42 protein-coding genes (1 of these 42 cut by a window edge) are annotated in these 49,730 nt (G+C 73.9%); 14 read left to right on the top strand and 28 right to left on the bottom strand.

Annotated elements, in window-relative coordinates:
* From FHS22_RS31765 to FHS22_RS31750, 4 genes are all read right to left on the bottom strand, one after another.
* On the bottom strand, positions 1-1,166 hold a 1,166-nt coding region (locus FHS22_RS31765; protein WP_184947862.1), incomplete at its 3' end, for a GGDEF domain-containing protein.
* A 140-nt stretch (positions 1,167-1,306) separates the two neighbouring features.
* On the bottom strand, positions 1,307-2,470 hold the full coding sequence (locus tag FHS22_RS31760) for an acetyl-CoA C-acetyltransferase (RefSeq protein ID WP_184947861.1): 1,164 nt from the start codon (positions 2,468-2,470) through the stop codon (positions 1,307-1,309).
* Positions 2,471-2,480: 10 nt separating this feature from the next.
* Complete coding sequence (locus FHS22_RS31755; protein WP_184947860.1) at positions 2,481-3,098, bottom strand: TetR/AcrR family transcriptional regulator; 618 nt, start codon at positions 3,096-3,098, stop codon at positions 2,481-2,483.
* A 15-nt stretch (positions 3,099-3,113) separates the two neighbouring features.
* Complete coding sequence (locus FHS22_RS31750) at positions 3,114-3,902, bottom strand: SDR family oxidoreductase (protein WP_184947859.1); 789 nt, start codon at positions 3,900-3,902, stop codon at positions 3,114-3,116.
* A gap of 76 nt (positions 3,903-3,978) precedes the next feature.
* On the opposite strand from FHS22_RS31750, the gene FHS22_RS31745 reads away from it, so the two are divergent.
* Positions 3,979-5,106 carry an acyl-CoA dehydrogenase family protein gene (locus tag FHS22_RS31745; protein ID WP_184947858.1) on the top strand — a complete coding sequence of 376 codons (1,128 nt, stop codon included), beginning with the start codon at positions 3,979-3,981 and terminating at the stop codon, positions 5,104-5,106.
* 106 nt (positions 5,107-5,212) lie between these two features.
* A complete protein-coding gene (locus FHS22_RS31740; RefSeq protein ID WP_221474367.1) occupies positions 5,213-6,325 on the top strand; it encodes an acyl-CoA dehydrogenase family protein in 1,113 nt (370 codons plus the stop codon).
* 132 nt (positions 6,326-6,457) lie between these two features.
* Here FHS22_RS31740 and FHS22_RS31735 read toward each other — a convergent pair whose 3' ends face one another.
* The 6 genes from FHS22_RS31735 to FHS22_RS31710 all read right to left on the bottom strand — a co-directional run bounded on the left by FHS22_RS31735 (position 6,458) and on the right by FHS22_RS31710 (position 12,442).
* Entirely contained in the window at positions 6,458-7,186 is a 729-nt protein-coding gene (locus FHS22_RS31735; protein WP_184947857.1) for an ABC transporter permease, read from the bottom strand.
* Between the two features lie 2 nt (positions 7,187-7,188).
* Entirely contained in the window at positions 7,189-8,109 is a 921-nt protein-coding gene (locus FHS22_RS31730) for an ABC transporter ATP-binding protein (RefSeq protein WP_184947856.1), read from the bottom strand.
* Between the two features lie 756 nt (positions 8,110-8,865).
* The gene (locus FHS22_RS31725) at positions 8,866-9,927 is read right to left on the bottom strand and encodes an NAD(P)H-dependent flavin oxidoreductase (RefSeq protein ID WP_377296995.1); all 1,062 of its coding nucleotides are present in this window, start codon (positions 9,925-9,927) and stop codon (positions 8,866-8,868) included.
* On the bottom strand, positions 9,927-10,769 hold the full coding sequence (locus tag FHS22_RS31720; protein WP_377296987.1) for a CoA-transferase subunit beta: 843 nt from the start codon (positions 10,767-10,769) through the stop codon (positions 9,927-9,929). Before FHS22_RS31720 ends, FHS22_RS31725 begins: the two co-directional genes overlap by 1 nt.
* Positions 10,766-11,680: a CoA transferase subunit A gene (locus FHS22_RS31715; protein WP_184947876.1), complete on the bottom strand. Its 915-nt coding sequence runs from the start codon at positions 11,678-11,680 to the stop codon at positions 10,766-10,768. Before FHS22_RS31715 ends, FHS22_RS31720 begins: the two co-directional genes overlap by 4 nt.
* Positions 11,681-11,695: 15 nt before the next feature.
* Complete coding sequence (locus tag FHS22_RS31710) at positions 11,696-12,442, bottom strand: enoyl-CoA hydratase family protein (protein WP_184947855.1); 747 nt, start codon at positions 12,440-12,442, stop codon at positions 11,696-11,698.
* A 193-nt stretch (positions 12,443-12,635) separates the two neighbouring features.
* Here FHS22_RS31710 and FHS22_RS31705 point away from each other — a divergent pair, with 193 nt between their 5' ends.
* Positions 12,636-13,883: a response regulator gene (locus tag FHS22_RS31705; protein ID WP_184947854.1), complete on the top strand. Its 1,248-nt coding sequence runs from the start codon at positions 12,636-12,638 to the stop codon at positions 13,881-13,883.
* 58 nt (positions 13,884-13,941) lie between these two features.
* Positions 13,942-14,331 (top strand): Hpt domain-containing protein, encoded by a 390-nt coding sequence (locus FHS22_RS31700; protein ID WP_184947853.1) that lies wholly within the window; start codon positions 13,942-13,944, stop codon positions 14,329-14,331.
* A 114-nt stretch (positions 14,332-14,445) separates the two neighbouring features.
* On the opposite strand, the gene FHS22_RS31695 is transcribed toward FHS22_RS31700, so the two are convergent.
* A complete protein-coding gene (locus tag FHS22_RS31695; protein WP_184947852.1) occupies positions 14,446-15,087 on the bottom strand; it encodes a winged helix-turn-helix transcriptional regulator in 642 nt (213 codons plus the stop codon).
* Positions 15,088-15,304: 217 nt separating this feature from the next.
* Here FHS22_RS31695 and FHS22_RS31690 point away from each other — a divergent pair, with 217 nt between their 5' ends.
* The 4 genes from FHS22_RS31690 to FHS22_RS31675 all read left to right on the top strand — a co-directional run bounded on the left by FHS22_RS31690 (position 15,305) and on the right by FHS22_RS31675 (position 22,466).
* Entirely contained in the window at positions 15,305-15,778 is a 474-nt protein-coding gene (locus FHS22_RS31690) for an SgcJ/EcaC family oxidoreductase (protein WP_184947851.1), read from the top strand.
* A 399-nt stretch (positions 15,779-16,177) separates the two neighbouring features.
* Positions 16,178-18,130, top strand: a complete 1,953-nt coding sequence (locus FHS22_RS31685; RefSeq protein ID WP_184947850.1) for an RNA ligase family protein — start codon at positions 16,178-16,180, stop codon at positions 18,128-18,130.
* A 2-nt stretch (positions 18,131-18,132) separates the two neighbouring features.
* On the top strand, positions 18,133-21,075 hold the full coding sequence (locus FHS22_RS39060; RefSeq protein WP_184947849.1) for a poly(A) polymerase: 2,943 nt from the start codon (positions 18,133-18,135) through the stop codon (positions 21,073-21,075).
* Positions 21,076-21,227: 152 nt separating this feature from the next.
* Complete coding sequence (locus FHS22_RS31675) at positions 21,228-22,466, top strand: cytochrome P450 (protein WP_184947848.1); 1,239 nt, start codon at positions 21,228-21,230, stop codon at positions 22,464-22,466.
* A gap of 153 nt (positions 22,467-22,619) precedes the next feature.
* Here the strand turns inward: FHS22_RS31675 and FHS22_RS39430 are convergent, their stop codons facing one another.
* The 3 genes from FHS22_RS39430 to FHS22_RS31660 form a co-directional block, all read right to left on the bottom strand.
* Positions 22,620-25,724, bottom strand: a complete 3,105-nt coding sequence (locus tag FHS22_RS39430; protein ID WP_184947847.1) for a tetratricopeptide repeat protein — start codon at positions 25,722-25,724, stop codon at positions 22,620-22,622.
* Positions 25,725-25,844: 120 nt separating this feature from the next.
* Positions 25,845-26,480: an MBL fold metallo-hydrolase gene (locus tag FHS22_RS31665; RefSeq protein WP_338048044.1), complete on the bottom strand. Its 636-nt coding sequence runs from the start codon at positions 26,478-26,480 to the stop codon at positions 25,845-25,847.
* Positions 26,481-26,506: 26 nt separating this feature from the next.
* Positions 26,507-27,592, bottom strand: coding sequence for an S-(hydroxymethyl)mycothiol dehydrogenase (locus tag FHS22_RS31660; RefSeq protein ID WP_184947845.1), 1,086 nt, complete (start codon positions 27,590-27,592; stop codon positions 26,507-26,509).
* Between the two features lie 369 nt (positions 27,593-27,961).
* On the opposite strand from FHS22_RS31660, the gene FHS22_RS31655 reads away from it, so the two are divergent.
* A complete protein-coding gene (locus FHS22_RS31655; protein WP_184947844.1) occupies positions 27,962-29,503 on the top strand; it encodes an alpha/beta hydrolase in 1,542 nt (513 codons plus the stop codon).
* A gap of 21 nt (positions 29,504-29,524) precedes the next feature.
* Here the strand turns inward: FHS22_RS31655 and FHS22_RS31650 are convergent, their stop codons facing one another.
* The 4 genes from FHS22_RS31650 to FHS22_RS31635 are packed head-to-tail and all read right to left on the bottom strand — an operon-like array spanning position 29,525 to position 34,212.
* A complete protein-coding gene (locus FHS22_RS31650; RefSeq protein ID WP_184947843.1) occupies positions 29,525-30,283 on the bottom strand; it encodes a crotonase/enoyl-CoA hydratase family protein in 759 nt (252 codons plus the stop codon).
* 45 nt (positions 30,284-30,328) lie between these two features.
* Positions 30,329-31,126 carry an SDR family NAD(P)-dependent oxidoreductase gene (locus tag FHS22_RS31645; protein WP_184947842.1) on the bottom strand — a complete coding sequence of 266 codons (798 nt, stop codon included), beginning with the start codon at positions 31,124-31,126 and terminating at the stop codon, positions 30,329-30,331.
* Between the two features lie 60 nt (positions 31,127-31,186).
* Positions 31,187-32,758: a class I adenylate-forming enzyme family protein gene (locus tag FHS22_RS31640; protein WP_184947841.1), complete on the bottom strand. Its 1,572-nt coding sequence runs from the start codon at positions 32,756-32,758 to the stop codon at positions 31,187-31,189.
* Complete coding sequence (locus tag FHS22_RS31635) at positions 32,755-34,212, bottom strand: aldehyde dehydrogenase (RefSeq protein WP_184947840.1); 1,458 nt, start codon at positions 34,210-34,212, stop codon at positions 32,755-32,757. The genes FHS22_RS31640 and FHS22_RS31635 overlap by 4 nt, the downstream gene beginning before the upstream one ends.
* Before the next feature lie 112 nt (positions 34,213-34,324).
* Between FHS22_RS31635 and FHS22_RS31630 the strand changes: the two genes are divergently transcribed.
* From FHS22_RS31630 to FHS22_RS31620, 3 genes are read left to right on the top strand one after another with little or no spacing between them, the layout of a single operon-like run.
* A complete protein-coding gene (locus tag FHS22_RS31630) occupies positions 34,325-34,735 on the top strand; it encodes a Zn-ribbon domain-containing OB-fold protein (RefSeq protein WP_184947839.1) in 411 nt (136 codons plus the stop codon).
* Positions 34,732-35,877 (top strand): thiolase family protein, encoded by a 1,146-nt coding sequence (locus FHS22_RS31625; RefSeq protein WP_221474365.1) that lies wholly within the window; start codon positions 34,732-34,734, stop codon positions 35,875-35,877. Before FHS22_RS31630 ends, FHS22_RS31625 begins: the two co-directional genes overlap by 4 nt.
* Before the next feature lie 21 nt (positions 35,878-35,898).
* On the top strand, positions 35,899-36,555 hold the full coding sequence (locus tag FHS22_RS31620) for a TetR/AcrR family transcriptional regulator (protein ID WP_184947838.1): 657 nt from the start codon (positions 35,899-35,901) through the stop codon (positions 36,553-36,555).
* On the opposite strand, the gene FHS22_RS31615 is transcribed toward FHS22_RS31620, so the two are convergent.
* The gene (locus FHS22_RS31615; protein ID WP_184947837.1) at positions 36,552-37,742 is read right to left on the bottom strand and encodes a carboxylate-amine ligase; all 1,191 of its coding nucleotides are present in this window, start codon (positions 37,740-37,742) and stop codon (positions 36,552-36,554) included. The two genes, FHS22_RS31620 and FHS22_RS31615, sit on opposite strands and share 4 nt — an antisense overlap.
* A 461-nt stretch (positions 37,743-38,203) precedes the next feature.
* On the opposite strand from FHS22_RS31615, the gene FHS22_RS31610 reads away from it, so the two are divergent.
* Complete coding sequence (locus FHS22_RS31610; protein ID WP_184947836.1) at positions 38,204-38,911, top strand: NADPH-dependent FMN reductase; 708 nt, start codon at positions 38,204-38,206, stop codon at positions 38,909-38,911.
* Positions 38,912-38,955: 44 nt separating this feature from the next.
* On the opposite strand, the gene FHS22_RS31605 is transcribed toward FHS22_RS31610, so the two are convergent.
* The 3 genes from FHS22_RS31605 to FHS22_RS31595 all read right to left on the bottom strand — a co-directional run bounded on the left by FHS22_RS31605 (position 38,956) and on the right by FHS22_RS31595 (position 41,758).
* Positions 38,956-39,567 (bottom strand): LutC/YkgG family protein, encoded by a 612-nt coding sequence (locus FHS22_RS31605; protein WP_184947835.1) that lies wholly within the window; start codon positions 39,565-39,567, stop codon positions 38,956-38,958.
* The gene (locus tag FHS22_RS31600; protein ID WP_184947874.1) at positions 39,564-40,937 is read right to left on the bottom strand and encodes a lactate utilization protein B; all 1,374 of its coding nucleotides are present in this window, start codon (positions 40,935-40,937) and stop codon (positions 39,564-39,566) included. The genes FHS22_RS31605 and FHS22_RS31600 overlap by 4 nt, the downstream gene beginning before the upstream one ends.
* A gap of 86 nt (positions 40,938-41,023) precedes the next feature.
* Complete coding sequence (locus FHS22_RS31595) at positions 41,024-41,758, bottom strand: (Fe-S)-binding protein (protein ID WP_184947834.1); 735 nt, start codon at positions 41,756-41,758, stop codon at positions 41,024-41,026.
* Positions 41,759-41,839: 81 nt separating this feature from the next.
* On the opposite strand from FHS22_RS31595, the gene FHS22_RS31590 reads away from it, so the two are divergent.
* Positions 41,840-42,550 carry a FadR/GntR family transcriptional regulator gene (locus tag FHS22_RS31590; RefSeq protein WP_184947833.1) on the top strand — a complete coding sequence of 237 codons (711 nt, stop codon included), beginning with the start codon at positions 41,840-41,842 and terminating at the stop codon, positions 42,548-42,550.
* Between the two features lie 4 nt (positions 42,551-42,554).
* On the opposite strand, the gene FHS22_RS31585 is transcribed toward FHS22_RS31590, so the two are convergent.
* The 6 genes from FHS22_RS31585 to FHS22_RS31560 all read right to left on the bottom strand — a co-directional run.
* Positions 42,555-44,960, bottom strand: a complete 2,406-nt coding sequence (locus FHS22_RS31585; protein ID WP_184947832.1) for a hybrid sensor histidine kinase/response regulator — start codon at positions 44,958-44,960, stop codon at positions 42,555-42,557.
* Between the two features lie 271 nt (positions 44,961-45,231).
* Entirely contained in the window at positions 45,232-47,004 is a 1,773-nt protein-coding gene (locus tag FHS22_RS31580; protein ID WP_184947831.1) for an ABC transporter substrate-binding protein, read from the bottom strand.
* Positions 47,005-47,042: 38 nt separating this feature from the next.
* A complete protein-coding gene (locus FHS22_RS31575; RefSeq protein WP_221474364.1) occupies positions 47,043-47,318 on the bottom strand; it encodes a DUF2160 domain-containing protein in 276 nt (91 codons plus the stop codon).
* Positions 47,319-47,320: 2 nt separating this feature from the next.
* Positions 47,321-48,142: a carbohydrate ABC transporter permease gene (locus FHS22_RS31570; RefSeq protein WP_221474363.1), complete on the bottom strand. Its 822-nt coding sequence runs from the start codon at positions 48,140-48,142 to the stop codon at positions 47,321-47,323.
* A gap of 59 nt (positions 48,143-48,201) precedes the next feature.
* Positions 48,202-49,206 carry a carbohydrate ABC transporter permease gene (locus FHS22_RS31565; protein WP_221474362.1) on the bottom strand — a complete coding sequence of 335 codons (1,005 nt, stop codon included), beginning with the start codon at positions 49,204-49,206 and terminating at the stop codon, positions 48,202-48,204.
* A protein-coding gene (locus tag FHS22_RS31560) for an ABC transporter ATP-binding protein (protein ID WP_184947829.1) crosses the window boundary here: on the bottom strand, positions 49,203-49,730 show its final stretch. The gene runs 600 nt beyond the window's last position; only the last 528 of its 1,128 coding nucleotides appear in the window; its start codon lies off the right edge, out of view; the stop codon is at positions 49,203-49,205. The genes FHS22_RS31565 and FHS22_RS31560 overlap by 4 nt, the downstream gene beginning before the upstream one ends.

Here is a 49,730-nt window from a genome sequence, read left to right as displayed (position 1 = left end):
AGCGCGGGCGCGGGCCGGTCGGGGTGTGCGGTGTGTTCGGCGATGGCGCCCTGCAGGGTCTCGCCGAGCAGGGTGCGGTTGCCCAGGCCGGTCAGGGGGTCGTGGCAGGCGCGGTGGGAGAGGCTGCGCTGGAGGACTTCTTGCTGGTGCAGGGCGGTGGACAGGTCGGCGGCCTGGGTTTCGGCGATGCGGGCGACGGTGCTCAGGCGCAGGACCAGCAGGACGGCCAGGAGCACGGTCAGGGCGGTGACCACGATGCCGTTGTGGGGGTGGGGGGTGAGGTCGGCGTGGATGAGCAGTTGGCCCAGGACGGAGACCAGCGGGCTCAGCAACGCCAGCGCCAGGAGCATCGTCCCCCGCACCCGCCCGCCGGCGGCGGACGGCCTCCGGCGCACGAAGGCGACGCTGGGGTGGAGCATGGCCGAGCCGACCAGGACCGACCACGCCAGCCAGCAGGCCGTGGAGATGGCCCCGTACAGCTGGTCGGAGGCCTGGTTCAGCAGGTAGACGACGTCGGAGAAGAACATCGCGACGTAGGAGGCGCTCAGCAGCCTGAGCCAGGGCGCGCGGCCGTGGTCGAGCGCCATCCGCACCACGAGGCCGACGATGAACAGGTCGATGACCGGCAGGGCCAGCGCGAAGGCGAGGTCGGGGCCGATGTCCGGGTCCCGGTGGATGATGGGGTCGATGAAGAAGGCCCACAGCGGCATGGCCACGCCGACGGTGATGATCCCGGCGTCCAGCAGCGCCGCCCCCCGCGAGCCGGTGGCCCGCAGGCTCAGCAGGACCAGCGCGATCAGCGACAGCCCGTAGGCGGCCAGGGTGCTGAGCTGGTAGGCGGCCAGCAGGAGGGGGCTCCCCAGCCAGGTCCACCCGATGCCCCAGCCGGCGATGGTCGCCACCAGGGTGATCAGGAGGCCGGCGCAGATCAGCCGCCAGGCCCGTGACGCGGTCCGGCGGCGGCGCATCCCGGTCACGACGGCCACGGCCGCGGCTCCCGGGAGGAGCACCCAGGCCAGCACGTCCACGACCGGCGACAGGCCCGCCGCGAAGGGGACCGCCACGGCCACCAGCCCGCCCAGTAGGAGGAAGACCAGCCAGGCACGGGAACGACCGGCACGGTGCGATCCGGGGACGCGTACCGCTGCGGGAGAGGTCTGGGTCATGATCTCTTTCCTGGGCTAGCCGGTTCCCTCCATGAAGTCCGGTAAATACCTGTATCGGCAGGCAGGATGGACAGTTGATGGAAAACGCCGGGAGTCCTGGACCGCCCCGCCGGCCCGCGCGGAGCCCTCCGGGACGGGGATCAGAGGCGTTCGATGACGGTCACGTTGGCCTGGCCGCCGCCCTCGCACATGGTCTGCAGGCCGTACCTGCCGCCGGTGCGCTCCAGTTCGTGCAGGAGGCTGGTCATCAGCCGGGCCCCGGTGGCGCCGAGCGGGTGGCCCAGCGCGATCGCGCCGCCGTTGGGGTTGACCCGGGCCGGATCGGCTCCCGTCTCCTTCAGCCAGGCCAGCACGACCGGGGCGAACGCCTCGTTGATCTCCACGGTGTCGATGTCCCCGATCACCATGCCGGCCTTCTTCAGCGCGTACGCGGTGGCGGGGATCGGCGCGGACAACATCCGGACGGGGTCCTCGCCGCGTGCCGACAGGTGGTGGATCCGGGCGCGGGGCCGCAGGCCGTGCACCCGCACCGCCTCCGCGGAGGCGATCAGCAGGGCCGCCGCGCCGTCGGAGATCTGCGAGGCCATCGCCGCGGTCAGCCGCCCCCCGTCCACCAGGGTCTTCAGGGCCGCCATCTTCTCGGGCGAGGTGTCCCTGCGGGGCCCCTCGTCGTGCTCGACGCCCTCCAGCGGCGCGGTCTCACCCGCGAAGCGCCCCTCGTCGACCGCCCGGGCCGCCCTCCGGTGCGACTCGTAGGCGAAGGCCTCCATCTCGGCGCGGGAGAGGCCCCAGTGCTCGGCGATCATCTCGGCCCCGCGGAACTGGGAGATCTCCTGCTCGCCGTAGCGGGCCCGCCAGCCCTTCGAGCCGGAGAACGGGTCACCGAAGCCGAGCGCCTGCCCGGCGGTCATGGCGTAGCCGATGGGGACCTGGGACATGCTCTGCACGCCGCCGGCGACCACCAGGTCCGCGGTGCCCGACAGCACGGCCTGCGCCGCGAAGTGCACCGCCTGCTGGGAGGAGCCGCACTGCCGGTCGACGGTGACACCCGGCACCTCCTCGGGCAGGCCGGCCGCCAGCCAGCAGGTGCGGGCGACGTCCCCGGCCTGCGGGCCGAGCGTGTCCACGCAGCCGAAGACGACGTCCTCCACCGCCGCCGGGTCGGCCCCGGTGCGCGACATCAGCTCCTTCAGCACGTGCGCGCCCAGGTCGGCGGGGTGCACGGCGGACAGGCCGCCGCCGCGCCGCCCCACGGGGGTGCGCACCGCACCGACGATGTACGCCTCCGCTGTCGTCAAGGCCATCGACGTCTCCTCAGGTCGACAGGATCCCTTCCAGGACCATCACGATGTACTGCCCGGCGATCTCGTCCGCGCTCAGCGGGCCGTCGCCCCGGTACCAGCTCGCGGCCACCCAGACGGTGTCGCGGATGAACCGGTAGATCAGGCCGGTGTCGAGGTCGGCGCGGAACACGCCGTCCAGGACTCCCCGGTCCAGCACCGCCAGCCACATCTCCCGGAACCGCCGCTGGGAGTCGGCCAGGTAGGTGAAGCGCGGGCTCTGCGCCAGGTGCTTGGACTCGTTCTGGTAGATCACGACCGCCGGCCGGTAGGTGTCGATCATCCGGAACGACTCGGCGACCAGGGCGCGGAAGGTCTCCCGCGAGCCGAGACCGGAGCCGAGCACCCGGTCGTAGGCGGCCCACATGTCGGTGAGGAACGTCGACAGGATCTCGTCGACCATCGACTCCTTGGAGTCGAAGTGGTAGTAGAGGCTCCCGCCGAGCATGCCCGCCGCGTCCGCGACCTCCCGGACCGTGGTGGCGGAGTAGCCCCGCGAGGCGAAGACCTCGGCCGCCGCGGCGAGCAGCTCGGCCCGGCGCTCGGCGCGGGCGGCGGCGGTGCTCTCGGAGTCTCGGCGTCGTGGGCTCATCGCGGGGCAGACCTCTCAGGGGTGCTGGCTGGAGACGGAGACGATCTCTCCGGTCATGTACGAGGAGTAGTCGCTCGCGAGGAAGACGATAACGTTGGCGACCTCCCACGGCTCCGCGTACCGTCCCAGCGCCTCCCTCTTCGTGAGCTCCGCCAGCAGCTCCTCGGTGGTCACCTTGGCCAGGTGCGGGTGCATGGCCAGCGAGGGCGCCACCGCGTTGACCCGCACGCCGTACGGCGCCGCCTCGACGGCCGCGCACCTGGTCAGCGCCATGACCCCGGCCTTGGCCGCCGCGTAGTGCGCCTGCCCCTCCTGCGCCCGCCAGCCGATCACCGAGGCGTTGTTCACGATCACTCCGCGCCCCCGGGGCTGCATGAGCGCCAGCGCGGCCCGGGTGCAGCGCATGGTGCCGTTCAGCGTGACGTCGAGCACCCGGTTCCACTGCTCGTCGGTCATCTCGACGAGCCTGGCCGTACCGCCGAGCCCGGCGTTGTTGACCACCACGTCCACCGGCCCGAGGCGCTCCTCGGCCTGCGCGAACAGGTTCCGGACCTGCTCCTCGGAGGTCACGTCGCAGCCGGCGGCGGCCACCGCGCCCGCGCCGAACTCCTTCTCCAGCAGGGCCAGGGCCTGCGCGAGCCGCCGCTCGTGGGCGTCGCTGACCATCACGCGGGCGCCCTCCTCCAGCAGGCGGCGGGCGCAGGCGCCGCCGATGCCGGTCCCCGCGGCGGCGGTCACCACGGCCACCCGGCCGCGCAGCAGGCCGTGACCCGGGACGTAGGCGGGGACGCGGGGAACCGTCACGCTCTCTCCTCTATTCGGCGGCCGCACATGATTTACTCTACCAAACAGTTGTTAGAAAGAATGGAGGGCCGGCTCCGTGGATCTCGACCTGTCGTCCGTGGAACCGTTCCGCGCCGAGGTGCGGGACTGGCTGCGCGCCCACGTCCCCGCCGCTCCCCTGCCCTCGCTGGAGACCGAGGAGGGGTTCGCCGCGCACCGCGCGTGGGAGCGGGAGCTGCACGGGGCGCGCCTGTCGGTCGTCTCCTGGCCGGAGCCGTACGGCGGGCGGGACGCGAGCCCGCTCCAGTGGCTGGTCTTCGAGGAGGAGTACTACGCGGCCGGGGCGCCCGGCCGGGTCAGCCAGAACGGCATCAACCTGCTGGCCCCCACCCTCTTCCGGCACGGCACCCCCGAGCAGCTCGGCCGGGTCCTGCCGCCGATGGCCTCCGGCGAGGTGATCTGGGCGCAGGCCTGGTCGGAGCCGGGCGCGGGCAGCGACCTGGCCGCGCTGCGCGCCACCGCGACCCCGGCCCCCGGCGGCTGGCTGCTGAACGGGCAGAAGACGTGGAGCTCGCGGGCGGCCTTCGCCGACCGGGGATTCGGCCTGTTCCGCTCCGATCCCGGTGCCGGACGGCACCACGGCCTGACCTACCTGATGTTCCCCCTGGACGCCGAGGGGCTCACCCGCCGCCCGATCGGCCGCCTCGACGGCAAGCCCGCCTTCGCAGAGCTCTTCTTCGACGACGTCTTCGTGCCCGACGCCGACGTGATCGGCGCGCCGGGTGAGGGCTGGAAGGTCGCGATGAGCACCGCGGGCAACGAGCGGGGGCTCACCCTGCGCAGCCCCGGCCGGTTCACGGCCGCCGCCGACCGGCTGGTCGCGCTCTGGTGCGAGCGCGCCGACCCCGACGACACCGCGCTGCGCGACCGGGTGGCCGACGCCTGGATCAGGGCCCGCGCCTACCGGCTGAAGGGCTTCGAGACCGTCTCCCGCACCGACGACGTCGGCGCCGAGACCAGCGTCAACAAGGTCTTCTGGTCGGAGCTGGACCTGGCGCTGCACGAGACCGCGCTCGACCTGCTGGGCCCGGACGGCGAGCTGGAGGGCGAGTGGCTGGAGGGCTACGTCTTCTCCCTCGCCGGGCCGATCTACGCCGGGACCAACGAGATCCAGCGCAACGTCATCGCCGAACGCGTGCTCGGCCTGCCCAGGACGGCCCGGTGAGCACGGCGCGGACGGCGCGGACGGCCACCGCGGGAGGGCGCGCGGGGGCGGTGGGGACACTGGGGGCGCTGGGGGCGCCGGCACGACACGACAGGACCGGGAGGCGATGGTGAAGTTCATCCTCGACGCCGAGCAGCGGCTGTTCGGCGAGACCCTGCACAAGCTGCTGGCCGGGACGGGGACCCCGGAGGTGATCCGCGCCTGGGCCGGAGGGGCGCCGGACAGGGGCCTGGCGCTGTGGCGCTCGCTCGCCGACGCCGGGGTCTTCGCGCTGGCGGTGCCCGAGTCGGCGGGCGGGGCCGGCCCGCTCCCGGTGGAGCTGGTGACCGCCTTCCACGAGCTGGGGCGGCACGCCGTACCCGGACCGCTGGCCGAGACCGTCGCCGCCGCCGAGCTGCTCGCCCGGCTCCGCGGCGGCCCCGGCGCCGGGGAGACCCGTGACGGTGACTCCGGAGACGGTGACTCCGGAGACGGTGACTCCGGAGACGGGCTCGCCGCCGCGTGGCTGCCGCGGATCGCCGAGGGCACGGCCGTCGTCTCGCTCGCGCTGCCTCCCGCCGTGCCGTACGCGCTGGACGCCGACGCCGCCGACCTCGTCCTGGCGGTGGACGGGGACGGGCTGCGCGTGGCGGCCCCGGGGACGGCCCGGGGCTCGCTGGACCCGTCGCGGCGGCTGTTCCCGGTGGGAGCGGGCCCGGCGGAAGCGCACACGGCGGAGGCCGGAGAGGTCCTGGCCTCCGGCCCGGCGGTGCGGGCGGCGGCCTCGGCGGCCTTCGGCCTGGGCGCGCTGGCCTGCGCCGCCCAGCTCGTCGGGCTGGGACGGCGGCTGCTGGAGGCCACGGTGGAGTACGCCGGGGCCCGGCGGCAGTTCGGGCAGCCGATCGGCGCGTTCCAGGCGGTCAAGCACCAGCTCGCCGACGTGCTCGTGGACCTGGAGTACGCCCGCCCTCTGGTGCACGGCGCGGCCCTGGCGTACGGCTCGCCGGACTTCGCGCGCGACGTCTCGGCGGCGAAGGCGGCCGCCTCGGAGGCCGCCTACGCGGCGGCCAGGACCGCCCTGCAGGTGCACGGCGCCATCGGATACACCGACGAGTACGACCTGAGCCTGTGGATCCGCAAGGCCCGCGCGCTGCGCTCGGCCTGGGGCTCGCCCGCCGAGCACCGCGCCCGCCTGATCGCCTCCCTCACGGGAGGCCGGGGTTCCGGCGGAGGGCCGTGACGCGGCGGGAGGCGCCGAGTCCCTCGGCGCATCGGCGACAACGCGGCCACCGCCGCGCTGGCCGAAACCACCGCCCGCGGCCTCGTGAGTCGATCCGGGGGCGGCGCGGGACGCCGCCCCCGGAGCCTCCGCCTACACCCTGGCCGCGTCGCGGCGGTAGAGGCCGATCACCAAGGTCAGGGCGACCAGGAACCACGCCGCCATCACCCCGACGCCCAGCAGATCGAGCGCCACCCCGGTGAGCCGGTCACGGGTGATCTCCGCGAGCCAGTAGCTCGGCAGCGCCTTGGCCAGCGAAGCCATGAAACCCGGCAGGATGTCCACCGGCATCCACAGTCCGCCGAGCATGGCCATCGGCAGATAGACCGCAAGGCCGAGCGGCTGCGCCGACTCCGGCTTGACGGCCATCCCGATGAGCAGACCGAGCACGGCGAACGGCAGCGAACTGATCCAGCAGGACAGGACGATCGCCAGCCACTGCCCGGCGGTGAGCTCGATGCCCTTGACCAGCAGCCCGGAGAGGAAGACCAGCAGCACGGCCGGAAGCGTCAGGATCATCGCCACTGCGATCTTGACGGCGACGTAGCCCCAACCCGGCAGGGGGGTGAGCCGCAGCTGCCTGTTCCATCCGGCCTGTCGCTCCAGGCCGACCCGGGGACCCACGGCGAACGCCACCGACATGGCGCCGAACGCCGCCATGCTGATCATCATGTAGGTGCCCATGTCCAGTCCGCCGGCTCGATACGAGCCGAAGACCTCCGACATGACGAGGAAGAACACCATCGGGAACGCGATGGTGACGACGAGGAACTCGACCGACCTGGAGAGGACCTTGAGTTCGGTCCAGATCAACGTACCCATGGTCACACCTCTTCCATGACCGGTTCGTCGGCGGTCAGTGCCACGAACGCGTCCTCCAGCGACATCGCCGTCACCGAGATGTCACGTGCGCGGGGATGGTCCGCCAGCAGCGCGCGCAGCGCCGCGTCGGAGTCGGAGCAGTGCAGCTCGGCCTGCTCACCGCGGAGCTGGGCGGTGCCCACTCCCGGCAGGGCGTTCAGCAGCTCGACGCTGGCCCCCTCGACCGTCGCCCTGATGGTGCGCCCGTCGACCTTGGCGACGACCGCGTCCACCGAGCCGTCGGCGACGATCTTTCCATGCCGCATCAGCACCACGCGGTCGGCGAAGTCCTGCGCCTCGGCCAGGTAGTGGGTGGCGAACACCACGGTCCGCCCGGCGGTCGTGTAGTCCCGCATCGCCGCCCAGAACTCCTGGCGGCTCTGCACGTCCATCGCCACGGTCGGCTCGTCCAGCACCAGCAGGTCGGGGTCGCACACCAGGGCCGCGGCGAACCGCGTCCGCTGCTTCTGGCCGCCGGACAACCCGCTGTATTTGAGCTTGGCGTACTTCGTGACCCCGGCCCGGGCGATGGCGTCGTCCACCTTCATCGCCTTCGGGTACTGCGCGGCCATCACCTGGACGATCTCCCGGCTGGTCATCTCGCCCAGGAAACCGCCCGACTGGAGCATCGCGCCGACCAGCCCGTCGGCCGCGGCCCGGCGGGGGCTCCTGCCGAACAGTTCGATCTCCCCGCTGTCCGGAGTGGTCAGGCCGAGCAGCATCTCCATCGTGGTGGTCTTGCCCGCCGCGTTCGGCCCCAGCAGGGCGACCACCTCGCCCGGCGCGATGTTCAGGGTCAGATCGTCGACCGCCCGCACTTCACCGAAGGTCTTACGCAAGCCCTTCAGGCTCACCGCCGCATCTGTTTTCTCCGCATCAGCCATGACTTCGACTATCGCAAAAGTGCCGCTTCATGTCTGCTGCCGTATGTCTCGATAAAGAAACACTGAGGCTCTTCCATCCCCGATTAAACCGCCTTCCGGTCACGGCACGGTCGCGGGCACGGCGTTCGCCTGATGACGTGGAGAAACTCCCGGCAGACGGATTGATCACCACGACCACGTCCGTCACAACCAGGACCTTCGCGCCGTTCTATCACGCCATACCGGCTACCTGGTGCCGGTGAGCAGACCGGCGTCCAGTTCGAGAGCCGGCGCATCCTCCGCAGGCTCCGCGGCGGCCCCGGAAAGACCGGACACCCGTGAAGGCCGTCGCCGCCCTGCAGAATTACGAGGTAGCGCGAGGATGGAAAATCTTCAACAAATACCAGACCTCTGGCGGGTGCGCAATACAGGCAGCCGCCGGCGGAGCCCGTCATTTGCGGCGGACATCCGATCCAGGCCGGAATCGGCCTGGGAACAAATGTCCGTAAAACAATTTTCGGCTCCACAGCTTTCAGCGGCAAGGACCGCCCCGCAACGTCGCGCTGCGCCATACCTGATATCGACGAGCTCGCGAGTGCGGTGTTCGGAACTCTTCGGCAGTTGCTCCGCCGCCTTTGGCGAGACCCCGGCGTGGAAAGGCTCTGGGCACCGGGCTGCGGGCGGGGCCGCCGACGGCGGGTGACGGGGACGGCCCTCCGGACGGCCGGTCGCCCCGGCCGTCCGGAGCACGGGGGCCGGGGAGAGCACCCGGAGGGCTCAGCCCGTCAGGGTGCCCCCCAGGCCGCGCAGGACCTCGGCGGCCCGGGTGACGACGGCGTCGATCAGCTCCTCGCAGGAGGGCAGGTCGTCGAGGAGCGCCACCACCTGCCCGGAGGCCATCACCCCCAGGTCCGGCCGGCCGTCCACCATCGCCGCCTTGAGCAGCATGGGCGTGTTGGCCGCCATCAGCACCTGGGACCAGGTGAGCTCCCTGCCGTGCTTCATGGCCAGGCCGTCGCGGATCATCTCCGGCCAGGACATGCCGGAGATCTTCCTGAACCGGGCGGCGTTGCGCACCGCGCGGACCGTCCCGGACAGGCGGCCCGCGCGCTCCAGCCCGTCCACCAGGGGCGTGCGCAGCACCCGGTGCGGCATGCCGTCCACCTGGCGGGTCACCACGGTCTCGGCGGTGTCCAGGTAGAGCCGCTTGACCGCGTCCGGGACCGAGCTGTCGGAGGTCAGCAGGAACCGCGTGCCCATGGCCACGCCCGCCGCGCCGTACGCCAGCGCCGCGGCCAGGCCCCGGCCGTCGAAGAAGCCCCCGGCGGCGATCACCGGGATGTCCACCGCGTCGACGACCTGGGGAAGCAGCAGCGTGGTGGCGACCGCCCCGGTGTGGCCGCCGCCCTCGCCGCCCTGGACCAGTACGGCGTCGGCGCCCCACGCGGCGACCTTCTCGGCGTGGCGGCGCGCCCCGACCGACGGGATCACCACGATCCCGGCGTCCTTCAGCCGGGCGACCAGCTCCTGGCGGGGGGCCAGCGCGAACGAGGCGACCCTCACTCCGTTCTTGATCAGCAGGTCGACGCGCTCGGCCGCGTCCGAGGCGTCGGCGCGCAGGTTCACCCCGAAGGGCGCGTCCGTGCGCGAGCGGACCTCCTCGATGGCGGAGCCGAGCTCACCCAGGGTCATGGTGGCGGAGGCGAGGATGCCCAGGCCGCCGGCGTTCGCCGTCGCGGAGACCAGCCGGGGGCCCGCCACCCAGCCCATGCCGGTCTGCACGACCGGATGGCGGATCCCGGTCAGCCGGGTCAGCGGCGTGTCCAGCATCTGCTCGATCACGGGCGGACCTCCGTGTCCCGCAGGCCCTTCGGGTCGAGCCGCTCGCGGATCAGGCGCAGTTCCCCGTCCGTCGGCCAGCGGGTCTGCGGCACGTCGCCGTCGATCACGAGATCGAAGCCGGTGGCGGCCACGACCTGCTCGACCTCCACCCCGGGGTGGACCGAGACCAGCCGCATCGACCCGTCCGGCGTGCCGAAGTCGAACACCCCCAGGTCGGTCACCACCCGGCGGAGACCGTGGAAGCGGGAGGCCCGGCCGCCCAGCTCCGCCGCCCGGTCGTGGCCCACGCCGCTGACCACGTCCACCCGCGGCACGAAGACCCGGGTGGAGTGCCGGGGGATCCAGTAGCTGGTCGGGTTGCAGATCGTGTTGCCGGGGGCGCCGCGCACCCCCAGCAGCTGCGACTTCGGCCGCGCCCAGTCGCCGACCGCCGAGATGTTGGTGTTGCCGTACCGGTCGATCTGCGAGGCGCCCATCATCACGTGCCGCCGCCCGTTCTGCACCAGCCAGAGGTGGTCGCGGAACGGCATCCAGCCCTCGACCGGTCCCGCGGGCGCGCCGATCGGCACCGGTTCGGCGGTGAGCAGCGCGCCGCCGTCGGTGGTCAGCAGGCCCGGTTCGAAGGTGAGCCTGGCCAGGCGGGCGCCCAGGATCGAGCAGGTGCCCATCGCCGCGGCCAGGATCTCGCCGTCCCCGCGCCAGGCCTCCGCGCAGGCGACCACGCAGACCTCCGCGCGGGTGGCGTCCGTCCCGGCCGCTCCCGTGCCCGCTCCGGCCGCCGCACCCGGTGCGCCCGCGCCCATCGGACCCGTGTCCGGCCCCGTACCGGTCGTGCTCATCGCGTCCCCTCCTCGCGCTCCTCGTGCCAGCGCCGTACCGCCTCCTGGTAGGCCGCCTCGTCCCCGGACAGGAACCGGCCGGCGAACGCCGCCCACGCCTGCGGGTCGGCCGCCGCGGCCGCGTAGTGCCGCTGGAACGCCTCGTCCCGGCCACCGCCCGGACGACCGCCCGGACCGCCGCCCGGACCGCCGCCCGGACCGCCGTCCCGGCTGCTCTCCGTGAAGTGGCCGCCGCCCGGCGTCTCCACCACCCCGGTGACGTGCATCCGGCTGACCAGCAGGCTCTGCGGCGGGCCGTCCAGCCCGCCGGGGCCGACCAGGCGCTCGCAGCTCACGTAGGAGCGGGCGGCGGCCTTGACGAACAGGTCGTCCAGATAGGGGTCGGGGCCGAGGTACTGGCCATTGCCCCGGATGTCGGCCCGGTCCATGTGCACCAGGGCGGCGTCCAGCGCCAGCGCGGGCACCGCGACCAGTTCCTCGCCGTCCTGCCCGGCCTCGCCGTACGGCGAGCGGACCGTCCGCAGCTCCGGGTTGACCCGCATGACGTCCGAGCCGAGCCCGGCCCGGGTCGGCAGGAACGGCAGCCGGTGCGCCGCGGCGAGCAGGCCGAACATGAACATGCCCTCGTCGTACTCGGTGAACTCGACCGCACCGGCCTGCCGGGCGGCCCGGAAGTGCGGCTCCAGGGGGATCGAGTCGAGGGTCACGAACGGGGCAACCACCCGGCGGACCTTGCCCGCGGCGCAGAGCAGGCCGACGTCGGCTCCGCCGTACGACACGACCGTCAGGTCCTCCAGCGGGGAGCGGTAGATCGCGCGGACCAGGGCCATCGGCTTGCGCCGCGCGCCCCAGCCGCCGATCCCGATCGTCATGCCGCTCTCCAGCGACGCGACGACCTCCTCGATCGACATGGTCTTGTCCACCGCTCACCCCTCCCCGGAGACGAACGACTCGCGGTGCCGGTCGCCGGCGCCCATCAGGTTGAGCTCGAAGGTGAAGCCCTGCTCGAAGCGGTAGCTGCGGTTGACGTCGACCGGGTCGATGCCGTTCAGCGACTCCTTGGCCCGCCGGATGACGTAGGGGTCCTTGGCGGCGATGCGGGCCGCGACCTCCAGGGCGGCCCTGCGGAGCTCCGCGGGGGGCACGACCTGGAGCACCGAGCCGAAGGCGTGCAGCTCGGCCGCGGTGACGTTGCGGCAGGTGTAGACCATGGCCCGCATCAGGTGCTGCGGGACGAGGCGGGCCAGGTGGGTGGCGGCGCCGAGCGCGCCGCGGTCCACCTCGGGCAGGCCGAAGTAGGCGTCCTCGGCGGCGACCACGATGTCGGCGTTGCCCGCCAGGCCGACCCCGCCGCCCAGGCAGAACCCGTGCACGGCCGCGATCACCGGGACCTCGCACGCGTAGACCGCCGCGAAGGCCTCGTAGCAGCCCCGGTTGGCCCCGACCAGCGCGCCGTGGCCGGAGGCGGCCTGCATCTCCTTGATGTCCACCCCGGCGTTGAAGCCCCGGCCCTCGGCGCGCAGCACCACCGCCCGCGTCCGCGGGTCGCGTCCCGCCAGCCGTACGGCGTCCGCCAGGTCGAACCAGCCCTGCACGGGCAGCGCGTTGACCGGGGGCACGTCCATGACGATCTCGGCGACGCCGTCGCCGTGGTTCCTGGTGGAGATTCCCATGCGCCACCTTTCCACCAAACGTTTGTTAGAAATTAAGGTAGCAGAGGGAACCTCGCCCGGCCCTCCCCGCAACCCGTCGCCTCCCCCGGCGGTGCGACACCGGAGGGACCGGGCCCGCTCTCCCGCCCCTTTGTGCTCAGCACCACTCCGGCGGAGCCGATAGGAGGGGCAGACACACGAGGACGGGATCAGAATGTCAGACGAGCTGCCGACCGAACTCTGGCGCCGGGCCCCGGCGTTCGCCGGCGAGGCGCCCTCCATCCTGCTGGTGGACGACGAGCCGACCGTACTGCAGACGCTCAGCCACCAGCTGGGCGGGAACTACCGCGTCGTCACCGCCCCCGACGGGCTCACCGCGCTGGACGCACTCGACCGGCACGGTCCCTTCGCCGCGATCGTGAGCGACATGAGGATGCCGGGCATGGACGGCATCGAACTGCTGGAGCAGGTCCGGCTCCGGCATCCGGAGATCAGCCGCGTGCTGCACACCGCCCAGGCCGACCTCAGCTCCGCGATCTCCGCGATCAACGAGGGGCAGGTCTTCCGGTTCCTGTGCAAGCCGTGCCCCACCCGCGAGCTCCGCGGCACCGTCCGCGACGCGGTGGAGCACCACCGGCTGGTCACGGCCGAGCGGGAGATCCTGGACAAGACCCTCAGGACGAGCCTCCAGGCGCTCTTCGGCTGTCTGGAACTGGCCAGCCCGCAGGCCTTCGCCCGGGCGGGACGCATCCGCGACCTGGTCGGCGAGCTCTGCCGCGAGCTCGGGCTGAGCAACGTCTGGGAGATCGAGGTCGCGGCCATGGCCTCCCAGCTGGGCGCCGTCACCCTGCCGCCCAGCGTGCTGCAGAAACTGGACCGGGGGCTGCCGCTGCCCGACGACGAGCAGAAGATGATCGACGCCATGCCCGGCATCACGGCCCGGCTCCTCGGCGACGTGCCGATGCTGGAGGACGTCGTCGAGATCGTGCGCGGGCTCCAGCCCGCGGACGGCGGCGAGCCGCACGCGCCGGTGCGGCCGTCGGGACCGATGGTGCCGGTGGCCATCGACGTGCTGCGCGCGGCGATCGAGTTCGAGGCCTTCGCCAGCCGCGATGTCGCCGCGGAGAACGCCGTCGCCGTCCTGGAGGAGCGGGGCGGCTACGACGCCGAGGTGCTGGCCGCCCTGCGCCGCGCCAGGGGGGTCACGGCTCCGCAGGAGACGGTCCGCCCCTTCCGGGTGGGCGAGCTCGAGGTCGGCATGCGCATCGCCGAGGACGTCGTCGCCGTCAACGGCCCGGTGCTCATCGGCCGCGGCCTGCTCGTCACCGAGATGCTCCTGGAACGGCTCACCAACTACAAGCACATCGTGCAGATCGTCGAACCGATCTGGGCGGCCGTGCCGGGCACCTCCGTCTCCGCGCCGCCGGCGGTGCCGGTGCCGCGTTCGGCGGTCGCGGCATGAGCCCGTACGGCCCGGCGCCCCGGGCGGCGGACCGCCCGGCGTCTCCCGGAAGGCCCCGATGACCGTGCGCGGCACCACTCTGAGCATCCGCGCGCGCATCGCGGATCTGATCGAGGACGACACTCCGGAGGAGGTCGCGTTCACCGAACGGCTCATCGTCTCGTTCCTGGACCGGGCGCCGGTCCTCCTGGCCGACCTCACCGCGGCGATCGGCACGGCGGACCTCGACGCGGCGGTCCACTGGGCGCACACCCTGAAAGGCGCCTCCGCGAACCTGGGGGTGGACACCCTCGCCTCCCTCTGCGCCGAGGCCGAGCGCCTCGCCGAGGAGGCCCGGTCCGACCTGCTGGCCGCCCAACCCGCCCTGCTCGAGTCCGCTCTCGCCGAGGCGGGCACGGCGTTCGCCGAGGTCCTCGGCGACCTGCGGTCCGGGCGGCCCACCGGCTGACCCGGCCCGCCCGTGTTCCCGCGGCGACCGGTTCCCTCGCCGGCGCCGCCTCGCCCGTGATCCGGCCCGGCGCGTGTTCCCGGGTCGATCGGCCCGCCGGGGCACGCGCCGGGATCAGATGCGGAAGGTCTCGACGAACCTCTTCAGCAGCGCGGGATCGCCGGTGAGGCGCACGGCGCCTGCGGCGACGGCCTCGTCCGGGGTGATCTCGCCGGCCATCAGCGCCTTGATCGCCAGCCCGGTCTCGATCACCAGGTCCGCGTCCGGCAGCGGGCCCTCTCCGGCGTGCAGCGCGCCGTCGGCGACCCGGAGGTGGAAGACGACCTCCCCCATGCGCAGCTCGTAGCCGGCGGTCAGGCCGGCGGCCGCCTCGGGGCGGAAGGTGTTGCGCATCGCCAGGACCATCGAGGCCGGGGTGACGATCTCACCCGGCCGGGGCTCGCCCAGCGACCTGGCGCCCCAGCGGCTCAGGTGCGCCACGGCCTCCTCCAGGTCTCTGCCGTACTCGGTCAGCTCGTAGACCACCGAGCCGTCGGGGCGGGGCAGGACGCGCCGGTGCACCACCCCGGCGGCCTCCATCTCCTTCAGCCGGGCCGACAGGATGTTGGTCGGGATCTTCGGCAGGCCCTTGCGCAGGTCCGTGTAGCGCCGGGGACCGACGAGCAGGTCACGGACGATGAGCAGCGCCCAGCGCTCACCCACGATCTCCACCGCGCGGGCGAGCCCGCAGTACTGCCCGAACTCACGCTTCGCCATGCTTCGAATTTTAGCTTATGAATCCATAATCAGATCACACTTGTTTTTAGCAATTTGACATCGCGGCGAGTGGGCGTCGTTCCCCGCCCGCGGGCAGTTCCAGGATCCTGCGTCGTACCGGATCGCCGAGTATCCGGTCGCCCGGACCGGGTGTCCGGGCCCGGGCGGGGTACCTATCGTGGGAACGACCACCTGAGCCGCCGACCCCGGAGATCCCATGGCCGCCGATCCCGCCGCCCCCTCCGTCCGCGACCTCTACGTCCGGCTGCTGGACGCCTGGAACCGCCGCGACGCCGAGGACTACGCCTCGCTGTTCGCCGTCGACGGCACGGTCATCGGGTTCGACGGCAGCGTCGAGACGGGCGGGGAGGAGGTCTTCGAACACCTCTCCGCGATCTTCACCGACCACCCCACCGCCGCCTACGTCGCCAAGGTGCGCGAGATCCGCCGCCTCGGCCCCGACACGGCGCTGCTCCGGGCCGTCGTCGGCATGGTCCCGCCCGGGGCCGCCGGGCCGGACCCGGCCGTCAACGCCCACCAGACCCTCATCGCCGAGCGGCACGACGGCGCCTGGAGGATCGTCCTCCTCCAGAACACGCCGGCCCAGTACCACGGGCGCCCCCACCTCGTCGAGCAGCACACCGCCGAGCTCCGGCACCTCCTGCGGGAAGACCCTCCGCCCCTTCCGTGACGCCCGGGCGGCGCCTCCGGTCCCCGTACGGCGCGAACGCACGGCTGCCAACCGCACGACGATCCGGCCGGGCCGCACAGGGGCTGGACCTTGCCCCTGGGTGAAGCCCCAGCATCATGATGCCGGTCGTCCTGGCCGGTTCGAGGGGTCGCCGGGGCCCGCGGATCGCCAACCTGCTGCACGGATCCGCTTCGGCGGTGCACGGCCCCCGGATGACGATCCACGCCGGCGGGCCCGGGCGATCGACCCCTGACCGCGGCGGGTGTACGGCGGCGCGGCCTCAGCCGCCCTGAGGGGGACCCGGCGCGAGCCGGGTCGCGGCAGGCGTTATTCGATGGATTCACCTCCGCCCCTCCCCCTACAGTCACCGGAGCGCCACGACGTCACGGGGAGGGGACCATGCGAGTGCACTATCCGCGCACTCCCCACCTGCCCTGGTCGCCCGGGGCGTCCGCGGACGACGTGCGGGCCGGCGGGGTGCCGGGGCTGGCGGGCCGGGAGGTCGTCGTCACGGAGAAGCTCGACGGGGAGAACACCACCCTGTACGCCGACGGGCTGCACGCCCGCTCGCTCGACTCGGCGCACCACCCGTCCCGCGCCTGGATCAAGGCCCTGCACGGCAGGATCGCCCGCTCGATCCCGCCGGGGTGGCGGGTATGCGGGGAGAACCTCTACGCCCGCCACTCGATCGGGTACACCGACCTGGAGAGCTGGTTCTACGCCTTCTCCGTCTGGGACGGCGGGCACTGCCTGGACTGGGACCGGACCGTGCGCTTCGCCCGGAGGCTGGGCGTCCCGGTACCGCGGGTGCTGTGGCGCGGCGTCTTCGACGAGCGGGCGCTGCGGGCCCTGCGGGTGGACCCGGCGCGGCAGGAGGGCTACGTCGTGCGGACCGCCGGGGGGTTCCAGCGGGAGGAGTTCGCCCACCGCGTGGCCAAGTGGGTGCGCCCGGGGCACGTGCAGACCGGCGAGCACTGGATGCTGGCGCCCGTCGTCGAGAACGGCCTGGCCCCGGCCGCCGCGCTGTGGGAGGTGCGCTCCGGGGCCTCGGCGGACGTGCCCGCGCTCCTGGCCGCGGTGGGGTTCCCCGCCGGGGAACCGTACGGGTTCTCCACGTCTGAGGGTCCCGCGGCGGGGGGTTCCGCGGCGGGGGACGCCGTACCGGCGGCCTGCGCCCCGGGCGCACCCGTGCCGGAGACGCCCACGCCGGATCCCGCCGCCCTCGATCGCGCCGAGGCGGCCGTGGCCGACGTCGCCTCCCGGCTCGACCTGCTGGGCCGGACCGGCGACGCCCGGCTGGCGGGGGTGCTGGCCGCGCTGCTCCACGGCGCGCACCGGAACCGGCTCGCGTCCCGGCTGGCGGCGCCCCTCGGCATGCCCCTGGCCCGGCGCATCGCCGACCTGGCCGAGCTGCACGCCGGGCTGCACCGGCCCTTCCCCGACGAGTCGCGCAGGACCGGCCTGGTACGGCTGGCCGCCGCGGCCGACCTGGGGGTCCTGCACGCGGTGGCCGCCGCGGTCCTGGCCGGGCGCGGCGACGGCGACGCGGCCGAGGCGCGCGAGCAGGTCGCCTGGTCCGAGCTCCACGCGGACGACGCCGGGCTGCTCGGCGAGGCGCCCCTGGAGCCGCTCCGCTCGGGCCTGCGCCGGGCGCTCGGGGCCTCCTCCGGGCACGGCTCCGGTACGGCGGGCGCGGGGGAACCCGGCGGCGCCTCCGGACCGGCGGGCCCGCGGACGGCGGCCGGCGTACCCGGCGCCGACGCGGCGGACCGGTGCTGGGCCGAGACGCGGGAGGCCTACGCGCAGGGCCGGATCTCCACGGCGGAGGAGGCCGTGGCGCTGAGCTGGAGGTGGCGGTCGGGCGGATTCCCCCGGCTCGTCGTCATGGTCGGGCCGTCGGGCAGCGGGAAGAGCACCTTCGCCCGGCGGATCGCCGGCGACGGCGCCGTCGTCTCGCTCGACGACCTGCGCCAGGCGCGCGGGTCCCGGTCGGACCAGCGGGCCAACCCGGAGGTCCTGCGCGAGGGCCTGCGCCGGCTCGACGCGCTCCTGGCCGGCGGCGGGACCGCCGTCTGGGACGCCACCGCGCTGAACCGGCACCAGCGCTCCCTGGTGCACGCCGTGGCCCGCCGCCGCGACGCACTGACGACGCACGCGGTCGTGCTGGTCCCGGACGAGGTGCTGGCCCGGCGCAACGCCGGCCGCGCGCACCCGGTGCCGCCGGGGGTGCTGGCCGCCCAGCTCCGCCGTTTCTCCCCGCCCCATGCGGGAGAGGCGCACCGCACGTGGTACATCGGAGCCGAGGGGGACGTCCGCGACGTCGCCGGGTCCCTGGACGGCGAGGAGGGATGAGGATGCGGACGAGCGAGGAGATCTACCACCGGGTCCGCTGGGATCCGCGCTTCGACCCGGCCCGGTTCGTCCTGGGGATCAACGTGCGCGGGGCCGCGCCCAAGCGTGTTCCGCTGCCCGCGTTCGTGCCCGGCGGCGACATCCCCTGGCACCGGATCCTGTTCGTCGAGGCGGACGGGGAGGTCGTCTGGGACCGGTCGTCGGGCCTGGACCTCATCGACTCCTCCCGGGCCGGACGGGTGCGGAACCCGCGCAGGCTCCGGGCGCCGTTCTTCACGGCCGGGACGCCGTCCGCCTGGGACCCGCTCACGGGCTGGCTCCCGGCGGAGGCCGTGCCCGCCGGGCGTGCGCCGCAGGCGGCGCGGGTGCGCGTGCTGACCTGGAACACCCTGTGGGACCGCTACGACGGCGACCGGATCGAGACCGCCCGGCGCAGGCCCCTGCTGCTGGAGGCGCTGGAGCGGGCCGACGCCGACGTCATCGCGCTGCAGGAGGTCGAGGCCGCGCTGCTGGAGGCGCTGCTGCGGGCCCGGTGGGTCCGCTCCGGTTACACGCTGGGCACCGATCCTGCCGGGCGGGACGTCGACGACAGCGGGCTGCTGCTGCTCAGCCGGCTGCCGGTGCGGGAGGCGGGCCGGTACGTCCTCGGCCCGTACAAGGCCGTCACCGCCGTCACGGTGGAGTCCGCCGCGGGGCCGGTCGTGGTGGCCGCCACCCATCTCACCAGCGACCACTCCGAGAACGGTCCCGCCCGCCGGGAGACCGAGCTCGCCCGGCTCGCCGAGGTGCTGGCCTCGGTGGACGGGGCGGTGATCCTGCTGGGCGACCTCAACGACGGCGGGAGCGGGCCCGCCGAGACGCTGGGGATGCGGGACGCCTGGACCGAGGTCCGCGGGCCCGGCGACCGGACGGCGACCTTCGACCCGGTGGCCAACCCGCTGGCGGCCGTCTCCTCCCTCTCCGGCCGGGCCTCCCGGCTCGACCGGGTGCTGCTGCGCGGGTCCGGCCTGCGCGCCGAGGCCGCGGCCCTGCTGGGCGACTCCCCGGCGACCCCCGACGGCCTGTTCGTCTCGGACCACTACGGCGTCGTGGTGGACCTCGCCGTCGTCGAGGACGAGCCGGGTTCTCCCGGTTCCCCCGGCGTCCTCGACGTACGGCCGACGGCCCGGACGGCGGTGGCCTGGATCCCGCCGGAGGAGCTCTGGCCGGCGATCCAGGAGATCCGCCGCGAGCACGACCCGCAGGCCCGCCGGTGGCCGCCGCACGTCAACGTGCTGTTCGGTTTCGTGCCGGAGTACGATTTCGAGGAGGCGGCCCCGCTGCTGGCCTCCGCCGCCGCCGAGACCGCTCCGTTCACCGCCCGGCTGGCGGGTGTGCAGGCCTTTCCGCACCGTGACGACTTCATGCTCTGGCTCGACCCTGCCGCGGCCGGCCCGGAGCCGTGGGCCGGGCTGCGCGCCGCGCTGGAGCGCCGCTTCCCCCGGTGCCGGGGCCGCGCCGAGGGCTACACCCCGCATCTGACCCTGGGCAGGACGCGCGATCCCGAGCGGCTGGCCGCCGGCTGCGCGGTGCGGCTCGGCGCCGTGTCCGCACACGTCGGTGAGGTGGTCCTGCTCTCGCGCCGGGGCGAGGAGCCCATGCGGCCCCGGGCGGCCGTCGCTCTGGGGACGGGCGAGGTGCGCTGGCTCGACCAGGAGGGGCGCGCCGCCGGCGGGAGCGGCAGACCGGAAGAGGACGGGCCGGAAGAGGACGGGCCGGAAGAGGACGGCGTGCGGGAGCGCCGCCGGGCCGTTCGGGCGCACGAGGTCGTGGAGCGGCTGCGGGCCGCGCTGCCGGAGGGGGTCGTCCACGTCGCGGGTTCGCGGCGCCTGGGCTGCGCCCCGGCGGACGCGGACCTGGACCTGGTGGCGGCGCTGCCGGGGACGGCCGACCTCGCGGAGGTCGAGGCCCGGGTGAAGGCGGCGCTGCCGGAGGCGGCCGGGGTGCGGCGCGTGACCGGGGCCCGGGTGCCCGGCCTGCGGCTGGACGCCGGCGACCTGGACGTCGATCTGGTCACCGTCGGGGCCGGGGACGTCTCCCCCGCCGAGGCGGTCTCCCGCCGCGCCGAGCTGGGCGAGGCCGCCGCGATCGCGCTGAGCGCGGTCAGCGACGCGGAGGCGGTGCTCGCCGCGATCGGCGCGGGCCCCGGGGACGGCGCGCGCCGTACCGGGTTCGCCCGGCTGGCCCGGGAGGTGAAGACGTGGGCGAAGGCGCGGGGGCTGGACTCCGCGCCGTTCGGCGGGCTGCCCGGCCTGGCCTGGACGGTCCTGGCCGCGCGGACGGTCCGGGAGGCCGGCGACCTGCCGCCCGGCGAGTCGCTGCGCCGGTTCTTCGGCACGTGGGCCGCGTGGGACTGGCACGAGCCGATCATGCTGCGGCCGGACGGCGTCCCGGCGGGACCGGAGGCGGGCCCCGGGGCGGCCGTGCGGGTCCTGACCCCGACCGCCCCGGTCCGGCTCTGCAGCGAGCAGGTCGGTCCCGGCATGCGGGACCTCCTCACGCAGGAGCTCTACAGCGCCTGGGAGGTCGTGGAGTCGGCCGCGGAGACCGGGCGGGATCCCCTCCCGGAGCTGTCGTCCCCGCCGCCGCTGCACCGGCGGCACGCGGCGTGGGCGGTCGTGACCGTGCGGGCGGAGCGGGGCGAGGAGTTCGCCGTGACGCTGGGCCGCGTCCGGGGCCGGGTGCGTGCGCTGCTCACCGCCCTGGAGCGCGCGGGCGTCCGGGACGTGCACGCGTGGCCCCGGCCGTACGAGACCGGGCCGGGACTGGCCCGCTTCGCGGTGGGGCTCGGCCGCAGGCCGCCGGACGCGGCCGGGCTGGCGGGCCTCTCCGGTCCGTGGGCGGCGGGATTGCGCGGTACGGAGGTCGGCCGGGCGGAGTGCGGTGAGGTGCCGACGCTCCGCTGACCGTCCCGGTCACGCCCGGAGGGTCCGGCCCCGGGCCGGGCTTTTCGGCTGAGTTCTGCCGAAAAGCCCGGCCCGACGCTGTGAGAGTTCGCACGGGCGGGCCGGACGGCCCGAAGGTACGGTCGAGATCGATCCGCGTCGTGGGAGGCGTCATGGCGATCGTGACGGAACTGGACCTGCCGGTGTTCGACTACTCGGCGCCCGACCTGGTGGGAGAGGTCTACCACCGGCGGCTGGCGGAGGCCGCCGCGCAGGGCTGGCTGGCGCAGGGGCCGCTCTCGTACGTGGTGCTGGACCGGGAGTCGGGCGAGTTCTTCCTGCGGTCGCGGGCCACCGCCTTCCCCGGCAGGCAGATCGCCGAGCTGTTCGGCGTCACCGGGGGCCGCCTGCGGGAGCAGATCGACGCCAACATCCTCAACCAGAGCGGCGAGCACCATCGGCGGCTGCGCGCGCTGGTGGGCCCGGCCTTCACCCCGCGGGCGGCGGACCGCTGGCGCCCGGCCATGCGGGAGTTCCTCGCCGGGCTGTGGGACGGGGCGGCGACCTCGTGCGAGTTCGTCGCGGCGGTGGCCAGGCCGTACCCGGCGCTGGCCATCGCCGCGGTGCTCGGCGCGCCGCCCGGGGACGCGCCGCGGCTGCACGAGTGGTCGCACTGGGTGCAGCGGCAGTTCGACGTCCGGGCCCTGGCGACGGAGCTGCCGCGGATCGAGCGGGCCGTGGCCGAGGTGTACGACTACGTCGAGGCGCTGCTGGCCGCGCGCCGCGACGACCCGGGCGACGACCTGGTCAGCGCGCTGCTGGCCGCCGAGGAGGAGGGCGACCGGCTCACCCGCGGCGAGTGCGTCGACCTGGTGCTGAACGTGCTCGCCGGCGGGGTCGACACCACCCAGGCGCAGCTCGCGCACGCGCTGCGCCTGTTCGCCGGGCATCCCGGGCAGTGGGCGCTGCTGGCCGCCGACCCCGCCCTGGCCGGCCGGGCCGTGCAGGAGGTGCTCCGGTACGAGCCGATCACCCCGTTCACCGCGCGGGTCTGCGTCGAGGAGGTCGAGCACCGCGGGGTCGTCTTCCCGGCGGGGTCGATCGTGGCGGTCTGCGCCGAGCGCGGCAACCGCGAGACCGAGGCGGGCGAGGTGTTCGACGTCACCGCCGGACGGGACGCGCGGCTGCTGACGTTCGGCGCCGGCGCCCACTACTGCCTGGGCGCGAACCTGGCACGGGCTGAGCTGGAGGAGGCGCTGGCGTTCCTGGCCCCTCGCATGCCGGATCTGGCGCTCGACGGAGATCCGGAGTTCGGCGGCGTCGAGGGCATCTACGGCCTGGGCTCCCTGCCGCTGCGCTGGTCGGCTCCACGGGATCGCTCTCCGGTCGCCGCCCTCCCGCACCCGTCCTGATCAGCGCGTTCAGGCGAAATCTCCGACAAGCGGTCCATTGTCGAAATGGATACGAGCAAATCTTTCCGGAAGACGATGGTTCTCGGGAAATATTCGTCCGGGATTCACCGGCCAGGTGAAGCACGCCGTCATCCCAAGAGGCCGGGACGGCTTTCAGGAGCGGTCTTCGGCTTTCTTCCGCCAGTCGGCGAGCTGGTGCCGGGTGTCCAGCGTGTCCGGATGCTCGGGACCGCGGACCCGCCGGCGCAGCGGCAGCAGCTCCGCCAGCATGTCCCGGGCCCCGGCCGCCTCCCCCGCCTCCCCCGTCCAGCGGGCGAGTTCGTGCCAGCTCTCCAGCACGGCCGGGTGTTCGGGACCGTGGGCCCGCCGGCGCAGCGGCAGCAGCTCCGCCAGCATGTCCCGGGCCCCGGCCGCGTCCCCCGCCTCCCCCGTCCAGACGGCGAGGCTGTCCCTGGTGTTCAACGTGCCCGGGTGCTCGGCCCCCAGCACCCGCTCGTACACCGGCAGCAGCTCCGCCAGCATGTCCCGGGCCCCGGCCGCCTCCCCCGCCTTCCCCGTCCACCAGGCGAGGTCGTGCCTGGTGCCCAGGGTGTCGGGACATTCGTGGCCGCGGACCCGCTCGTACACCGGCAGCAGCTCCGCCAGCATGTCCCGGGCCGCGGCCGCGTCCCCCGCCCCTCCCGTCCAGACGGCGAGGTCGTGCCGGACGTTCAAGGTGTCCGGGTGCTCGGCCCCCAGCGTGCGATCGCGCACCGGCAGCAGCTCCGCCAGCATGTCCCGGGCCGCGGCCGCGTCCCCTGCGTCCCCCGCCCACCAGGCGAGGTCGTACCTGAGGTGCAGTGCGCTCGGGTGCTCGGCGCCCAGCGTCCGCTCGTACACCGGCAGCAGCTCCGCCAGCATGTCCCGGGCTCCGGGTGCGTCCCCCGCGTCCCCGATGGAGTTGGCGAGCTGGTTCCGGGTGCTCAGGGTGTCCGGGTGCTCGGCCCCCAGCACCCGCTCGTACACCGGCAGCAGCTCCGCGAACGCGTCCCGGGCCGCGGCCGCCTCCCCCGCCCTCCCCGTCCAGACGGCGAGGTCGTGCCGGGTGCTCAGGGTGTCCGGGTGCTCGGCCCCCAGCGTGCGATCGCGCACCGGCAACAGCTCCGCCAGCATGTCCCGGGCCGCGGCCGCCTCCCCCGCGTTCCCCGTCCAGCGGGCGAGCATGTGCCGGGCCGTCAGCGTGTCCGGGTGCTCGGCCCCCCATACCCGCTCGTCCATCGGCAGCAGCTCCGCGAACGCGTCCCGGGCGCCGGTCACGTCGCCCGCCTCCCCGATGGAGTTGGCGAGCTGGTTCCGGGTGGCCAGGGTGTCCGGGTGCTCGGCCCCCAGCACCCGCTCGCGCACCGGCAACAGCTCCGCCAGCATGTCCCGGGCCGCGGCCACGTTCCCCACCCGCTCCGTCCAGTAGGCGAGGTCGTGCCGGGCGAACAGGGTGCTCGTGTGCTCGGGACCGAGACGGTCGCTCAGCGCGAGCAGGCGCCGGTGTTGCAGGGTGCAGGCGGTGGAGTCGTCACCGCTGGCGCCCAGATAGTCGATGACCATGCCCATCGCGTCGGTGTCGGGATCCAGGACGGCCCGGGCGTGCGGCAGCAGCCGTGCGTAGGCGGGCCAGGAAGAGGTGCGCTGGGGGTCGTCCGGCAGGGCGGCCTCCAGCAGCGCGGCCGCCTCTGCGCGGACCGCGGAGCGTTTCCCTCCGGGCATCTCGGCCAGGATGACGGCCTGCACCAGGCGGTGCACGCTCACCGACTGCCTGTCCACCGAAGGCGTGATCATACTGTAGGAGGCCAGCACCCCCAGGGCCTCGGCCACCGCGAACTCGTCGGCGTCCTCGACGCCGTTCAGCACGGTGCACGGCAGCTGGTCGGGGGCGTAGCAGGCCAGCAGCCGCAGCAGGCGTACCGCCAGCGGATCGGCCCGCGCGATGCGCCGGCCGGTCACCGCCCAGGTGCGCGCCACGACCTGCTCGGCCGGTCCGGACCCGGCACCGGCGGCGGCCAGGACCTTGACCGGCGCCGTGCGCAGCAGATGCCGGTAGCGGGGGATGCTCATGCCGGGCGTGTGCGCGATGTAGGCGCCGGCCTGTTTGAGCGCCAGCGGCAGCTCCCCCAGCTCGGCGGCCAGCTCCGCGGCCGACTCCTCGTCCCAGCCGGCCGCCGGGACCAGGTCGCGCAGCAGCTCGACCGCGGCCGAGGGCTCCAGAACCTTCAACCGCAGCACGGCGCCCATCTCCCTCCAGCCCGTGTCCCGGCGGGAGGTGATCAGCACGTGCCCGGCGGTCAGCCGCCCCAGGTACGGCTGGATGTGGGCGATCTCCTCGACGTTGTCGAAGACGACCAGCCAGCCGTCGCGGCCGGCCAGCCAGGCCAGCGCCCAGGCGGCGGCCTCCTCGACCGGCGCCTGGGCCGCGGCCGCCGACGCCACGCCCGTGCACAGCGCCCGGCACAGTCCGGCCAGACCGGCCTGGACGCGTTCGGGGCTGTCAGCGTCGATCCACCACACCGGGTCGTAGGCGTCCTCGCAGCGGGCGGCATAGTACAGGGCCAGCTCGCTCTTACCGATCCCACCCAGACCGACCACGGCCTGGGCGATCACCCCGGGCCCGTTCCGCAGTGCCTCCCGGAGCGCTTCCAGGTCGTGCTCACGGCCGACGAACACCGGCGAGACCGGGCGCGGCAGCCAGACGATCCCGGTCGCGTCCACGTCGGCCACCGGCGGCAGCGTCGGCCCGGGCGCGGCGACGGTGATGTCCCCGGTCGCCAGGACCCCGTGGTTGTCACGCCCGAACGCGACCGACCGCCCTCCGGAGGCTTTCACCTCGGTCACCTCCGCCGCGGTGGCGGCCGCCCGGAAGGCGCCTCCCAAAAAGACATGGTCGCCACCGGGCGGATCGGCCGCACGGTCTTCGCCTGCGGCCTCTTCCTGCTCGGCCTGCGGCGGGCGCCGCTGCGCGCGCAGCGCGACGACGCTGACGGCCAGACCGGCGAGGCCGATCACGAGGCCTCCGGCGCCCAGCACGAACCCGCCCACGCTGGCCCGCTTGTCCAGATCCTCCAGCTCGGTCGCCGGGATGCGGAACAGCGCGGCGACGAGACCGGCCAGTCCCGCGGCGGCCAGCAGGAACGACGCGGACGCGACCGCGACGACCGCGAATCGCGGCAGGCCCGGCAGGCTCCGTGCAATCCGGGCAGGGGGCGGCTCTGGGGCGGCGGTGTTCGGCACCCTTCCAGCGTGCTGTCAGCGGCCACCGGCGCGCGCACGATGTCACTGACCCGTTACCCGGGAGGCCTCACCCGGCCGGAACCCGGGCGAGGCCTCCGGCAGTGCTCCCGGTGACCCGTCTCAGTGTCCTCGGCGGATCCATTCCTGCAGGTGCGGCTTCTCGGCCCCGATCGTGGTGCTCTCCCCGTGCCCGGTGTGCACGGCCGTCCCGGGCGGCAGGGTCAGCAGGCGGTCGCGGATCGAGGCGACGATGACGCCGAAGTCGGAGAACGACCGCCCGGTGGCACCCGGCCCGCCCTGGAAAAGGGTGTCGCCGGTGAAGACGGCACCGAGCTCCGGCGCGTGGAAGCAGCAGGCCCCCGGCGCGTGGCCCGGGGTGTGCAGGACCTCCAGGCGGGTGCCGGCGACCTCGACGACCTGCCCGTCGGCCAGCGGCCCGTCGGGCTCGCGGTCCGGATGGGTCAGCCGCCACAGCGGCAGGTCGTCCGGGTGCAGCAGGACCGGTGCCCCGGTGGCCTCCGCGAGGGCCGGGGCCACCCGGACGTGGTCGTCGTGGGCGTGGGTGGCCAGGATCGCCACGACCCTGCGGCCCGCGACCAGGCCGGTGATGGCCGCCACGTCGTGCGGGGCGTCGACGACCACGCACTCGGCGTCGTCGCCGAGCACCCAGACGTTGTTGTCGACGTCGAAGGTCTGGCCGTCCAGGCTGAAGGTGCCGGAGGTGACGGCGCGGTCGATGCGGGCACCGCCCGTCACGGCACCATCCGTCACGGCGCCGCCCATCACAGCACCACCACCGAGCGCAGCACCTCGCCGCGGTGCATCTTGGCGAAGGCCGCCTCGACGTCGCCGAGCCCGATGGTCTCGCTGACGAACGCGCCGAGGTCGAGCCGGCCCTGCAGGTGCAGGTCGACGAGCATGGGGAAGTCCCGGCTGGGCAGGCAGTCGCCGTACCAGGAGGACTTCAGCGCGCCGCCGCGGCCGAAGACGTCCAGCAGCGGCAGCTCCAGCGTCATCTCGGGGGTGGGCACGCCGACCAGGACCACGGTCCCGGCCAGGTCGCGGGCGTAGAAGGCCTGCTTGTAGGTCTCCGGGCGGCCGACCGCCTCGATCACCACGTCCGCGCCGAACCCGCCGGTCAGCTTGCGGATCGCCTCCACCGGGTCGCTCTCCCGGGAGTTGACCGTGTGGGTCGCGCCGAAGCCCCTGGCCCACTCCAGCTTGCGGTCGTCGACGTCCACCGCGATGATCTTCGCGGCGCCGGCCAGCCGCGCCCCGGCGATGGCGGCGTCGCCGACGCCGCCGCAGCCGATGACCGCGACGCTGTCGCCGCGGGTGACGCCTCCGGTGTTGACGGCCGCGCCGATGCCCGCCATCACGCCGCAGCCGAGCAGGCCCGCCACCGCCGGGGCCGCCGCCGGGTCCACCGTGGTGCACTGCCCGGCCGCGACCAGGGTCTTGTCGGCGAAGGCGCCGATGCCCAGGGCGGGCGAGAGCGGCGTGCCGTCGGCCAGGGTCATCTTCTGCACGGCGTTGTGGGTGGCGAAGCAGTACCACGGCCGGCCCCGCAGGCACGCCCGGCAGTTGCCGCAGACCGCCCGCCAGTTGAGGATCACGAAGTCGCCCGCCGCCAGGCCGGTCACCCCCTCTCCCACGGCCTCGACAACCCCGGCCGCCTCGTGCCCGAGCAGGAAGGGGAACTCGTCGTTTATCCCACCCTCGCGGTAGTGCAGGTCGGTGTGGCACACGCCGCACGCCTGGACCTTCACCAGGGCCTCACCGGGGCCGGGGTCGGGCACGAGCACCGTCTCCACCGACACCGGCTCGCCCTTCGACCGGGCGACCACTCCGCGGACCTCATGCACCATCGGCTTCCGCTCCTTCCACTCGGGCCGCTGTCCGTGCCCGTTCCATCCTGATGCGGGAAATGTTACGTAAATACGCCGGGGGCGGCGCACGAATATGGGTAGGCCCGAAAAACCGCCCTGTCCATACCGGGAACTTCCTTCCCCTGCGGCGCGGCAACCATTACATCGAATCAGGCTTCAAGGAAATCGATATCTTTCATGGCACTCATCCGCGCAACGGATTCTCCGGCCGGACGGTCGCGTCCCCATGCCCTGCCGCCCGGCCCGCCCGCTCCCGTCGGCGGTCGTCAAGGGGGACGCAAGCGGACGTCTACCACCCGGTGTGCCAATGCGGGAACGACTGCCATCTCCCGAACGGAGGCCGGGACCATGAGACGCACCACTCTGATGATCACGCCACTTGCCGCAGGGCTGCTCGCGACGGGCTTCACCGCCCCCGCGCAGCAGCCGGCGGGCACCACCGCGGGCACGCCGTCCGCGCAGATCACCGCGGACAGGCCGCCCGCGGACGCGCTGCAGAGCTACTACCGCCAGAAGCTGGACTGGACCGCCTGCGGCGGCGGCTTCGAGTGCGCGAAACTCACCGTCCCGCTCGACTATGACAAGCCCGACGGGGAGCGAATCAAGATCAGCGTGATCCGCCTGGCGGCCACCGGCGGCGAACGGATCGGCTCGGTCGTGCTCAACCCCGGGGGTCCCGGCGGCTCGGGCGTCGAGTACGCCAGGTCGGCCGCGGACGTCGTCTCGCCCGGCGTCCGCGCCCGTTTCGACGTCGTCGGCTTCGACCCCCGGGGGGTGGGCGGATCGGCCCCGGTGCGCTGCCTCACCGGCCCGCAACTCGACGCCTACATCGCCGCGGACGCCACGCCGGACACCCCCGCCGAGGCCAAGGCCCTGCGGCAGACCTCGCGCAGCGTCGCCCGGGAGTGCCGCCGGCGCTCGGCGCGGCTGCTGCCCCACGTCGGCACGGCGGATGCCGCCCGCGACATGGACGTGCTGCGGGCCGCGCTCGGCGACGCCGGACTGACCTACCTCGGCAAGTCGTACGGCACCTATCTGGGTGCGATGTACGCGGATCTGTTCCCCGGGAAGGTGCGCGCCCTGGTCCTCGACGGCGCGCTCGACCCCTCGCTCTCCCTCATCGAGATCGGCGAGGCCCAGATCCTCGGCTTCGAGAAGGCCTACACGGCGTTCCTGCGGGACTGCTTCACGACCGAGGACTGCCCGTTCGCCGGCCGCACGGTCGCACGGGCCCGCGCCGAGACGGCCGCCCTGCTGCGCGGGGCCGACCGGACCCCGCTGCGCAACACCCAGGACAGCCGGGAGATCACCGAGTCCATCGCCGCGTTCGGCATCCTGACCCCGCTCTACGACCGCGAGGCCTGGCCCGTCCTGCGCAAGGCCCTCGCCGCCGCCTTCGCGGGCGACGGCACGATCCTGCTGCGCATCTCCGACATCTACTACGGCCGCAAGGCCGACGGCACCTACTCCAACCAGAACGACGCCAACACCGCGATCAACTGCCTCGACCACTCCTACCCGGGGACCGCCGCGGCCTACGCCAGGGCGGCGCGCAGGGCCGCCTCCCGCTCGTCCCTGTTCGGCGGTTACATCTCCGCCGAGTCCACGCCCTGCGTCTACTGGCCCGTCAAGCCCGCGGCGGCCGACCGGCCGCTGCGGGCCGAGGGCGCCGCCCCCATCATGGTGGTGGGCACCCTCCGCGACCCGGCGACGCCCTACGGCTGGTCGGCGGCGCTGGCGTCCCAGCTGTCCTCGGGGGTCCTGCTCAGCTACGACGGCGACGGCCACACCGCCTACCGCATGGGCTCCTCCTGCGTCGACCGGCTGGTCGACCGCTATCTCATCGGCGGGACGCCGCCCGCGGCGGGCACCCGCTGCCCCAAGGTCTGAGGGCCGTACGGGTCCGGCGGCTCAGACCCCCTTCCACCGGGGTGCGCGCTTCTCCGCGAAAGCGCGCAACCCCTCGGCGGTGTCGGCCGAGTCCATGGCCCGGCGCGCGAAGGCGGTCTGCTCCTTCCAGGCCTGCTCCTCGGTCCAGTCGGCGGAGCGGCGGACGATCTGGGCCGAGGCGGCGACGGCGAGCGGCCCGTTGGCGCCGATCCGGTCGGCCAGTTCCAGGGCCTTCTCCACGGCGGCGCCGGACGGGACCAGGTGGTTGACGACGCCCCACTGGTGGAAGTAGGCGGCCGGGCGCGGCTGGGCGGTCAGCGCCAGCTCCATGGCCAGGTGGTACGGCATCCGCCGGGGCAGCCGGAACAGGCCGCCGCCGACCGCGACGAGGTTGTGCCGGACCTCCGGCAGTCCCAGCACGGCGTCCTCGGCGGCCACGACGAGGTCGCAGCTCAGGCAGAGCTCGAAGCCGCCGGCCACGGCGTGGCCCTCGACGGCGGCGATCAGCGGCTTGGCCGGCGGCTGGGCGAACAGGCCGAAGCCGCCGCGCCGGGCGGTCGCGGGCCGCTCCCCGCGGGCGGCGGCCTTGAGGTCGGCGCCCGCGGAGAAGGTGCCGCCCGCGCCGGTGACGACGCCGGCGCGCAGCCCCGGATCACCGTCGAGGAGGTCCATGGCGGCCTCCATCTCCTGCGAGGTGGCCCGGTCGAAGGCGTTGCGGGCCTCCGGCCGGTCGACGGTGACCAGGAGCGTGTGGCCCCTGCGTTCGGTGCGGATGTTCATGAGCGCCGTCCCGGGAGGTGTCGGAGGGTCCGTTCAGGGGGTCGTTCAGAGGGTCATGGAGTATCCGCCGTTGACCGGCACGGTCTGGCCGGTGATCCAGCCCGCGGCGTCGGAGGCGAGAAAGAGGATCATGTTGGCGGCGTCCTCCGGCTCGCCGAAGCGGCGGATGACGTAGTTGGAGAGCATCTTCCTGGCGAACTCCTCGTTCTCGGTGAGGGCGGCGATGGCCGGGGTGCGGGTGGCGCCGAGGGCGACGCTGTTGGCGGTGACGCCGTACCGCCCGCCGAGGCGCGCGACGGCCCGGGTGAGACCGGCCGCTCCGGCCTTGGCCCCGGAGTAGATCTCCATGCCGTGGGTCTCGCCGACCCGCCCCGCGTCGGAGATGACGGTGACGATCCGCCCGTAGCCCTCGGGGACCATGTGGGCCAGGGCGTTGCGGGTGCAGTTCAGGACGCCGTCCAGGTTGACCTGCAGCCAGGGCTCCCAGTCCTCGGGGGTCTGCTCCCACAGCGGGCGCGGCCTGCCCTTCGGCCGGGGGGCGGCGCCCCGGTTCCCGGCGTTGTTGACCAGGATGCCGACGGGGCCGAGTTCCGCCCCGGCCCGCTCGAACATCGCGGTGACGGCGTCGAAGTCCCCGACGTCGGCGGTGGCGGCGAGCGCGCTCACACCGGCGGCCCTGACCTCCTTCGCCACGCTCTCGGCCCGCCCGGCGTCGGCGTCGTTGACGACGACGCCCCCGGCGCCGTGCGCGGCCAGGTGCAGGGCGACCTGCCGGCCGACGCCCCTGCCCGCCCCGGTGACCAGGGCGACCCTTCCCTTGAGTGCGCAGATGTCGGTGCTCACGTGATGGCCTTTCGTGCCGGCGCCGCTGGCGCGGCGGTTTCCGTAAGGGGTGGCGGGTCCTCAGACGGCGCGGTCGCGCCCGCGCCAGTACGGCTCGCGGAGGCGGCGTTTCTCGATCTTCCCCATGGGGTTGACCGGGAGCGCGTCGACGAACTCGACGCGGCGCGGCCACTTGTACCTGGCGAGGCGGCCCTCGCAGAAGGCGATCAGCTCCTCGCCGGTGAGCGCCGCGCCGGGCTGCCGCTCGACCACGGCGATCGGCTGCTCGCCCGCGTCGGGGTGGGGTATCCCGAAGACGGCGGCGAGCGCGACGGCCGGGTGCCGGAGCAGGACGGCCTCGATCTCGGCCGGGTAGACGTTCACCCCGCCCGCGATGATCATGTCGGTGCGGCGGTCGGAGATGAACAGGTAGCCGTCCTCGTCGAGACGGCCGATGTCGCCGGTCCGGTAGAAGCCGTCGCCGTCGAGCTGGTCGGGGCCGAGGGGGCCGCGGCCGATGTAGCCGGAGATCACCGCCGGGGTACGTACCGCGATCTCCCCGGTCCGCCCGGGCGGCAGGATCCCGCCGTCCTCGCCCAGGATCCGGACCTCGACCTGCCGGAAGGGCCTGCCGGAGGAGCCCGGCTTGCGGCGGTGGTCCGCGGGGAGGCAGCCGCTGATCATCCCGGCCTCGGTGCACCCGTAGCCCTCGTGGAGGACCTCGCCGAAGTAGTCGAGGACCTGGTCCTTCAGCTCCCGCGGCACGGGGGCGGCCCCGGCGCTCAGGAAGCGCAGGGAGGAGACGTCGTAGCGGTCCCGCACGTGCCCGGGGAGCTTCATGATGCGCTGGAGCATCGTCGGCACCGACGACCAGTGGGTGATCGCGCTCCGCTCGATCAGCGCGAGCGCCGCCTCGGCGTCGAAGCGGCGCAGGAAGTGGGCGCTCCCGCCGGTCCTGATCGCCGTGCGCACCGAGGCCGGCCCGGCGCCGTGGTGCATCGGCAGGGTGATCATCGTACGGTTCCCCCGGCCGCCGGAGGCGCCGTCGAAGCCGGTCGAGGCGAGGTAGTCGGCGAGGACGCGGGGGTCCGGCCGGTTGTTCCAGCCGCCGAGCGGCGCGCCCTTGGGCGCCCCCGTCGTCCCCGACGAGTAGACGACCATGGGCGCGAAGGTCCCCTCCGGCCACTCCCCCGCCGGGGTCCGTTCCAGCAGCGCGGGCAGGCTCACCGCCTCCGGAGCGCGCGGGCCGGCCGCGAGGCCGCCTGCGGGGGGTCCGTCCGTCCCGGGTCCGTCGACGCCGACGACGGCGCGCAGGCCCAGGTGCTCCCAGGCCCGCAGGAGCGGGGTGAGATCGCCGTCGTCCGCGATGACGGCCCTCACCCCGCAGTCGCGCAGGATGTGCTCCGCCTCGGGCGGAGTCAGCCGGTAGTTGACCGCCACCTGGACGGCGCCGAGCTTGCCGAGGGCCAGGCTCACCACCATCCACTCCAGGCGGGTCCGCATCCGGACGGCGATCCGGTCGCCCCTGCCGAGGCCGTACCCGGCCAGCGCAGAGGCCAGCCGGCCCGCCAGGTCGTGCCACCGGCCGTGCGTCAGGACGGCGTCGCCCTCGTAGGCGCAGGGCTCGCCGGGGGACGCGGGGGGCCGGCTCACTTCGCCCCTCGCGGGGCGGGCACGAAGACGACCTGGGGTTCGAGGTACTCGGCCAGTCCCTCGGGGCCGCCCTCGCGGCCGATCCCCGATTCCTTGAAACCGCCGAACGGCGCGGCCGCGTCCAGCCGGAGCGCCCCGTTGACGTAGATCGAGCCGGCCCGGATCCGGGCGCCGACCTCCGCGGCCCGCAGCGGGTCCCGGCTCCACACCGAACCCGACAGGCCGTACTCGGTGTCGTTGGCGATCGCGACCGCCTCCTCCTCGCTGTCGTAGGGGATGACGGTCACGACGGGACCGAAGATCTCCTCCCGGACCACGCGCATGCCGTTGTCGGCCCCGGCGAACACGGTCGGCTCGACGTACCAGCCGCGGTCGAGCCCCTCGGGGCGCTTCCCTCCGCAGGCGAGCCTGGCGCCCTCGGCGGTCCCGGTGCCGATGTGGCCGAGGACGCGCTCCAGGTGGGCGCGGCTGACCATGGGGCCGAGCAGCGTGCGCGGGTCGGCCGGGTCCCCCAGCGGGATCTCCCGCGCCACCGCGCACAGCGCCTCGGTGAACTCGTCGTGGCGGGCGCGCGGCACCAGGATCCGGCCCTGCACGATGCAGGCCTCACCGTTGTTGTTCATCAGGCTCATCCCGGCCACACCCGCCGCGGCCCGCTCGACCGGCGCGTCCTCCAGGAGGATGCAGGCGGCGTTGCCGCCCAGTTCGAGCGAGTAGCGCGTCATCCGCTCCGCGCAGACGGCGGCGATGCGCTTGCCCGCCGCGGTGCTCCCGGTGAAGGTGACCTTGTCGACCCCGGGGTGCGCGACGAGCGCGGCACCGGCCTCGCGGCCCGCGGGCACCACGTTCAGCACACCGGCGGGCAGGCCGGCCTCGTGCGCGGCGTCGGCGAGGAGGCAGGCGCTCAGCGGGGTCTCCGGGGAGGGTTTGAGCACGGCCGTGCAGCCCGCCGCCAGCGCCGGGCCGAGTTTGGCGCAGGCCCCGAGCAGGGGGATGTTCCACGGCACGATCGCCGCGACGACGCCCGCCGGGAGCCGGCGGACCCGGAAGGGGGACCGCGCCCCCGGGCGCTCCTCCTCGAACTCCGTCGTCCTGGCCAGCTCCGCGTAGTAGGCGAGCGTCGCGATCGCCGGACGCACGTGCGCCAGGCCGACCACGGTGATCGGCAGGCCGGTCTCGGCGGTGATCACTTCGGTCAGCTCGCCGGCCCGCGCGGTGAGCGCGGCGGCGAAGGCGTCGATCGCCCCGGCGCGCTCCGCCGGGCTCGTTCCGGGCCAGGGTCCGCGGTCGAACGCCGCGCGCGCCGCCCCGACCGCCCGTCCCATGTCCTCGGGCGTGCCGTCGGGCACGTACCCGATGACCTCTTCGGTGGCCGGGTTCTCCACCTCGATGCGGCCGGTGCCGGTCGAGGCGGTCCACGCGCCGCCGATGTACAGCTCGTCCCTCACGTGCACGGCGCCTTCTCCTTCGGAACGCGGGCTGGGGAGCACTGCCGGGAACATACATGTTGGCTGACCGACAAGTAAATACTTGTCGGTCGGCCAGCAAAATGGCAGCATCGGCGCCATGTCGACTCCCTGCGCCGAACCCGCCCTCTACGGGACCGGGCCCGGCGGCGAGCCCGTCCTGTACGGCCTGCGCTGCGCCGCCTGCGACCGCGTGTCGTTCCCCCGCCAGCCGTACGGATGCGAGGCCTGCGGCTCCGCCGACGGCCTGCCCTGCGAGCTGGCCGCCACCGGGACCGTTCGGGCGGCCGCCGAGGTCCACCGCCACCACGACCCGCGGGTGCCGGTCCCGTTCACGATCGTGTCCGTCCTCCTCGACGACGGCCCCCTGATCCGCGGCGTGCACGCCGGAACCGCCCGTGCCGGAGACCGGGTGCGGGCCCGGCTGGAGCCCGGCGGGGCCGTACCGGACCTGCTGGAGCTGCGTTTCGCGACCCCCGCGAGTCCCGCAGGACCGGGGGGCGGGGCATGATGCGCGGCACTCTGGCCGACCTGCGGCCCGTCTACGTCGCCGGGATCGGGCTCCACCCCTACCGGCGGCTCTCCGAGACCCCCTACGTCCGGCTGGGGCTCACCGCCGTGCGTTCGGCGCTGGCCGACGCGGGCCTGGCCTGGACCGACGTGGACAGCGCCTGGACCGGTACGGCGGGCCTGGGCATGGCCGCCTCCCGGCGCATGCTGCGCCACCTCGGCGCGACCGGCATCCCGATGACCCAGGTCGAGAACGCCTCCGCCTCCGGCTCCTCCGCCTTCCGGCAGGCCTGCCTGGAGGTCGCCGCCGGGCTGGCCGACGTCTCGCTGGCGCTGGGCGTCGACAAGCCCTCCCGCGTCCGGGCCGCCCCCACCGGCGTCGCCGGCCTCGCCGACCGCCTGGTCGTCCCCGCCACGCACTTCGCGCTGCTCGCCGACGAGTACATGGACCGCCACGGAGTCACCGCCGAGCAGGTCGCGGCGGTCGCGGTGAAGAACCACCGCAACGGCTCCCGCAACCCCTTCGCGCAACGGCGCAAGGAGCGCACCCTGCAGGAGGTCATGGACGAGCCCGCCGTCTCCGGGACCCTGACCCGGCTCCAGTGCTGCCCGATCGGGGAGGGCGCCGCGGCCGCGCTCGTCGTCTCCGGCGAGGCGGTCGAGCGGCTCGGCCTGGACCCCGCCCGCTGCGTCGGGGTCACCGCCTCCGCCCAGCGCAGCGAGCGCCTGTACGGCACCGCCGACCCCGACACCGAACTCACCCGGGAGACCGCCGGCGAGGCGTTCCGGCAGGCCGGGATCACCGCGGCCGACCTCGACGTGGTCGAGGTGCACGACGCCTTCAGCATCGAGGAACTGCTGTACGCCGAGGCCATCGGCCTGTGCGGCGCGGGAGAGGCCGCCGGGCTCCTCGCGCGGGGCGCCTTCGACGTCGGCGGCCGGTGCGCCGTCAGCCCCTCCGGCGGCCTGCTGGCGATGGGCCACCCCATCGGCCCCACCGGGGTCGGCCAGATCGCCGAGATCACCCGGCAGCTCCGCGGCGAGGCGGGCGACCGGCAGCAGCCCGGGGCGCGCACCGGGCTGGCCCACATGCTCGGTGTCGGCGCCGTGTGCGTGATCCACGTGCTGCAGCGGCTCGACTAGGTCGTGACTAGGCTGGGAGGCATGTCAGAGCGGGGCACCCAGGCCGGCACGGCCGAGCGGGCCGGGGCGCCGGAGCGGCGCACCCAGGCCGACCGGACCGCGCAGGCCCGCCGGCGCCTGCTGCGCGCCACCATCCGGCTCCTCGCCGAGCGCGGCTACACCGGCACCACCCTCGGGGAGATCGGCCGCGAGGCCGGCCTCAGCCGCGGTCTGGTCACCCACCACTTCGGCACCAAGGACGCGTGCATCGGCGCGGCGATCGAGGAGATCCGCAGCTCCGCCGGGCGCACCATCCTGTCCGGAGGGGACGGCCGCCGGGGCCTGGCCGGAATCGACCACCTCATCACCGCCTACATCGGCTCGATGCGCGACGGCGACGAGTACATGCGCGCGATGTACGTCGTCATGGCCGACGCGATCAGCTCGGCGCCGGTCCTGCGCGAGGCGGTCGCGGGCAGCAACGAGGCGTTCCGGGCGCTGATCCGCACCTGGCTCGGCCAGGCGGCCGAGGACGGCGAGATCCCGGAGGCGGCCGACCTCGACGCGCACGCCGTGCTCATCGAGGGGCTGCTCCGCGGGATCTGCCTCCAGTGGCTCATCGACCCCGGGCGCGTCGACCTGGACGCCTCGATCCGCACGGCCCGGCGCGCCGTGCGCGCCGGGCTGGGCGCCCGCTAACGCCCGGGGGCCATGGCGGGCGGCTCCGCCGCGACGCGGGCGGGCACGGGGAACTCGGAGACGTCCCGGGTCTGCGCGGCCAGCAGCCGGGCGACGTCGCGCACGTCGTGCCGCGGCCGGTAGGCGGCGCGCTGGCGGGCCGCTCCCGAGCCGCGGCGGTGCAGCCGGTTCAGCAGTTCCGTGACCAGGGGCAGGTCGCCGCTCTCCTCCAGCGCGGAGCGCACCCACCGCAGCAACGCGCCGACCAGCTTCCACATCGGCGTCCGGCGGCCGGTCGCCAGGTCGAGGCCGTCGCCCTCCAAGCCGTCGCGGGCCGCCCGCCAGTAGGCGGCCTCCAGCAGCGTCTGGTCCACCTCGGGGGGCGGCAGGCCCCTCCTGACGTCGGCCAGGGCCGTGGCGGCCAGCGCCCTGACCAACCCGGCCAGCGCGACGGTCTCGCCGACCGTCGCGCACGTGTCCGCACCCCGGAACTCCAGGGTGGGCAGATGGTGGGAGGGCCTGACGTACCAGTAGATCATCCCGCGGTCCAGGACGGCCCCCGCCTCGAGAAGGGCCTCGACGAGGGCGTCGTAGCGCTCCGCCGAGGAGAAGCGGGGCGGCGGGCCGGCGCTGGGCCAGCGGGCCCACAGGACGGCGCGCCAGCTCGCATAGCCGGTGTCCGCACCCTCCATGATCGGGGAGTTCGCGGTCAGCGCCTGGAGCACCGGCAGCCAGGGGCGGACGTGGTCGCTCACCTGGACCGCCTCGTCCCTGTCGCCGATCCCGATGTGGACGTGGCAGCCGCAGACGCCCTGGCCGTACAGGAGGGCGCCGTAGCGGCGGGCCATGCGCTCGTAGCGCGGGGACGGGGTCAGCGGCGGCAGGCCCGTGTTGCCGAGCAGCGCCGTACCGGAGGCGACCAGGCGGGCCCCGGCCCGCTCGGCCGCCTCGGCCACCGAGGTCCGCAGCTCGGCCAGGTCGTGGCAGAGGCGGCGCAGGTCGGTGTGGGCGAGGCTGTTCGTCTCGATCTGGAACCTCGTGAACTCCGGCTGGACCCGTTCGGCCAGCGGGACGCCGATCCTCCTGCGCACGGTCGGCGCGGCGGGCACCACCCTGCCCGTCTCGGGGTCGACGAGCAGGAACTCCTCCTCCACCCCCAGGGTGAGCCGTGGGAAGGCCGGCGGGGGTCCCGCGGTCCCGGGGCTCATCCTTCGCACCGGCCGGCGGCGGGCCACCGTGCCAGAGAGGCGGCAGGTCCGGCGGTGTACGGCATGTGCGACCCCCTTGCGCCCGTACAAAAACGGACAGAAGAGACATATGCCCAGTTCTCTTGATAAAAATCCTGCTCGTCGCGGGCGACGGGGCCGGGGGCGGCGCACTCGCGAGAAAGGCCCGGCCGCCGGGGCGGGACCCGCCTGCGCGGGACACCGCCGGAACCGCGGGGCCGCGGGGCCGCGGTCGCCTGTGGACGGCCGCCCCCCAGGGCGGCCGTACCCGTGGTGTACCCCCCGTCGGCATGGCGGGAACCCTTCCCGGCCGGCGAACCGCCCCGGCTCCCGCCGCCTTTGCGATGACAGCACCGTTCCATGCGCGATCGATGCCCGGCGCGGGTTCGCCGCCCTCCCGCCGCGGGCACGAGGGGTCGTAACGGCGTGTGGGGATGGGGCCAATGAGGATCGTGGGGATCGCGGGCGCTTTTCGGCCGGGGGCGCACGTCCGCAGGCTTCTGGACGCGGTGGCGCGGCAGTTGCCCGAGTCCGCCGAGTTCGAGGTCTGGGACGGGCTGGAGCCGATTCCACCCGTCGGCGGCGGCCGGCTGCCCGCGGAGGTGGACGGATTGTGCCGCGTCCTTTCCGCGGCCGACGGCCTGCTGATCGCGGCGCCGGAGCACAGCGTGCTGCCCGTCCAGCTGAGGCACGCGTTGAGTTGGGCGTCGTCACCGATGGCGGGCGGCGTGCTGGTGGGCAAGCCGGTCGCCGTGGTGACCGCCTGCGTGCGCCCGCACGAGGCGATGTGGACGCAGGTGGAGCTGCACTGGCTCCTCGGCGCGGGCGGCGCCGTCGTGCACCGCGCCGACCTTCCGGTGTTCCCGGCGGCACGGCAGTTCAACGCCATCGGCAGGCTCGCCGACCCGGTGGCCAGGGAGCGGGCGGGCGCGGCGCTGGCGGCGGTCTGCGCGGACGTCCGCGAGGCGCTGAAGGCCAGGACGGCCTGCCGGCTCTCCGGTCTGACCCCTCTCGCGGGCCCGGCGCCGATCCCGGTGGACGAGCTCGGGTCCGGGTCCGGGTCCGGCGCCGAGCCCGGCACGCGGGCCCGGCGCGTTCCCGCCCGGTCGCGCCGTTCCGCCGGGGCCGAGCTGAGCCCGCAGCCGGGCTGAGCCCCGGCGGGCCCAGACGGCGGCGGGCCCAGACGGCGGCGGGCTCAGACCGCGATGACCACTTCCAGTGTGCGCGGGCCGTGCACCCCCTCGACCCTGTCGAGCTCGATGTCGCTGGTCGCCGAGGGGCCGCTGATCCAGGTCAGCGGCGAGTCCGGGGAGAGCCGGGCGATCGCCTCGGGCACGCCCGCCACGATCTGGCCGGCCCGGACCACGCACAGGTGGTGGTCGGGGACCAGCGTCAGCTCCCTGCGCCCCTGGCCGGGCCCGGCGTCCAGCACGATCGTGCCGGTCACCGCCACCGCCACCGCGCACCCGGTGAGCACCGCGTCCACGGTGTCGAGCTCGTCTCTGGCGGGGTCGGCGAGCACGGTCGCCGCAGCCTGCGAGACCGGTCCGGCCCACTCGGCGGGCAGCCCGTCCGGCACGGCGATCCGCTTGCCCTCCACCAGTCCGGCGAGCGTGGCGGCCACCCGGGCCGAGGGCACCACGTGCACGATCGCCCGGTAGTCCGCGACCCGCTCGGCCAGCAGCCCGGCCAGGTCGTCGCAGGGGACCTCCGTCCGGTAGGCGCGAGGGATCTCCGCCTCGGGAACCTCCGGTGCGCCCTCGACCGCGCGCCTGATCCGGCCGAGGACCTCCTCTCGGGTGCTCATGATCGCTTCCACCAGTCTCTGAACGACTCCTCGGGGATCTCCGGCAGGTCTCTGGTGTCGGTCCAGGCCGAACCCGGGCCCGGCAGCCGCCTGGGAACCAGCCGCCGGAGGCGGGTGGCGAGGCGCTGCGCCCGCGCCAGTCTCGCCTGGTCGCCCAGGAGCCACCCCGCCGCGCGCATCGCGGCCCGCTCGGAGCGCGGGTGGCGGGCCCTGGCCCGCAGCTCGACCAGGACCTCGGGGATGTCGATCGCGACCGGGCAGACCTCCAGGCACGCGCCGCAGAGCGAGGAGGCGTAGGGCAGGGAGTTGTCCAGCTCCGAACCCATGCCGCGCAGCTGCGGGGTGAGGATGGCACCGATCGGGCCGGGATAGACCGATCCGTAGGCGTGGCCGCCCGCGCGTTCGTACACCGGGCAGACGTTCAGGCAGGCCGAGCAGCGGATGCAGCGCAACGCCTGGCGGCCGACCTCGTCGGCGAGCACGCCGGTGCGGCCGTTGTCCAGCAGGACGAGGTGGAACTCCTGGCCCTCGACCGCCCCGGTCCACATGGAGGTGTAGGGGTTCATCCGCTCGCCGGTGGAGCTGCGCGGCAGGAGCTGCAGGAACACCTCCAGATCCCGCCAGGTGGGCAGGACCTTCTCGATGCCGACCACGCTGATCAGCGTCTCGGGCAGGGTCAGGCACATCCGGCCGTTGCCCTCCGACTCCACCACCACCATCGTGCCGGTCTCGGCGACCATGAAGTTGGCGCCGGAGATCGCGACCTTGCTGGAGAGGAAGCGTTCGCGCAGGTGGAGCCGGGCCGCCTCGGCCAGCGCCGCGGGCTCGTCGCTCAGCCCCTCCGGGGCGGGCCGCCCCCAGGAGGCCATCCGGTCGCGGAAGATCCGGCGGATCTCCGCGCGGTTGCGGTGGATCGCCGGGACCAGGATGTGGCTGGGCCAGTCGTCGCCCAGCTGGACGATCAGCTCCGCCAGGTCGGTCTCGTAGGCGGTGACGCCGTGGGCGGCCAGGTGCTCGTTGAGGCCGATCTCCTGCGTCGCCATCGACTTGACCTTGACCACGTCGCTCTCGCCCGTCGCCTGGACCAGCCCGGTGACGATGCGGTTGGCCTCGGCGGCGTCGGCGGCCCAGTGCACGTGCCCGCCGGCCCGGGTCACGGCCTCCTCAAGCTGGAGGAGATAGCGGTCCAGGTGGCGCAGCGTGTGGTCCTTGATCGCCCGGCCGGCCTCGCGGAGCTCCGCCCAGTCGGGCAGCTCCTCGACGACCCTGGCGCGCTTGCCGCGGATGGTGTGCGTGGCCTTGCGGAGGTTGCGCCCGAGCTGATCGTTCCGCACGGCCTCCGCGGCGTTCTCGCGGAAGCTCCGCGGCATGCCGATGAAGGTCACGCTCGCGCGCCCGCCTCCGCCCTCCTCCGCCGGCAGCGCCCGCGGTGCCGGCGCGCCCGTGGCCCGCTCGCTCATGCCCTCGCCTCCGTCCGGGCGAGGATCTCGGCCAGGTGCATGGTCCGCACTCCCGTCTCCCGGCGCCCGAGCATGCCGCCGATGTGCATCAGGCAGGAGTTGTCGGCCGCGCACAGCACCTCGGCGCCGGTCTCCAGCACGTTGCCCACCTTGGTGGCGCACATGGCGGCGGAGACCTCCGGGTTCTTCACCGAGAAGGTGCCGCCGAAGCCGCAGCACTCCTCGGCGCCGGGGAGCGGGAGGAGCTCCAGTCCCCGGACGTTCCCCAGCAGGGCGAGCGGCCGGTCGCCCAGTCCCAGGCCGCGCAGCGAGTGGCAGGTCGGGTGGTAGGCCACGCGGTGCGGGAAGTACGCCCCCACGTCGGTGACGCCGAGCACGTCCACCAGGAACTCCGAGAGCTCGTGGACCTTCGGCGCGACCCGGGCCACCTCCTGTGCGAAGCCCTCTTCCCCGCGCCCGGCCAGTCTGGGGTACTGCTCGCGCACCATCGCGGCGCACGAACCCGAGGGCGCGACCACCGCGTCGTAGTCCCGGAAGACCTCGGTGAAGCGGCGGGCGAGCCGTACGCCCTCCTCGGGGTAGCCGGTGTTGACGTGCATCTGGCCGCAGCAGGTCTGCGCGGCCGGGAAGTCGACCTCGCACCCGAGCCGGCGCAGGATCGAGACGGTCGCCCGGCCGGTGCCGGGGAAGAGCGTGTCGTTGACGCATGTGATGAACAGGGCGACCCGCACGGCACTCCTTTCCGAGTATGGTCAGACCATATTATGGTCTGACCATACTCGGAAAGCCATACTCGGAGAGGGAGCGCCCGCATGGAGTGGCAGCCGGTCAGGAAGACGCGCACGTTCGAGGAGGTGCTCGCCCAGATCGAGCGGCGCATCGCCGAGGACGGGCTCACCGCCGGCGACCGGCTCCCCGGCGAGCGGCAGCTGGCCGGGCAGCTCCACGTGAGCCGCGCCTCCGTGCGCGAGGCGCTGCGCGTGCTGGAGACGCTGGGCGTGGTCTCCTCCCAGGCGGGGCGGGGGCCCGACGCGGGGGCCGTGCTGATCTCAAGGCCGGAGAGCGCCCTGGCCGACCTGCTCAGACTCCACCTGGGCACGGCGAGCCTGTCCCTGGACGAGGTGATCGACACCCGGCTGATGATCGAGCAGTGGGCCGTGCTGCACGCCCACCCCGGGCACGCGCCGGCGGCGCTCGATGCCATGGCGGCGGCCCTGGAGCGGATGGAGGCGGCGGCCACGCCGCAGGAGTTCGTCGACCACGACGTCGCGTTCCACCTCGGCGTCGCGATGCTCTCCGGCAACCGCCTGCTGGCCGCCACCATGCGGGCGCTCCGGCAGACCATCCACGCCTTCTCGGTCGCCGCGGTCGAGCGGGCCGGGCAGACCGGCCTGCTCATGGCCGACCACCGGCGCATCCACGAGCTCGTCGCCGCCGGTGACGGCCCGGCGGCCGCCCGCGCCGTCACCGAGCACCTCGCCCGCGCCTACCCCCCGGCGCCGGACGGGCCCCCGGAGGCCTGAGGGCTCAGCTCGCGGCCCGGCCGTCGGGGCGCTCCGTCCACCGCGCGATGGTGGAGGCGAGCTCGTCGCAGTCGAAGGGCTTGGCGATGAAGTCGTCCATGCCCGCGGCCAGGCAGCGCTGCCGGTCCTCGGCGAAGGCGCCGGCGGTCAGCGCGATGACGGGGGTGCGCCGCTCCTTCCCCTCCCTGCGGCGCAGCACGGTGGTGGCGGTGTAGCCGTCCATGACGGGCATCTGGCAGTCCATCAGGATCGCCTGGTACTGCGTCCTCTCCGCCATCGCGATGGCCTCCTGGCCGTTGGTCGCGAGGTCGGCGTGGTAGCCGAGCAGGGTGAGGACCTCCATGGCCGCCATCTGGTTGAGCTCGTTGTCCTCCACCAGGAGGAGCCGGGAGCGGCGGACGGGCGCCGCGGCGGTCCCGCCGTCGTCCGCGGGCGGCCCCGCCGCGGACGCCTGCGCCAGCCGGATCGTGCAGGTGAAGGTGCTGCCCCGGCCCGGGCGGCTGGACACCCTCAGGTCTCCGCCCATCGCCCGGGCGAGCCGGCGGGAGATCGCCAGGCCCAGGCCGGTGCCGCCGTACTCCCGGGTGGTCGAGGCGTCGGCCTGGACGAACGGGTCGAACAGGCTTTCCTGCTTGTCGCCGGGGATGCCGATGCCGGTGTCCGTGACCTCTATCACGACCTCCGCCGTCCCCTCCGGGTCCACGCCGGTGAGCCCGGCGCGGACGGTGACGCCGCCGTGCGGGGTGAACTTGACGGCGTTGTCCACCAGGTTGAGCAGGATCTGCCGGATCCGGGTGGCGTCGCCGCGCAGCAGGGCGGGCAGCTCCGGCCCGCACGAGCCGGTCAGAGTGAGGCCCTTGGCCCCGGCCGTCCCGGAGAGCAGCCCGATGACGTCGCGGACGAGCGCGCCGGGGGCGAAGTCGGCCTCCTCCAGCACCAGCTGGTCGGCTTCGATCTTGGACAGGTCCAGGATGTCGTTGATGATCGCCAGCAGCGTCTGCCCCGCGGTGAGGATGCCCTGGAGCTGGCGGCGCTGGTCGGCGCCGAGCGGGCCGGCCAGCAGGACCGCGGCCAGGCCGATGACCGCGTTCATCGGGGTGCGGATCTCGTGGCTCATCGTGGCCAGGAACTGCGACTTGAGCCGCGAGGCCTCCAGTGCCCGGTCACGTGCCGTGGCCAGGTCCCGCTCGAACTGCTTGCGCTCGGTGATGTCCCGCGCGAAGGCGTTGAAGCGGCTGCGGCCGACGGACTCGACGGACCAGATCGTGACCTCGACGGGCAGCTCCCTGCCGTCCCGGTGCCTGGCGAGGACCTCCATGCGGTCCTCCGCGGCGGTCATCGCACTCCGGAAGCGCTCGTGGTAGACCTCCGCCGGGACGATGAGCCCGGTCAGCGGGCGGCCGATCGCCTCCTGCGCGGACCAGCCGAAGGTGGTCTCCGCGCTGCGGTTCCAGTCGGTGACCACGCCGTCGCCGTCGAACCCGAAGAAGGGGTCGCGGGCGGTGGCGATGATCGAACGGGTCCGTTCCTGCTGGGCGTGGAGCGCCGAGGTCGCCTGCTCGCGTTCGGTGATGATCGCCGCCACGAGCATGCTGGTGGCGATCAGCACCATGGTGTAGTTCTGGGTGGTCAGCAGGGTGCCCTGGAACGAGGGCTGGACGAAGGGGCCGACCCCGCGCGCCGCCGCGTAGATCACCACCGCGGAGGTGAACAGGCTGGCCAGGGACGCGCCGACCAGCCGGAACCTGATCGCGGCCCACAGCAGCACCGGGACGACGAGGGTCAGCCGCCCGGCCCCCAGGACGGGCCAGGTGACCACCGGGAGCGCGAGGGCGAGCAGCACGGCCTCGGCCACCCGGCCCCTGCCGGGGCGCGGCCGCCGGTGCCGGTGAGCCCACGCCGCCAGCAGCACCGGGGTCAGGGTCAGCACGCCGATCGCGTCGCCGAACCACCACAGCACCCACGAGGACACCAGGTCGGCCGCCGGCACGACGCCGCCGGCCCACAGGGCCGCCACCCCGACCCCGGCGCCGGCCGCCGTGGCCCCCAGACCGGCCGGTACGGCCAGCGCCAGCACGTCCCGGACCCGGCCGGCGCTCCGCCGGAAGCCCGTCCGGCGCAGCAGCCATCCGGCGCCGGCCGCCTCCAGCGCGTTCCCCGAGGCGATCAGAGCGGCCACCCAGAGCGGGAGCCCGGTCGAGGCGTTGAACACGAACGCTCCGAGCAGGACCGCGGGCACCGCGCGGTGGCCGCACAGCACGACGGCCGCCACCGCCAGCCCGCTCGGCAGCCACACGGGCGAGATGACGGTGTGCACGGCGGCCAGCGCGAACGCCGCCTTCGCAGCCACGGCGTAGAGCGCCGCCAGCGCGGCGACCCTGCCGAGATGTGCCGCGCCGCGGCGAAGCATAGAGCGGCTCCTCGCGCCGGATCCGGGGGTCCCGGCTCCCGCCATCGGTCTTCACGGTCGGTCGATCGGCCGCCGCGGATCCGCGTCCCGGCCCTGATCGCAGGCCAAGCCTACTCCGGAGCCGGGACGGCGGCCATCGCCTCGGCGCGATGCCCGCCGGAGCACGACCCGCCGGAGCACGACCCGCCGGAGCACGGCCCGCCGGCATGCAGCCCACCGGCGCACCGCCGGACGCCGCAGGCCGGTCGGTGCGCCGCCGGGCGGTGTGCGGTCAGTCCGCGCCCTTCCACTGCGCGATCAGCTTGTCGTAGTCGAGCGTCTCCGGTTTCCCCCGCTCGTCGGCGAGCTTCGGCACCGGGGCGCCCGGCTGGTCCAGCCAGTGCCGGGCGCCCTGCTCCGGGTTCAGCTTCGGCGCGCAGTCGCCGCCGTAGCCGCGGCGCTCCAGCCGGGAGAGGATGTCGTCCTGCTGCTTGGCGAGGTTGTCCATCGACTGCTGGGGGGTCGTCTCACCGGTCACGGCGGTGGCGACGTTCTGCCACCACAGCTGGGCCAGCCTCGGGTAGTCGGGCACGTTGGTCCCGGTCGGCGTCCACTGCTCGCGGGCGGGCGAGCGGTAGAACTCGATCAGCCCGCCGTACTTCGCCGCGTTCTCCGTGAAGTAGTCGCTGCGGACGTCGGAGTCCCGGATGAAGGTCAGCCCGGTGATGGACTTCTTCAGCGAGACGGTCTTGGAGGTGACGAACTGGGCGTACAGCCACGCCGCGGCCCGGCGCTCCGCGGGCGTGTTCTTCAGCAGCGTCCAGGAGCCGGCGTCCTGGTAGCCCAGCTTGTTGCCGTCCTTCCAGTACGCGCCGTGCGGGCTCGGCGCCATCCGCCACTTCGGAGTGCCGTCGGCGTTGACGACCGGCAGCCCCTCCTTGGTCATGTCCGCGGTGAAGGCGGTGTACCAGAAGATCTGCTGGGCGATGTGGCCCTGCGCCGGGACCGGGCCGGCCTCGCTGAAGTTCATCCCGGCCGCCTCCTTGGGCGCGAACCGCTTCAGCCAGTCCACGTACTTGGTCAGGGCGTACACCGCGGCCGGGCCGTTGGTGTCGCCGCCGCGGCTCACCGACGAGCCGACCGGGCGGCAGTCCTCCACCCTGATGCCCCAGTCGTCCACCGGAAGCCCGTTGGGGATGCCGGGGTCGCCGTTGCCGGCCATGGACAGCCACGAGTCGGTGAAGCGCCAGCCCAGGGAGGGGTCCTTGCGGCCGTAGTCCATGTGGCCGTAGACCTTCCTGCCGTCGACGGTGCCGTCGCCGTTCACCTTGTTGGTGAAGAAGTCGGCGATGTCCTCGTAGGCGGCCCAGTTGACCGGCACGCCCAGGTCGTAGCCGTAGGCGTCCCTGAACTGCTGCTTGATCTCCGGATCGGTGAACCAGTCGTAGCGGAACCAGTAGAGGTTCGCGAACTGCTGGTCGGGGAGCTGGTAGATCTTCTTGTCCGGCCCGGTGGTGAAGCTGATGCCGATGAAGTCGCCGATGTCGAGCGTGGGCGACGTGACCGCCTTGCCCTCACCCGCCATGTAGTCCGAGAGCGGGAGCACGTAGTCGCCGCGGGAGTGGGTTCCGATGAGGTCGGAGTCGTTGACGTAGGCGTCGTAGATGTTCTGGTCGCCCTGGATCTGGGTCTGCAGCTTCTCGATGACGTCGCCCTCCTGGATCAGGTCGTGCCTGAGCCTGATCCCGGTGATCTCGCTGAACGCCTTGGCGAGCTGCTGCGACTCGTACTCGTGCGTGGTGATCGTCTCGGAGACCACGTTGATCTCCATGCCGCGGTACGGCGCCGCGGCCTTCATGAACCAGTCCATCTCCGCGAGTTGCCGGTCGCGGGAGAGGGTGCTGGGGGTGAACTCCTGGCTGACCCATCTCTGCGCCGCCGCCTTGGCGTTCGCCTCGTTGAACCCGCCCGTGCGCTCTCCTCCGGGGTCCTGCGAGCAGCCTGCCGCCAGCAGGCCGAGGACGGACAGGACGACGGCCGTCCGCCCCTTGAGTGTTAACGACATCGTCTGGCTCCTCCCAGGCCGGCGTCTGCTTTCTGCGGTCATCCCCATATGCCGATCACCAGCGCCACCAGCAGCGCGCACGCCAGCGCCAGCCACATGGACAGGTCGGTGACGGCGATCCACCCGGTGAGCACGGCCGCCGCGCTGATCAGGCCGATGTACAGCCGGTCGCCCCGGTCGGTCTCGATCCGCAGGAAACCGCGCCGCGCCACCGGCGGCGAGAGCCGGGCCCACACCGCCATCCCGGCGAGCAGCAGGGCCAGTCCGGCGAACACCGCGGCCGTGGGCGGGGTCCACACCATCCACTCCAGCATGGTCAGACCCTCCCGAGGGCGAAGCCCTTGGCGATGTAGTTGCGGACGAACCAGATGACGACCGCTCCCGGGATGATCGTCAGCACGCCGGCCGCGGCGAGCAGCCCCCAGTCGACCCCGGCCGCGCTCACGGTCCGCGTCATGGTGGCGGCGATCGGCTTGGCGTTGACCGAGGTGATCGTCCTGGCGATGAGCAGTTCGACCCAGCTGAACATGAAGCAGAAGAAGGCGGTGACGCCGATCGCCGAGCGGATCATCGGCAGGAAGATGCGGATGAAGAAGCGCGGCAGGGAGTATCCGTCGATCGCCGCGGTCTCGTCGATCTCGCGCGGGATGCCCGACATGAAGCCCTCGAGGATCCAGACGGCGAGCGGGACGTTGAACAGCATGTGCGCGACGGCGACCCCGAGGTGCGTGTCGAACAGCCCGACGCTCTGGTAGATCTGGAAGAACGGCAGCAGGAACACCGCGGGCGGGGCCATGCGGTTGGTCAGCAGCCAGAAGAACAGGTGCTTGTCCCCGGCGAACCTGAACCGGGAGAAGGCGTAGGCCGCCGGGAGCGCCACGACCAGTGACATGACGGCGTTCATGGACGTGTAGACGATCGAGTTCAGGTAGCTCGAATACCACACGGAGTCCGTGAAGAACGTCTGGTAGTTGTCGAACGTCACCCGCTGCGGGATGAGCGAGAAGCCGCCGAGGATGTCCTCGTTCGGCCGGATGGACATGCCGAACATCCACAGCAGGGGCAGCATGAGGGTGGCGGCATACAGCCAGAAGACCGTGCGGGCCCACGGGAGCTGCCGCCGTGCCGTCGCCGCCACGGCGGGCGGCCTCCTCCCCGTCGCCGCGGCGGGCGGTCCCGCTGCCCGAGCCATCCGGCTCACCTCCCCGTCCTGGTCAGCACGGTGAAGAAGACGTACGAGACGATCTGCACGATGAGGAAGTACAGCAGGGAGAAGGCGCCCGCCGGCCCCAGGTCGAACTGCCCGACCGCGATCTTCGACAGCAGGATGCTCAGGAACGACGTGGCGTTCCCCGGCCCGCCGCCGGTCACCACGAACGGCTCTGTGTAGATCATGAAGCTGTCCATGAAGCGCAGCAGGATCGCGATCGTCAGCACGCCGCGCAGCCGGGGCAGCTGGATGTGGCGGAAGGTCGCCCAGCCCGAGGCTCCGTCGATCTGCGCGGCCTGGAAGTAGGGGTCCGGGATCGACCGCAGGCCCGCGTAGGCCAGCAGCGCCACCAGCGGGGTCCAGTGCCAGACGTCCATGAGCAGGACCGTGATCCAGGCGTCGGTGGAGTCCAGCGTGTAGTTGAAGTCGACGCCCGGGATGGTGTTGACCGCCCAGCCGCCCAGCCCGATGTCGCCGCGCGCGAAGATCTGCCAGATGGTGCCCACCACGTTCCACGGGATGAGCAGCGGCAGCGCGACCACGACCAGGGCCGCCGAGGCCCACGGCCCGCGGCGCGGCATCGAGACCGCGAGCGCCACCCCGAGCGGGATCTCCAGCAGCAGCACCTGGGCCGAGAACAGCAGGGTCCGCAGGAAGGCGGCGCGGACCTCGGGGTCGCGGGCGACGTCCCGGAACCAGTCCAGCCCCACGAAGATCCGGTCGGTGGGGCTGAAGATGTCCTGCACGGAGAAGTTGACGACCGTCATCAGCGGGATCACCGCGGTGAACGCGACCGACACCACGACCGGGAGCACCAGGAACCAGGCCCGGTTGTCCTTCGTCCTGGTGTCCGCCCGGGACGCGTCGTGCTCGCCGGGCGCCTCGCGGGCCGCGCCGGCGAGGGTGTCGCCGGTGAGGACCTCCCCCGTCACCTGGCCTCCGGCGACGGCCGCGTCCGCCGGGGAGATCCCGTCCGCGCCCCTGCCGGTCACGTTCCCCCCCTCCCTTCGAGGGGCATGAGCGATCCGCACCGGACCTCGTCCCGGAACAGGAACGCGCGGCCGGGGTCGAACCGCAGGAACGCGGCGGTGCCGGGCTCGTACCGGGAACCGGGACCGGTCTTGGAGACCAGGGCGTGGCCGTCCACCCGGGCGTGCACGAGGTGGTGGGAGCCCATGCGGTCCAACCCGGTGATCCGCGCCGCCAGGCCCGGGCCCGCCGGGTCTCCGGCGTCCGGGGCGTCCTGCCCGGCGGTGATCCGGACGAACTCCGGCCGGACTCCGATCCGCACCGGGCCCGGCGGGAGTTCACCGCCGTCGCCCGCGGCGCGCCCGACCGCCGTCCCGCCGACCCGGACCACCCCTCCGGCGATCTCGGCGGGCAGCACGTTCATGCCGGGTGAGCCGATGAAGTGGCCGACGAACTCGTGCGCGGGCGCCAGGAACAGCTCGGCCGGCTCGCCGGCCTGCACGATCTCCCCGTCCTTGAGGACGACCACCTCGTCGGCGAAGGTCAG

Origin of the sequence: Thiemannella venezuelensis (assembly GCF_014203605.1) — a bacterium.
Classification (GTDB): domain Bacteria; phylum Actinomycetota; class Actinomycetes; order Streptosporangiales; family Streptosporangiaceae; genus Planomonospora_A; species Planomonospora_A venezuelensis.
Note: the sequence above shows the minus strand (reverse complement) of the source record. Positions and strands in the feature narration are given on the sequence as shown.

Excerpts from the sequence above, each read along its gene's own strand:
- FHS22_RS31760 (WP_184947861.1), bottom strand. The coding sequence starts at position 2,470 with ATGGCCTTGACGACAGCGGAGGCGTACATCGTCGGTGCGGTGCGCACC.
- FHS22_RS31755 (WP_184947860.1), bottom strand. The coding sequence starts at position 3,098 with ATGAGCCCACGACGCCGAGACTCCGAGAGCACCGCCGCCGCCCGCGCC.
- FHS22_RS31740 (WP_221474367.1), top strand. The coding sequence starts at position 5,213 with ATGGTGAAGTTCATCCTCGACGCCGAGCAGCGGCTGTTCGGCGAGACC.
- FHS22_RS31735 (WP_184947857.1), bottom strand. The coding sequence starts at position 7,186 with ATGGGTACGTTGATCTGGACCGAACTCAAGGTCCTCTCCAGGTCGGTC.
- FHS22_RS31730 (WP_184947856.1), bottom strand. The coding sequence starts at position 8,109 with ATGGCTGATGCGGAGAAAACAGATGCGGCGGTGAGCCTGAAGGGCTTG.
- FHS22_RS31720 (WP_377296987.1), bottom strand. The coding sequence starts at position 10,769 with ATGAGCACGACCGGTACGGGGCCGGACACGGGTCCGATGGGCGCGGGC.
- FHS22_RS31715 (WP_184947876.1), bottom strand. The coding sequence starts at position 11,680 with ATGTCGATCGAGGAGGTCGTCGCGTCGCTGGAGAGCGGCATGACGATC.
- FHS22_RS31710 (WP_184947855.1), bottom strand. The coding sequence starts at position 12,442 with ATGGGAATCTCCACCAGGAACCACGGCGACGGCGTCGCCGAGATCGTC.
- FHS22_RS31705 (WP_184947854.1), top strand. The coding sequence starts at position 12,636 with ATGTCAGACGAGCTGCCGACCGAACTCTGGCGCCGGGCCCCGGCGTTC.
- FHS22_RS31700 (WP_184947853.1), top strand. The coding sequence starts at position 13,942 with ATGACCGTGCGCGGCACCACTCTGAGCATCCGCGCGCGCATCGCGGAT.
- FHS22_RS31695 (WP_184947852.1), bottom strand. The coding sequence starts at position 15,087 with ATGGCGAAGCGTGAGTTCGGGCAGTACTGCGGGCTCGCCCGCGCGGTG.
- FHS22_RS31690 (WP_184947851.1), top strand. The coding sequence starts at position 15,305 with ATGGCCGCCGATCCCGCCGCCCCCTCCGTCCGCGACCTCTACGTCCGG.
- FHS22_RS31685 (WP_184947850.1), top strand. The coding sequence starts at position 16,178 with ATGCGAGTGCACTATCCGCGCACTCCCCACCTGCCCTGGTCGCCCGGG.
- FHS22_RS39060 (WP_184947849.1), top strand. The coding sequence starts at position 18,133 with ATGCGGACGAGCGAGGAGATCTACCACCGGGTCCGCTGGGATCCGCGC.
- FHS22_RS31675 (WP_184947848.1), top strand. The coding sequence starts at position 21,228 with ATGGCGATCGTGACGGAACTGGACCTGCCGGTGTTCGACTACTCGGCG.
- FHS22_RS31660 (WP_184947845.1), bottom strand. The coding sequence starts at position 27,592 with ATGGTGCATGAGGTCCGCGGAGTGGTCGCCCGGTCGAAGGGCGAGCCG.
- FHS22_RS31655 (WP_184947844.1), top strand. The coding sequence starts at position 27,962 with ATGAGACGCACCACTCTGATGATCACGCCACTTGCCGCAGGGCTGCTC.
- FHS22_RS31650 (WP_184947843.1), bottom strand. The coding sequence starts at position 30,283 with ATGAACATCCGCACCGAACGCAGGGGCCACACGCTCCTGGTCACCGTC.
- FHS22_RS31630 (WP_184947839.1), top strand. The coding sequence starts at position 34,325 with ATGTCGACTCCCTGCGCCGAACCCGCCCTCTACGGGACCGGGCCCGGC.
- FHS22_RS31625 (WP_221474365.1), top strand. The coding sequence starts at position 34,732 with ATGATGCGCGGCACTCTGGCCGACCTGCGGCCCGTCTACGTCGCCGGG.
- FHS22_RS31620 (WP_184947838.1), top strand. The coding sequence starts at position 35,899 with ATGTCAGAGCGGGGCACCCAGGCCGGCACGGCCGAGCGGGCCGGGGCG.
- FHS22_RS31615 (WP_184947837.1), bottom strand. The coding sequence starts at position 37,742 with ATGAGCCCCGGGACCGCGGGACCCCCGCCGGCCTTCCCACGGCTCACC.
- FHS22_RS31610 (WP_184947836.1), top strand. The coding sequence starts at position 38,204 with ATGAGGATCGTGGGGATCGCGGGCGCTTTTCGGCCGGGGGCGCACGTC.
- FHS22_RS31605 (WP_184947835.1), bottom strand. The coding sequence starts at position 39,567 with ATGAGCACCCGAGAGGAGGTCCTCGGCCGGATCAGGCGCGCGGTCGAG.
- FHS22_RS31600 (WP_184947874.1), bottom strand. The coding sequence starts at position 40,937 with ATGCCGCGGAGCTTCCGCGAGAACGCCGCGGAGGCCGTGCGGAACGAT.
- FHS22_RS31590 (WP_184947833.1), top strand. The coding sequence starts at position 41,840 with ATGGAGTGGCAGCCGGTCAGGAAGACGCGCACGTTCGAGGAGGTGCTC.
- FHS22_RS31585 (WP_184947832.1), bottom strand. The coding sequence starts at position 44,960 with ATGCTTCGCCGCGGCGCGGCACATCTCGGCAGGGTCGCCGCGCTGGCG.
- FHS22_RS31580 (WP_184947831.1), bottom strand. The coding sequence starts at position 47,004 with ATGTCGTTAACACTCAAGGGGCGGACGGCCGTCGTCCTGTCCGTCCTC.
- FHS22_RS31575 (WP_221474364.1), bottom strand. The coding sequence starts at position 47,318 with ATGCTGGAGTGGATGGTGTGGACCCCGCCCACGGCCGCGGTGTTCGCC.